Origin of the sequence: Vibrio proteolyticus NBRC 13287 (assembly GCF_000467125.1) — a bacterium.
GTDB lineage: Bacteria > Pseudomonadota > Gammaproteobacteria > Enterobacterales > Vibrionaceae > Vibrio > Vibrio proteolyticus.
Window position 1 is genome coordinate 1 of record NZ_BATJ01000005.1, and the last position, 57671, is coordinate 57671.

The 57671-nt window shown below is 49.0% G+C and carries 50 protein-coding genes (1 of these 50 running past the window's edge); 18 read left to right on the forward strand and 32 right to left on the reverse strand.

Annotated features, from left to right (window positions below; all coding sequences use genetic code 11):
* Window positions 1-462, forward strand: a 462-nt coding sequence (locus VPR01S_RS07410) for a transketolase-like TK C-terminal-containing protein (protein ID WP_021704685.1), incomplete at its 5' end; no start/stop codon positions are given.
* Between the two features lie 424 nt (window positions 463-886).
* Here VPR01S_RS07410 and VPR01S_RS07415 read toward each other — a convergent pair.
* Window positions 887-2449, reverse strand: coding sequence for a methyl-accepting chemotaxis protein (locus VPR01S_RS07415; RefSeq protein ID WP_040902403.1), 1563 nt, complete (start codon window positions 2447-2449; stop codon window positions 887-889).
* Window positions 2450-2629: 180 nt separating this feature from the next.
* A complete protein-coding gene (locus tag VPR01S_RS07420; protein ID WP_021704687.1) occupies window positions 2630-3271 on the reverse strand; it encodes an OmpA family protein in 642 nt (213 codons plus the stop codon).
* Between the two features lie 207 nt (window positions 3272-3478).
* Here VPR01S_RS07420 and VPR01S_RS07425 point away from each other — a divergent pair, with 207 nt between their 5' ends.
* Together VPR01S_RS07425 and bamJ are read left to right on the forward strand one after the other, a co-directional pair.
* Window positions 3479-4108, forward strand: a complete 630-nt coding sequence (locus tag VPR01S_RS07425; RefSeq protein WP_021704688.1) for a thiol:disulfide interchange protein DsbA/DsbL — start codon at window positions 3479-3481, stop codon at window positions 4106-4108.
* A 17-nt stretch (window positions 4109-4125) separates the two neighbouring features.
* The gene (bamJ, locus tag VPR01S_RS07430; RefSeq protein WP_021704689.1) at window positions 4126-4599 is read left to right on the forward strand and encodes a BamJ family beta-barrel-assembly machinery protein; all 474 of its coding nucleotides are present in this window, start codon (window positions 4126-4128) and stop codon (window positions 4597-4599) included.
* 84 nt (window positions 4600-4683) lie between these two features.
* Here bamJ and VPR01S_RS07435 read toward each other — a convergent pair whose 3' ends face one another.
* Window positions 4684-5949 carry a DEAD/DEAH box helicase gene (locus VPR01S_RS07435; protein WP_021704690.1) on the reverse strand — a complete coding sequence of 422 codons (1266 nt, stop codon included), beginning with the start codon at window positions 5947-5949 and terminating at the stop codon, window positions 4684-4686.
* A 37-nt stretch (window positions 5950-5986) separates the two neighbouring features.
* Entirely contained in the window at window positions 5987-6568 is a 582-nt protein-coding gene (locus VPR01S_RS07440; RefSeq protein ID WP_021704691.1) for an acyl carrier protein phosphodiesterase, read from the reverse strand.
* A gap of 541 nt (window positions 6569-7109) precedes the next feature.
* On the opposite strand from VPR01S_RS07440, the gene tyrP reads away from it, so the two are divergent.
* Together tyrP and VPR01S_RS07450 are read left to right on the forward strand one after the other, a co-directional pair.
* Entirely contained in the window at window positions 7110-8315 is a 1206-nt protein-coding gene (gene tyrP / locus VPR01S_RS07445) for a tyrosine transporter TyrP (RefSeq protein WP_040902439.1), read from the forward strand.
* 208 nt (window positions 8316-8523) lie between these two features.
* The gene (locus VPR01S_RS07450) at window positions 8524-9951 is read left to right on the forward strand and encodes a methyl-accepting chemotaxis protein (RefSeq protein WP_021704694.1); all 1428 of its coding nucleotides are present in this window, start codon (window positions 8524-8526) and stop codon (window positions 9949-9951) included.
* 128 nt (window positions 9952-10079) lie between these two features.
* On the opposite strand, the gene VPR01S_RS07455 is transcribed toward VPR01S_RS07450, so the two are convergent.
* From VPR01S_RS07455 to VPR01S_RS07515, 13 genes are all read right to left on the reverse strand, one after another.
* Window positions 10080-10646 carry an OmpA family protein gene (locus tag VPR01S_RS07455; RefSeq protein WP_021704695.1) on the reverse strand — a complete coding sequence of 189 codons (567 nt, stop codon included), beginning with the start codon at window positions 10644-10646 and terminating at the stop codon, window positions 10080-10082.
* 1 nt (window position 10647) lies between these two features.
* On the reverse strand, window positions 10648-11964 hold the full coding sequence (locus VPR01S_RS07460) for a pilus assembly protein TadG (protein WP_174377437.1): 1317 nt from the start codon (window positions 11962-11964) through the stop codon (window positions 10648-10650).
* Window positions 11965-11966: 2 nt separating this feature from the next.
* Window positions 11967-12551 carry a tight adherence pilus pseudopilin TadF gene (tadF, locus tag VPR01S_RS07465; protein ID WP_021704697.1) on the reverse strand — a complete coding sequence of 195 codons (585 nt, stop codon included), beginning with the start codon at window positions 12549-12551 and terminating at the stop codon, window positions 11967-11969.
* Window positions 12541-13068, reverse strand: coding sequence for a TadE/TadG family type IV pilus assembly protein (locus VPR01S_RS07470; protein WP_021704698.1), 528 nt, complete (start codon window positions 13066-13068; stop codon window positions 12541-12543). The genes tadF and VPR01S_RS07470 overlap by 11 nt, the downstream gene beginning before the upstream one ends.
* Window positions 13065-14204, reverse strand: coding sequence for a tetratricopeptide repeat protein (locus tag VPR01S_RS07475; RefSeq protein WP_021704699.1), 1140 nt, complete (start codon window positions 14202-14204; stop codon window positions 13065-13067). Before VPR01S_RS07475 ends, VPR01S_RS07470 begins: the two co-directional genes overlap by 4 nt.
* Window positions 14201-15070, reverse strand: coding sequence for a type II secretion system F family protein (locus tag VPR01S_RS07480; RefSeq protein ID WP_021704700.1), 870 nt, complete (start codon window positions 15068-15070; stop codon window positions 14201-14203). Before VPR01S_RS07480 ends, VPR01S_RS07475 begins: the two co-directional genes overlap by 4 nt.
* Entirely contained in the window at window positions 15070-15984 is a 915-nt protein-coding gene (locus tag VPR01S_RS07485) for a type II secretion system F family protein (protein ID WP_021704701.1), read from the reverse strand. Before VPR01S_RS07485 ends, VPR01S_RS07480 begins: the two co-directional genes overlap by 1 nt.
* A complete protein-coding gene (locus tag VPR01S_RS07490; protein ID WP_021704702.1) occupies window positions 15981-17246 on the reverse strand; it encodes a TadA family conjugal transfer-associated ATPase in 1266 nt (421 codons plus the stop codon). Before VPR01S_RS07490 ends, VPR01S_RS07485 begins: the two co-directional genes overlap by 4 nt.
* The gene (locus VPR01S_RS07495; protein ID WP_021704703.1) at window positions 17243-18436 is read right to left on the reverse strand and encodes a CpaE/TadZ family protein; all 1194 of its coding nucleotides are present in this window, start codon (window positions 18434-18436) and stop codon (window positions 17243-17245) included. The genes VPR01S_RS07490 and VPR01S_RS07495 overlap by 4 nt, the downstream gene beginning before the upstream one ends.
* A gap of 2 nt (window positions 18437-18438) precedes the next feature.
* On the reverse strand, window positions 18439-18900 hold the full coding sequence (locus VPR01S_RS07500; protein WP_021704704.1) for a hypothetical protein: 462 nt from the start codon (window positions 18898-18900) through the stop codon (window positions 18439-18441).
* Window positions 18900-20225 (reverse strand): type II and III secretion system protein family protein, encoded by a 1326-nt coding sequence (locus tag VPR01S_RS07505; RefSeq protein ID WP_040902407.1) that lies wholly within the window; start codon window positions 20223-20225, stop codon window positions 18900-18902. Before VPR01S_RS07505 ends, VPR01S_RS07500 begins: the two co-directional genes overlap by 1 nt.
* A gap of 1 nt (window position 20226) precedes the next feature.
* Window positions 20227-21003, reverse strand: coding sequence for a fimbrial protein (locus VPR01S_RS07510; protein ID WP_021704706.1), 777 nt, complete (start codon window positions 21001-21003; stop codon window positions 20227-20229).
* An 88-nt stretch (window positions 21004-21091) separates the two neighbouring features.
* Entirely contained in the window at window positions 21092-21298 is a 207-nt protein-coding gene (locus VPR01S_RS07515; RefSeq protein WP_021704707.1) for a Flp family type IVb pilin, read from the reverse strand.
* 215 nt (window positions 21299-21513) lie between these two features.
* On the opposite strand from VPR01S_RS07515, the gene VPR01S_RS07520 reads away from it, so the two are divergent.
* Complete coding sequence (locus VPR01S_RS07520) at window positions 21514-21972, forward strand: prepilin peptidase (protein ID WP_021704708.1); 459 nt, start codon at window positions 21514-21516, stop codon at window positions 21970-21972.
* Between the two features lies 1 nt (window position 21973).
* Here the strand turns inward: VPR01S_RS07520 and VPR01S_RS07525 are convergent, their stop codons facing one another.
* From VPR01S_RS07525 to VPR01S_RS07550, 6 genes are all read right to left on the reverse strand, one after another.
* A complete protein-coding gene (locus VPR01S_RS07525) occupies window positions 21974-22858 on the reverse strand; it encodes a LysR family transcriptional regulator (protein WP_021704709.1) in 885 nt (294 codons plus the stop codon).
* A 616-nt stretch (window positions 22859-23474) separates the two neighbouring features.
* Window positions 23475-26480 (reverse strand): M6 family metalloprotease domain-containing protein, encoded by a 3006-nt coding sequence (locus VPR01S_RS07530; RefSeq protein WP_021704710.1) that lies wholly within the window; start codon window positions 26478-26480, stop codon window positions 23475-23477.
* Window positions 26481-26722: 242 nt separating this feature from the next.
* The gene (locus tag VPR01S_RS07535; protein WP_040902409.1) at window positions 26723-27910 is read right to left on the reverse strand and encodes a DUF3103 domain-containing protein; all 1188 of its coding nucleotides are present in this window, start codon (window positions 27908-27910) and stop codon (window positions 26723-26725) included.
* 265 nt (window positions 27911-28175) lie between these two features.
* A complete protein-coding gene (locus VPR01S_RS07540) occupies window positions 28176-30587 on the reverse strand; it encodes a M9 family metallopeptidase (protein WP_021704712.1) in 2412 nt (803 codons plus the stop codon).
* A 159-nt stretch (window positions 30588-30746) separates the two neighbouring features.
* The gene (locus VPR01S_RS07545) at window positions 30747-31697 is read right to left on the reverse strand and encodes a hypothetical protein (protein ID WP_040902412.1); all 951 of its coding nucleotides are present in this window, start codon (window positions 31695-31697) and stop codon (window positions 30747-30749) included.
* Window positions 31694-33022 carry a sphingomyelin phosphodiesterase gene (locus VPR01S_RS07550; RefSeq protein WP_021704714.1) on the reverse strand — a complete coding sequence of 443 codons (1329 nt, stop codon included), beginning with the start codon at window positions 33020-33022 and terminating at the stop codon, window positions 31694-31696. Before VPR01S_RS07550 ends, VPR01S_RS07545 begins: the two co-directional genes overlap by 4 nt.
* Window positions 33023-33822: 800 nt before the next feature.
* Between VPR01S_RS07550 and VPR01S_RS07560 the strand changes: the two genes are divergently transcribed.
* On the forward strand, window positions 33823-36579 hold the full coding sequence (locus tag VPR01S_RS07560) for an immune inhibitor A domain-containing protein (RefSeq protein ID WP_021704716.1): 2757 nt from the start codon (window positions 33823-33825) through the stop codon (window positions 36577-36579).
* A gap of 72 nt (window positions 36580-36651) precedes the next feature.
* Here the strand turns inward: VPR01S_RS07560 and VPR01S_RS07565 are convergent, their stop codons facing one another.
* Window positions 36652-37512 carry a lipase secretion chaperone gene (locus VPR01S_RS07565; protein ID WP_021704717.1) on the reverse strand — a complete coding sequence of 287 codons (861 nt, stop codon included), beginning with the start codon at window positions 37510-37512 and terminating at the stop codon, window positions 36652-36654.
* Window positions 37513-37522: 10 nt separating this feature from the next.
* Window positions 37523-38458 (reverse strand): esterase/lipase family protein, encoded by a 936-nt coding sequence (locus tag VPR01S_RS07570; RefSeq protein WP_021704718.1) that lies wholly within the window; start codon window positions 38456-38458, stop codon window positions 37523-37525.
* Between the two features lie 592 nt (window positions 38459-39050).
* Between VPR01S_RS07570 and VPR01S_RS07575 the strand changes: the two genes are divergently transcribed.
* From VPR01S_RS07575 to emrD, 4 genes are all read left to right on the forward strand, one after another.
* Window positions 39051-40301, forward strand: a complete 1251-nt coding sequence (locus tag VPR01S_RS07575) for an SGNH/GDSL hydrolase family protein (protein WP_217997205.1) — start codon at window positions 39051-39053, stop codon at window positions 40299-40301.
* A gap of 131 nt (window positions 40302-40432) precedes the next feature.
* Entirely contained in the window at window positions 40433-41488 is a 1056-nt protein-coding gene (locus VPR01S_RS07580) for a GGDEF domain-containing protein (protein ID WP_021704720.1), read from the forward strand.
* A gap of 73 nt (window positions 41489-41561) precedes the next feature.
* Window positions 41562-41870 (forward strand): cysteine-rich CWC family protein, encoded by a 309-nt coding sequence (locus tag VPR01S_RS07585; protein WP_040902417.1) that lies wholly within the window; start codon window positions 41562-41564, stop codon window positions 41868-41870.
* Between the two features lie 214 nt (window positions 41871-42084).
* Window positions 42085-43290 (forward strand): multidrug efflux MFS transporter EmrD, encoded by a 1206-nt coding sequence (emrD, locus tag VPR01S_RS07590; protein WP_021704722.1) that lies wholly within the window; start codon window positions 42085-42087, stop codon window positions 43288-43290.
* Window positions 43291-43338: 48 nt separating this feature from the next.
* On the opposite strand, the gene VPR01S_RS07595 is transcribed toward emrD, so the two are convergent.
* Window positions 43339-43686 (reverse strand): HopJ type III effector protein, encoded by a 348-nt coding sequence (locus VPR01S_RS07595; protein WP_021704723.1) that lies wholly within the window; start codon window positions 43684-43686, stop codon window positions 43339-43341.
* Between the two features lie 129 nt (window positions 43687-43815).
* Between VPR01S_RS07595 and VPR01S_RS07600 the strand changes: the two genes are divergently transcribed.
* From VPR01S_RS07600 to VPR01S_RS07610, 3 genes are all read left to right on the forward strand, one after another.
* On the forward strand, window positions 43816-44724 hold the full coding sequence (locus tag VPR01S_RS07600; RefSeq protein WP_021704724.1) for a diguanylate cyclase domain-containing protein: 909 nt from the start codon (window positions 43816-43818) through the stop codon (window positions 44722-44724).
* Window positions 44725-44832: 108 nt separating this feature from the next.
* Window positions 44833-45261 (forward strand): acyl-CoA thioesterase, encoded by a 429-nt coding sequence (locus VPR01S_RS07605; RefSeq protein WP_021704725.1) that lies wholly within the window; start codon window positions 44833-44835, stop codon window positions 45259-45261.
* 127 nt (window positions 45262-45388) lie between these two features.
* Complete coding sequence (locus VPR01S_RS07610; RefSeq protein ID WP_021704726.1) at window positions 45389-47167, forward strand: choice-of-anchor I family protein; 1779 nt, start codon at window positions 45389-45391, stop codon at window positions 47165-47167.
* Here VPR01S_RS07610 and VPR01S_RS07615 read toward each other — a convergent pair whose 3' ends face one another.
* Entirely contained in the window at window positions 47168-48031 is an 864-nt protein-coding gene (locus tag VPR01S_RS07615) for an AraC family transcriptional regulator (protein ID WP_040902445.1), read from the reverse strand. It abuts the gene before it with no gap.
* Window positions 48032-48127: 96 nt separating this feature from the next.
* On the opposite strand from VPR01S_RS07615, the gene VPR01S_RS07620 reads away from it, so the two are divergent.
* Complete coding sequence (locus VPR01S_RS07620; RefSeq protein WP_021704728.1) at window positions 48128-49513, forward strand: MATE family efflux transporter; 1386 nt, start codon at window positions 48128-48130, stop codon at window positions 49511-49513.
* Between the two features lie 66 nt (window positions 49514-49579).
* On the opposite strand, the gene VPR01S_RS07625 is transcribed toward VPR01S_RS07620, so the two are convergent.
* Window positions 49580-49897, reverse strand: a complete 318-nt coding sequence (locus VPR01S_RS07625; RefSeq protein WP_021704729.1) for a DOPA 4,5-dioxygenase family protein — start codon at window positions 49895-49897, stop codon at window positions 49580-49582.
* 211 nt (window positions 49898-50108) lie between these two features.
* On the opposite strand from VPR01S_RS07625, the gene VPR01S_RS07630 reads away from it, so the two are divergent.
* Window positions 50109-50639: a cytochrome b gene (locus tag VPR01S_RS07630; protein ID WP_021704730.1), complete on the forward strand. Its 531-nt coding sequence runs from the start codon at window positions 50109-50111 to the stop codon at window positions 50637-50639.
* 94 nt (window positions 50640-50733) lie between these two features.
* Here VPR01S_RS07630 and VPR01S_RS07635 read toward each other — a convergent pair whose 3' ends face one another.
* The 3 genes from VPR01S_RS07635 to aptA are packed head-to-tail and all read right to left on the reverse strand — an operon-like array spanning window position 50734 to window position 54313.
* On the reverse strand, window positions 50734-51474 hold the full coding sequence (locus tag VPR01S_RS07635) for a glutamine amidotransferase-related protein (protein WP_021704731.1): 741 nt from the start codon (window positions 51472-51474) through the stop codon (window positions 50734-50736).
* A 7-nt stretch (window positions 51475-51481) separates the two neighbouring features.
* Window positions 51482-52978 (reverse strand): CoA-acylating methylmalonate-semialdehyde dehydrogenase, encoded by a 1497-nt coding sequence (locus tag VPR01S_RS07640; protein ID WP_021704732.1) that lies wholly within the window; start codon window positions 52976-52978, stop codon window positions 51482-51484.
* A 3-nt stretch (window positions 52979-52981) separates the two neighbouring features.
* Window positions 52982-54313, reverse strand: a complete 1332-nt coding sequence (gene aptA, locus VPR01S_RS07645) for an omega-aminotransferase AptA (protein ID WP_021704733.1) — start codon at window positions 54311-54313, stop codon at window positions 52982-52984.
* Between the two features lie 233 nt (window positions 54314-54546).
* On the opposite strand from aptA, the gene VPR01S_RS07650 reads away from it, so the two are divergent.
* A complete protein-coding gene (locus VPR01S_RS07650) occupies window positions 54547-55095 on the forward strand; it encodes a cupin domain-containing protein (protein WP_021704734.1) in 549 nt (182 codons plus the stop codon).
* A 62-nt stretch (window positions 55096-55157) separates the two neighbouring features.
* Entirely contained in the window at window positions 55158-56645 is a 1488-nt protein-coding gene (locus VPR01S_RS07655) for an aldehyde dehydrogenase (RefSeq protein ID WP_021704735.1), read from the forward strand.
* A gap of 161 nt (window positions 56646-56806) precedes the next feature.
* On the opposite strand, the gene VPR01S_RS07660 is transcribed toward VPR01S_RS07655, so the two are convergent.
* Window positions 56807-57671: the 3' portion of a hypothetical protein gene (locus VPR01S_RS07660; RefSeq protein WP_021704736.1), read on the reverse strand. Its footprint extends 713 nt past the window's final position; only the last 865 of its 1578 coding nucleotides appear in the window; the start codon falls outside the window, past its right edge — the gene reads right to left on this strand; it ends in the stop codon at window positions 56807-56809.

Sequence of the window (57671 nt, forward strand, 5' to 3'; positions counted from 1 at the left end):
GCACCAACTGCGCTGATCTTCTCTCGTCAGAACCTGGCGCAGCAAGCGCGTGATGCTGAGCAAGTGGCCAACATCGCCAAAGGCGGCTACATCCTGAAAGATTGCGCAGGCAAGCCTGAGCTGATTCTGATTGCGACTGGTTCGGAAGTGGAACTGGCAGTCGAAGCCGCAGCGCAACTCAGCGCCGAAGGCAAGCAAGTTCGCGTGGTCTCCATGCCATCAACGGATGCCTTCGACAAACAAGACGCAGCTTACCGTGAAGCGGTACTGCCATCAGACGTCACCGCACGCATCGCTATTGAAGCGGGTATCGCAGACTTCTGGTACAAGTATGTAGGCTTTGACGGTCGCATCATTGGCATGACCAGCTTCGGCGAATCTGCACCGGCAGGTGAGCTGTTCAAGATGTTTGGCTTCACAACAGAAAACGTTGTGAACACAGCTAAAGAACTGCTGGCATAATCGTCAATAATTAAACAAAGCCCTGCTCATTGAGCAGGGCTTTTTTGTACGATAAAAGATTACCGTCAGCCACATTCCCCCGAGAAAGACATCAGCGTATCCGCAAACCTTTAGTAGAAAAATTCTCGCGTTGATTCAAAGAAAAGCGCAAGCGGATCCTTGTCTTTCTCTGAACGCCTTCAGGCAGCGGTAAATAGACGCTGGCTTCGTTTTTTGGAGTCTCTGTCTAAAACAGAGAGGCGTTACCGGTATTGCCATTCGATGGCTTCCATTAACCTAACGACATTCTCGATAACTACTTTATTAAAAGGCGCCATTGCAGAGTTTGAAGCGCTTTACTGAACCATGCCATCCACACGCGATACTTCAGCGCACATTGGCTGGTAAAACAATCCCCGCCGGTGAGCGGAGATTGTCAGCTTTATTAGCGTTCTTCAAATCGATACGCCAGTTGTCTGAATTCATCCACATGAGACTTCAGCGACTGACTGCTGTGTTCGACCTGACTGGTTGCGGCCAGATTCTGCTCGGCGGCAGACGCAATTGAGTGAATATGCTGATTCACTTCTTCTGACAATTGGCGTTGTTTAGCCGCAGTTGCGTCGACGTCTGTCATTAGGTCACTCATGGATTGCATCATCTGCTCTACTTCCGCCAATCGCAGTGAGCTCTGGTCAGCGATGGTGCCACATTTATCCGTCTGCTCTTTATTGGCGAGAATATCACCTTGCCATTGCTGAATGGTCGCCAGCATTTCATCGATACTGCTTTTTATCTGGAGAGTGGCATTTTGCGTTCGTCCCGACAGTGCACGGACTTCATCAGCCACCACTGCGAAGCCTCTTCCCTGCTCTCCCGCCCGCGCAGCTTCAATCGCCGCGTTTAGCGCCAGCAGGTTAGTTTGTTCCGCAATGCCACCAATTTCTTCCATCAACTGGCTGACGTTCTGCGCTTTGTCACTCAGCTGATACGTAGTTTGTGTCGCTTTCTCAGCTTGTTCACTCAGCAGATCGAGGTTTTGTTGCGTCAGGTCGATGGTCTCTTTCGCCTGCGCACAACTGTTGAGTGTTTCGCCAATCAGAGTATGAGCATTATGAGAGCTATCAGAAACGGTGTTCGCAGAACTTTGCATCTCTTCTGTCGCATCACGTACCTGCCGAATGTCTTTGACCTGTTGATTCAGTGCCTGAGAGACTTCTGATGTGGTGTCACTCAGTTCATCCGCCATGGATTGTAGCGGCAAAGCAGAATCGGTCATCCGGCCCAGCACCGTGCGCATACGGGCTGACGACATCTTCAGATGGTAATCGGCCGGAGAAAATAACTCGTCACCGGAGTAAATCAAACGGCTAATGCTGTCGTAACGGCTTTGCAGTGCTCTCAGTCTTGAAGGGGTTGAAAACAATTCCTGACGGAACAACACGGCAATCACCCCCAAAGGCAACGCGTTGAGTAACCACGGCAGCCCCCCCTCAACCGCCATCATCTGGCTGACTAAAGGCGCAGTCAGCGAGCCCAATAGAATCGCGTAGCGAACCGGATCCGGTAACTTAAGCTTAAACTGGCGTTGGCCTTTTTCCGCTGCGATCAGGCTACGATACGCCTTTGCGGCAATATTGACCCACTTGCGTTCTGGCTTAACGCGAACCGACTGATAACCCGATACCTTTCCGTTTTCGTATATTGGGGTGACATAAGCATCTACCCAATAGTAGCCGTTGCCCTTGGTTCGGTTTTTCACTATTCCACGCCAAGCGTTACCTGCTTTGAGGTGCTTCCACATGTCAGCAAACGCCGCTTTGGGCATGTCGGCGTGACGGACAATATTATGGTGTTGGCCCAGCAATTCACTTTCAGTGAACCCGGCAATACGGCAGAAGGCTTCGTTACAGTAGGTAATAACACCTTGTAAGTCTGTGGTGGAAACCAGCTGATCAGCGTCACCGACCGCCACTTCCACTCCTGATGAAGAGATATTGACTGACATTTTTATGATTGTAATCTTTATGTTGAGTAACGCGAATGTTGGCACAAGTTGCAGGGTTATTTCAAAGTATTGCGAGATCGAAACGTCTCAAACGTGAAACACGTCATCCTTTAGAGTTAGTTCGCGCCACGAAGCAAAAAAGCCAGCTTTATGCTGGCTTTTATTTATATTATCAATAGGTTAGTTGTTCGACACTATAAAGCGAACTTCCACCCGTCGGTTACAGGAACGACCCGCCGACGTTTTGTTAGTGCAGGCTGGCACATATTCACCGTAACCACGAGTAAAAATCGACGTCTGTGAAACCTGGTTGCGCACTAAACGATCTTTGACCGCTGCCGCCCGACGTTTGGAAAGGCCATCGTTAAAATTGGCCGTTCCCGTACTGTCTGCGTGGCCATCGATCACCACGTCAATATCAGGTTGAGTGGCAAGATATCGCCCTACCAAATCGAGCCAACTGCCTGACTCCTGAAGCACACGTGCAGAACCGGTATTGAACTTCACTGTGTTATTGAGTTTGACCATGATGTATTCACCCGGCAGCACTTCGTAATCTACCCCATTGCTGGCGAGAAAATTCTGTAGTTCGTGATAACTGTTGCTGCCATAGTTGCGAGGCTGGGGCTGGCTTGGCTGAGTGTTATACGCGCTGTAACTTCCCGTCCCTGATGTCAACGTCGGTTTGCGCCATTCAGGATGCATTAGCTCAGAGTCATTCTGCGGGGCCGTCTCCAACATGGAGCCCCATTTTTTCACTTCCGCTGGTAACGTGCCACAACCAGCCAGCAGCAAAATAAGAGGATAAACATAATACTTCATGGGCTATACCGTTCACTGATATCAAACTCGATTAAGTTATCGGCTACTGTATGCAATCCTTTAGCCAGTTTTATGGAATACGCTGAAATTTGGATAAAAAATTGCCTCTGGTTACAAAAATTCGCGCTTTACTGACGGGTTACCGGTTTTAACCCGGCTCGCATACCGCTAAAATCGCACTACTTTTATTTTCTAACGATGTGAATTATGAAAAAGTTTTCCGCTTACGTCATCACTCTGCTTTCATCGCTTATCTTGCTCGCAGGTTGTAGTGACGACACACAACCTATCGAGGGAAAACAGTACTCTCAGTTGCCCGCTGACCTGTCTGTGTACAAGTTGCCACAGGTAACGGAGGTGTTTTCTCTTAACTGTGGTCACTGTCGCCAAATGGAATCGATGATCCCTGAACTGGAAAAGCTGACCAATCAGCAAATCGGCCGATTGCACGTTACCTTTAACCAAAGCGCGCAAATCGGCGCTATGATGTACTATGCGGCAGTGATGCAATTACACAAGGATCCCGATCACACCATGATGGAGGCGCTGTTTGCGGCAGTACAAATGGGCGATGGCTCAACACTGAGTGAACGTCAGGCTGCGATCGAGAAAGTGTTCCATGAGCGTAACCTGACAAGCCCTTACGAACTGGATGAGTCTCAGCAGAAGCTACTGTTCAGTGAAATGAAAGTGGCCGAAAATGTCTCTAAAAAGGGCGAGATTAATGCAGTGCCGACGTTCATCGTCAATGGCCAGTACTTGATCAATACCTCAGCACACCGTGACATCAACGATATCGCCAACACCATTAATTTCCTGACTCAACAACCTGAATAAACAAGGAACCTGTTTCTATGTCTAAGTTTGTTATTCCTATTATTGTCTTTATCCTGGCTGGTTTTTTTATCTATCGGATGTGGAACAACCACAAAGCGGCCGACGTCAATTTTGCTGAAGGTCAGGCATTTCTGGCAGACAACAGTAAACACGAAGGTGTGAAAACCACCGATAGCGGGCTGCAATACCTGATTCTGGAAGACGGAACCGGCACTGAGCACCCAAGCGAGAACAGCCGAGTGAAAGTGCATTATGAAGGCAAACTGCTGGATGGCACCGTATTCGACAGCTCATACAAACGTGGAGAGCCAATTACGTTTGGCCTAAACCAGGTTATCAAAGGCTGGCAAGAAGGACTGCAACTGATGGTTGTGGGTCAGAAAATGCGTCTTTTCGTTCCGAGTACTCTGGCGTATGGCACCAAGGGGACGGGCCCGATCCCACCTTCTGCAACGCTCATTTTTGATGTCGAACTACTTGACATTGAGTAAAACGAAAAATAGAGCCGAAAGGCTCTATTTTTATTTCATGTGGCAACCACGGCAACAATTAACCGCTCGGCAAGCGCGTTCATCTCAACCAGTCATTTTCTTGCCGCGGCCGGCATGCACTTTAAACTTGGCTTTCATTTTACGTTTTTCCGCGGAGCGACTTTTCTTGCGCGGTGACTTGTCCGTGTCGACTTCTTCGAACAAGCTCGGCTCAAATCCTTCTAACCACTCCTGTGGCAGGCGAGTGTCAAGCAAACGCTCAATCGCTTCCAGCAAATATTCTTCATCGCGACTCATCAGAGACGCCGCAAAACCAGGATGACCAGCCCGTCCCGTTCGGCCGATACGATGGACATAGTCTTCAGCTTTATAGGGCATATCAAAGTTCACCACTTGCTCCAACTGATGAATATCCAAGCCGCGCGCAGCCACATCGGTAGCAATGAGTGCTCTGACTTTCCCTTGCTTGAAGTCATCCAACGCTTTCTGACGCGCTCCCTGGCTTTTATCACCATTGATCGACGCCGCTTTGATGCCGTCCAGTTTCAGTTCTTTGGCCAACGCATCGCTTCCCTGCTTCGTCTTGGTAAACACCAGCACTTGTTGCCAGTTGCGTGCGCCAATCAGGTACGCCAGCAGTTCCGCTTTGCGCTTTTTGTCTACCGGATACACCATTTGCTTAACGGTATCTGCAGTGCTGTTCTGCTCACTCACCTGAACTTCTACTGGCGTGTCCATTAATTTGTACGCCAGCGTTTTAATGCGCTTATCAAATGTGGCGGAAAACAATAAGGTCTGTTTGCTGTCGCTCATCCGACGTAATACGCGCTGAATATCAGGCATGAACCCCATATCCAGCATGCGATCAGCTTCATCCAGCACCAGAACCTGAGTGTTTCGTAGCGACACATTACGGCAATGCATGTGATCAAGTAGCCGCCCTGGCGTTGCGATCAGAATATCCGCACCACCACGCAAATTTTTCAGCTGTACATTCATGCTGGTTCCGCCATACGCCGTGACGATTTTCACCTCGATCCCGTTCGCGTATGCCGTTACGTTGTCGAACACCTGCTGAGCCAGTTCACGCGTGGGCACCAATACCAGTGCAAACACGTCGTTGCTCCGTTCATCTCTGGTTGTTGGACTCTCGATCAAACGTTGCAGCAAAGGCAAGCCAAACGCCGCCGTTTTCCCCGTCCCTGTCTGCGCCCCTGCTAACACATCCTGCTCAGACAACACATGTGGTATCGCTTGAGACTGAATCTCAGTGGGTTGCTTAAAACCTAACTCGCTCAGCGTATCGCAAAGCTGAGGGCCAAGACCAAGTTGTTGAAACGGGTGAGACATGCAGATTACCTTTCAATTGAGCAAGCGCGGGATTCTATCAGAATGCTTGGGACTTTGCTGCGTTTAATACGTCCGGATAGAGCTCAGAAAAAATCGGTTGCAAGGTATGATAATGCCTGTCCAGATAGGCAAAGCAGTCAGATAGCGGGCCCATGCGGGGGCTGCGGCCAGACATGCGTCGCAACGCAAACTCAATATTGTCCATGTCCCGGTACGACTCAAGCCAACGCCCTTGCCACATGTTCTGGCTCACAATAAGAAAGCGCTGCGGCAGATTGGTCACGTGCTCTCGCCGGGTCTGTTGCTCTGCTTTATGGCAAAATTGGCGCAACGACTCAGAGTGAAACTCTTCCCAGCGAGATGCCAGGCAGTGATCCCAAAAGACATCCAGTGCAATAGGGGCAAAGCGACGTGCGCTGCCGTCGAACAAAGATTTCGCGTCACTCATCAATGGATGCTGGTCCGTGTACGAATCGACAAAACGATGCAGCATCACCCCATGAGCTATCGATGGCTGGTATTGTTTGTTTGGGTCGCCTTTCACAAAGTCCCCCAGCAAATTACCCAGTTTGCTGCTGTCACAATGGTCGGCGATGTGTAGATGCGCAAGAAAGTTCATACAGTAAAGAGATAAGAGAAGTACTTATATAAAAGCACAAAGCCAGTGCGTTCGCACTGGCTCTCTCGGGTTGATGATGTCGGCCGCCGTTATCTGACAAGATTTTCGGCGAGTTCTTCGATGGATTCTTCGTATTCTGATAGGTCAAAGCCTATTTCCATCGCGTCTAAAAGTTCCAGACATTCATCGTTAGCGTATTGGTCGCTCATCAGGACCTCCTTTTTACTTCGATGTTTTCTGCAGACGTTGTACTACTCTGCAGCTCCTTTTTATACCTCTTATATGACAGTTTTTTGAAAGCGAAAAGTAAAATTGCAATCTGATTTGACGTTTGTCTCAATTAATCGATTGCCAGAGCCTCCAAACTCAACCTGTAAACATAAACTTACACACAGAGTAAACCAGTGCGTACATTTCTCTTGACCAATTTCATAATGACCTGCAAAATCCTGCTATACATAATGGATTAAACTCAATTTTGAGTAAATATCAGACACAACATCTGCAATCTGATCACAACAACGTACAAAATTATATACATATGACTCAATCAAAAATTTTCGGCAGTACACTCATCATCGCCGGTACCACCATAGGCGCTGGCATGCTCGCTCTTCCGCTGGCATCTGCGGGTATCGGCTTTACCACTTCAATCATGATCATGGTCGTACTTTGGGCTTTAATGGCCTTTACCGCATTACTGATGCTTGAGGTTCATCAATATGCCGACCATGATGCTACGCTGCATACGCTCGCTAAACAGATTCTGGGCAAGAAAGGAAAATGGCTGGCGAGCTTTGCAATGTTATTTCTGTTTTACGCCTTGTGCGCCGCGTACATTGCCGGCGGAGGGTCGCAATTTGCGGACCGTATCAGCCAATTTACCGGCCTGACCATTTCTGGGCCTGTTGCAACGGTGGTTTTCACTATCATCGTTGCAACCGTGGTGACGATCGGCACTGGCACGGTCGACAAAGTCAACCGTGTGCTGTTTACCTGTAAACTGATTGCAATGGTAATGGTGCTGTCGTTTCTGGCGCCAAATGTCACCGAGTCATACCTGCTGAGCATGCCCATGCAACAAGGTCTGATCGTCGCCGCTATTCCGGTGATTTTCACCTCATTTGGCTTTCACGGCAGCATTCCGGCGATTGTTAATTACCTGGATGGCGACACCCGCTCGCTGCGCAAAGTGATCCTGTTCGGTTCTGCTATTCCGTTGGTTATCTACATTTTCTGGCAAATCGTCACTTTGGGTGTGATCAGTCAGTCGCAAATGATTCAGAATTCAGCCCTTAGCGCTTTGATTGGTAACCTGGCCCAAGCCGTCAACAGCACCAGTCTGGCCAATATTGTCGGCGTGTTCGCCGATCTGGCTTTGCTGACTTCTTTTCTGGGTGTCAGTCTGGGATTGTTTGAATACCTCGGTGACATTCTGCGAAAAACCAACACCAGCTCAAGTCGTGTACCAGCATCACTGATTACCTTCCTGCCACCTCTGGGATTTGCTCTCTTCTACCCACAAGGTTTTATCATGGCGCTGGGTTACGCTGCGATCGCACTGGCCATTCTGGCGATTTTCCTGCCCATCCTGATGGTGCGTAAAGTTCGCCAACATGAGCAGTCTGAGAGTAAATACCAGGTGTTTGGTGGGCAGCCGGCGCTAGTTATCACAGGTGCAACGGGTTTCGCCATTGTTAGCGCACAAATCTTGATTACGCTGGGTATTCTGCCTTCTCTGGGCTAACGCCCAATCACTGAGTCATCAAAAACGCCGGCCAAAAATGCCGGCGTTTTTTTATGCACTCTAGCTAATATCAACCCGATCTACGTCTCATATTTGCAACGATTTACAACATATCTTTCAGATAATACTGTGGGATCGCTCATATTGGTCGATACAAGAAAGTCATAATCACACCATCTATTCATTCATCATTTGTTGCGGAGTTCCTATGAGAGAAGTCGAATTCAGGACGATCGACCGACTGTTCATAAAAATGTCCATTAACGACAAAATGTGGGTCATATTTGCCCTTTTTCTTACCACAATTACCTTTATTTCCGGAGGTCGCTACTTCAATACGATTGATGCGATTGAGCATCAGTCCAAGCTTGCCGTTGAATATCAGTTAACGGGATTATTGCAAACCAACGCACCAGATCAGTTGCAAGTACCAGGTCTGGAAAAACGCACGACCATTGCAGACACCCAATATACCCAAGGCACCGTGACCGCGACCGCCAGACATGCCTCCGGCCAGGTCTACGCGCTCACCAAATCCATGAGTAATGCCGAAAGCGATGCTCGCTCCGCGGCATTATCTGCCTTTCTACTGGCGTACTTGTGGGTGATCCCCTTTGCGGTTTTCGTCTATTGGGTCGCGACCTTTATCGGCGGCGCACTGTGGGTGTTGTACAGCACCACACAGAAAATCGCTGACGGAGATCTGACCTCACGCCTTGGTTTCCACCCGGGACGCGACGAGTTTGGCACTATTGGCTGCGCGCTTGATAACGCTATGGACACGTTGACAGACCTGGTGGTGAGTGTGAAAGATAACTCAACCACGTTGGGTGAAACTTCCGCTGCATTTGAACAGGACATGCAACAAAGTGAAACTCAGATCACCAACCAGTATGCTTCGCTAGATTCGGTCGCCACGGCCATGGAAGAGATGACAGCGTCAGCGCAAGAAGTGGCGAACATTGCCAATCAGGCAACTGGCCAAACAGAGATGGACGCGAAACAAGTGAACGACAGTTCTCAGCGAGTGCATCAGGCGATTGATGAGATTGCGCGCTTGTCTGACTTTATCGAACAGGCGTCAAGTTCTGTTGCCACTCTGAACGACAATACCGCACAGATCAGCGAAGTTATCACCACCATCAACGGTATCTCAGAACAAACCAACTTGCTGGCTCTGAACGCAGCGATTGAAGCAGCACGTGCCGGTGAGCAAGGCCGCGGTTTCGCCGTGGTGGCGGACGAAGTCCGTACTCTGGCAAGTCGCACTCAATCAGCGACGGTCGAGATTCAGGCTATGATTGAAAAACTGCAATCAGAAAGCCAGACCATCGCTAAGATCACCGAGCAGACGGTCAGTCAGGCACAAACCAGTAGCGATCTCGTCACAGACATCGGCAACGACATCAGTCAAATCGCCGTCTCCGCGAGAGCCATCAACGACATGAGTATTCAGATCTCCACCTCAGCCGGTGAGCAAAGTGCGGTCGCAAACGATATTGCGTCTGAACTGTCGGACATTCGCGCGCAATCGAGTGTGATACGTCAAGTCGCCGAGCAATCCTCTCAGGGCGTCGGTAACCTGGCTAACGCGACACGCAATCTGGGCGAAATACTCGCTCGATACCGCACCTGATCCTAACATCGGGGTCGAAACCAAAAAGCCAGTCATCCGACTGGCTTTTTGTGATCTGTATCTGATTCAGACCCTGCTGCGTGCCGCGGCCCAGAACATAAACACACCAACAAGCAGCAAATAACCGATCATGACTTCACGGTAAGCACGACCCGGCGGTTGCATCCAGTCGTGCGGTTTTCACTGGCATTGCAGATTGGCGCACTCTCCCCAAACGCTTTCTCAACAATACGGTTACCCTGTTTGAGATTATGTTTTAAGTAGTTCGCCACCTGCTTGGCGCGACGCGCTGACAGAGCTTTGTTATACGTCTTAGGACCGATACTGTCGGCATGCCCTTCAATAAATATCTGCGCTTTACCGTTCACCAGTTCAAGATACTTCTCCAGCACATTTTTGTGCGCAGCGGTCAGCTGATATTTGTCGTGTGCATAGTTCAAAACCAACGACTGAGTCGCTTGATCATAAAAGCAAACCTCGTCCGGACGTGCCACTTTCACCACCTCAGACGACGAGTTCAACACTTGTTCGGGACGCGTAGAGTCGTGTTGAACCAATTTGCCTTTCACCTGCGTGGTAAGCGTGTGGGAAGACACCAGTTGAGTAGAGGTCACGTATTCATTAACCCCACCGAGACAATTGGCATACCCGAATGGTGACAATAATAAAGTGGTGATGATGAGCGGGTATTTCATGTTAATCCTTAAGTCTTCCTGTTTCTTCATTGATCAGATTGAGAATATATTTGTAAACGTCTTCGCCATCTTTGGCGTGATAGATATTGTTGCGTCCAAAACAATCACCGAAGCCATCTTTGGCCGATACGCTGTAGTTGATACCAATCACCCCCATGGTAACTTTGGTTTTCTCGTTCTCACTCGGGTTATTACTCTGGAAACGGTTTTTCTTGGCGCTGATGGTGGAGCGCAACTTCTTACACAACCCCTGATTCACCAAAGACTGCAAGTAGTTGGCATCGTTGTCAGCCCCGTCCGACAGCACGATAAACACCTGTTCCGGGTTCAGATTGGTGGCACGATTGGCTTCCTGCGCCGCTGCGATGATGCCATTCCAGGACGATGTACCCCCGTAAGCCCGCAAGTCGCTGCTATCCAACAAACGGATGAACTCATCGTAATCTTCCGTCAACGGAATATCGTAAAAGGGGTAATCTTTGGCGAACCTTTGGTTCTGGTTTACGATTTGCCCGCGCTGATAGCTTGACATATTGCTGGTTGCCGGACGGATTTCACTGTAAGGCTTGGGCGTATTGAACATCTCATTCACCGTCGCCGACGCCGACGAGCGCTTAAATTCATACGCGTACTTCTTTGGCCAAGTGTAGCGATAGCCGCGATAATCGATTCTGACCACCTCATCCGTCTGTGTCACGTGATGCCAGTTGTAGCCCAGCAGTGCGACACGGCTTTTTTGCTCCGTTTTAAAATCTTCGATATCGCGTACCACACGGCGGATGGTCTCTTTCACCACTTGTAGCTTGTTTTTACCGCCCTGCCAGGCATACGTCATCGAACCACTGAAGTCACCAATGAAATAGACATCAACTGGCTGCGGCAGATACTTTCGCGTCACCGACGAACCCGAGGCTTCGAACTCAGGTTTCAGATTCATGTCCTCGTAGCTGATCCAGGACTGAAACTTGGCTTTGGCCGTCACCACAAAATCGGTAAAAGGGGCAACTTCACCACTGGCCTGAACGCAACCGTCTTTGTACAAACACTGCCGGTTGTACACTTTCACGTCAACATCATCGATGTTATCGAGCACATAACGGTCGACCAGTTGACGCGCATAAATGACGTTCTTGTCGTCGTCTTCCTTTGGGCTGGCGATCAGTGCCAGACTGGCGACTTCCGCAGCCTCGAGCACTCGTGCATGCGCCAGCATCTGTTGAGACATTTGCATCGAAAAGGCCATAAAAATCACCATCATCGGCAACAAGCCAATAAACAGAATACCAGCGACGCCACGGTTCTTTTTCATCGATCTCACGTTTAAACCCTCGCAAATGAGTAGGAAGAGCTGACAATCCGAAACACTTCACCGTTCGCGACACCTAAAATATTGACGGGTGTCTCATAACACAGGGAGACCTGGTACAACGGCAAACGTCGGTTGCGTGATGTGACCGGAAGCATCTCAATAGCCTTCGCTTTGTCGATATCAGACATGTCCGGAAAGTTGCAGCCAATAACGTTGCCCTTTTCCAGCGCCTTATGGCGCCGGACATAGTCCACTTTTCCATTCGACAACACCCGTTCATCCAAACGTACTTCATCAATGCGCATGCCGAATTTGGTTTTGTCAAAATTGGGGATCATGCGTTTCATCGACGCGGCGGCAATGGAGTACGCGGTATTCTCCGTTTGGTTGCAGTTACCAGAACAAATATCCAGATCCGCGTTAAACAGCTGCTTTCGTTCAGCCAGAATCGTCGTCAGGGAATAAGCCGCGCGATCCAACTGGCCTTTCTTGTTGATCGCCAACATGTAGTTCACCACCACCACAAATAACCCGGACGCAAACACCAGCACCATCGCCAGTTCGACGGCAAACGCGCCTTTTTGTTTAGCTCGCACAACCCGCCCCCTGTCCGATTTTGAATGCACAACGTTCGTATTCCTGAATGGTGACCACTTCACGCCGGATCGCCATGGTCGGAAACCATATTGATACGATAGGGTCATAGTTGTATTTGAGGTCGTAGACCGCGATCGCCATATCCACCGGGTCATCTTTACGCTCCGGACACTCATCTGCCGAGGAGAACTGGTCGGTGCATTTCAGAAATGAATCGTAGTTGCGAAAGTAGTGAACTTTGATCTTCACACTGCCCGGCTCAACAACATTGCTCCACAGTGACCCGCCCGCTTTTGCAAGCTCATGCTGGATCATCTGGCTGTAGTTCACCGTATTGCTGTTGCTGGAATCGCCGGCTTTTTTAACCCGCATCACTGCGGTCGTGAGGGCGTTGTCAGTCATACTCATCGAGAACGTCATAATGCAGATCTCCACCCAGCCAAACACAATCGCCAGAAAAATGGGGATCCCCATTGCCGCTTCAATCGTCAGCGAACCTTTCTGCTTTTTTCTCATAGCCTTACGTACCTTTTCTTGGTGTAGTCAACCACAAAGGCACCTTTGATATCGAGACTTTCGAGAAAGGCTTTGGCCTGATCCAGATCGTTGAAATCCCCAACACAATAACGCTTCCATAAGCCGTGCGTGTAAGAGTATACGGAGCCGTAGTTGGATTTGAGGTAGTTGAGATAATCCGCCGGGATTGCTGTATAGGTAGCCAATACCTGAATACGGTACGTCGGTGGTGCCCCCGGTTTCAGGTTTTTGGGGTCCAACACGGAACCATCCAGGCTGGATTGACTGGGTTGAAACTGTGTTGACGTTGCCAGCGAGCTGACTTTAGACGTCGGCGCAACGTAGCTGGTTGCCGCTCCTTTGGCGGCATCACGTTGCAGACTGGTTGTCGAAACTGGGGAGTCTGCCACTCTCATCGTGCTCTTCTGCCCTTTGTTTTTTGATACGGATGACATCAATGCAGCCAGTTGCTTGCGCGCTTGCTGCTCGTTATTGGTGTGTTTCAGTACTTCCAGCGCAATGTCCGGACGTTCTGCGTTCACCGAAGCCAGAATCAGGTTTGAGCGCACTCTGGCATCTCCCGGGCTGGCCAGATACAAGTCGTAGAGAATGTCGGTCGCATCGGCGTATTGCGCCTGCATCATTTTCACGACCGCAATGTTGTTTCCTGCTTCGCGATCTGATGCGCCTTGCTTGCGGCTCTCTTCAAAATGTTTGATGGCTTCATCAAAGCGTTTTTGCTGCGCGAGAATTTTGCCGGATAGCAGTTGATACTCGTATTCCTCACCGCCTTCGTCGCGATACTTCTTCAGCTCCTCTTGCGCTTTATCAAAGCGCTTTTTCTGGTAGTTCAGACGAGCAATGGTGAGTATATATTCCGGCTCATCCAGATCGCCGGCATCGTAGGTATTGCGATACAACTCCGCCGATTTAACGTCTTTCATGTCCAGATACAAATTAACCAGTTTGACTTTGTATTCCGGTACGCTGTGCAAGTTGCTCTTATAAAACTCCACCAATTGTTGGTTATCGCCAGAACCGATGAGCAGTTTTTCTTTGGTTTGCAGTTCAGTATCAACCGTGGCGCAGCCAGAAAACAGCGAAACGGTGAGCAGTGCTATCAGCCATTTATTCATTGCATTAACATCCTCATAATGCCCGGGGCGGCAATCAGTACAACAATAGGAACCATGATGAAGGCAATCAGTGGGATGGACATTTTGGCGCCCATCTTGCCAATTTTTTCTTCCAGCTCCATCATGTTAATTTCACGGATATCGGTCGCCAGTGTTGCCAGTACCGGACCGATGGACGAGCCAAATTGCAGGCTCTGGACCAGTGTCATCACAAAGCTTTGTGACTCACTGGTTGGCACCAGCTCATAAAACTCTTCCAGGGCTTTTTCGATTCCCACCAGACGTGCACGTTCGACCGTAACCCGCACAACGTAAGCGAGGTTTCTATCAACGGTTTGCAGCTCTTTGGATAGGTAATCGAGACTGGACTCAATGGTCATGCCGGTATGAACGCACACATTCATCAAATCGAGCAGAAACGGCAGGCGTGCACTGATACGTTTGATGTTGGCTTTCCCGCGGCTGGCGACGTAGGTGTCCGGCAACACAATGAACGCGATCAAAGCGCCCATCAGATAAGTCAACGCCAATGTAATGCCCATGCTTTCCTGTAGATAGCTGAAAACGATAAACACCAACGACACGCCAAACGGGATGATTTTGAACAGGTAGTACGAATCGGCCAGAAAGTCGCTGTATATTCCGGCGGAAACCAGTTTCTTTTTGGTTTCGTCTTTGTTGAAGCTCACCCGACTGATCAAAGACTTCAACAAGTCGGTACGCTTGCGCTCTTCACGGGTTGAACCGATGATCTTGCGCGTGGCAATGTTGGCCCGGGTGTTGTCGTAAAAGCGCATCACCAGCGCAGCCAGCCCCATCGAAACGCCAAACACCACTACCCAGATCAGTATCTTTGTCGTATCCATCAATCCACTCCTCTGAGAATGAACCAGATACAGGCAAAGCCAATGAACTCACTCACCAGTACGTAATAAAAAATTGGTTTGCCACCGTCTTCAAACATCACGAAATGGTAGTTTTCCGGACTGGTAAACTTCAGGATCACCAGAAATATCACCGGCAGACAGGCGATGATTTTGGCCGACGCCCGCGCTTCGGATGTCAGTGCATTTTTCTTCTTCTCCACCGCGCGAGAGTCAAACATCAGGCGGTTAATGCGGTTAATGACCTCTTTGAGCTGACCACCCCGGCTTAAGTTGATGCGAATGGTCGACGCAAAGAAGAAATACTCCAGATACGGAAACGTTGTGCTACTGCGCTCTAAAACGTCATCAGGGTCTTCGCCAATCAAAAGACGTTCAGCCATGAACTTAAACTCACGTCCGACTTCGTTATCAAGCTGTTTGCCCACGTATTCGAACGCGTGCACGATACTCTGCCCGGAAGACATCGCTCCGCTTAAGATATTGAGAGCGTCAGGAAAGTGGTTCTTGAACCGCTCTGCCTGCATCTGTTGCAGCTTGATATAAAAAATGACAAACAAAATGGGTTCAAGCACCATCAGGCACACCAGATAATCCTGCATCAGGAAAAATGCATTAATGGCGTAAATTGCCACCATGGTCACCGCGAAAAACAGCATCATCTTGAGCCCCATATTGGGCTGAAAGACTTTGATCATGCTTTTGACGGTTTGTCGAAAACGGGCTTTGAAACTGATGTCAAACCGCTGCGCATCAATCACCGAGCGCACGCCCTTCACCCCTTCAAAATCAGCATGCATATCGATGATCTGACTCAGGCGGCGGTTCTGGCGGGCGCGATGCACCAACCAGTAAACCAGCAGTGCAGCCCAGGAAAATATCAGGATGAACATCATGCGAATATCCCCCGCACGGTGTCTTCCAGACCAAAAAATCGCGCTCGCTCGTAAATAACGGAACGCGTCGACAAACCAGGTGTACGGAATTCGCCCTGGATCTTGCCGTCCTCAAACTGAGCGCTGGTTTCAAAGCGGAAAATGTCCTCCATCACCACGCTGTCACCTTCCATCCCGATCACTTCGGAAATGTACATCACCTTGCGGCTACCGTCGTGAAGGCGCTTAACCTGGACAATTAAGTCAACCGCACTGACAATGGTGCGTCGAATCGCGGCAATAGGCAGGCTAGCGGTAGCCATCATCACCATACTTTCAGTACGTGCGATCGCATCTCGCGGCGTGTTCGCGTGCAATGTGGACATTGAGCCATCGTGACCGGTGTTCATGGCCTGCAGCATCTCAAACGCTTCACCACCCCGGCACTCACCCACGATAATCCGGTCAGGACGCATCCGCAGCGCGTTGATCACCAGTTCACGCGCGGTAATTTCGCCCGTCCCTTCCACACTGGCCTGACGGGTTTCAAGTCGAACGATATGGGGCTTTTGCAACTGAAGCTCCGCCGCATCTTCAATCGTGACAATCCGTTCACTTTCGCCGATGAACCCAGACAACGCATTCAACAACGTTGTCTTACCCGAACCGGTACCGCCAGATATCAGAATGTTGCACTTACAGTGGCTGGCAATCGACAAAAGCTTGGCCATCTCAACCGACATCGCACCAAACTCAACCAAATTTTCCAGTTTGATTTTCTGTTCTTTGAACTTACGGATTGAAATGGAGGTTCCGTCAATCGCCAGAGGTGGTATGACTATGTTGACCCGGCTTCCGTCAGCCAGACGCGCATCACAAAGTGGCTTGGACTCATCAATCCGACGACCCACATTAGACGCAATGCGTTTGGCTATGGTATTGAGCTGCTTTTCGTTAACGAACTGAATGGGCGACTTCTCGACTTTACCGCCAATTTCAATAAAGATATCCGACGGGCCGTTGATCATGATGTCCGAGATATCATCGTTGTCGACCAACTTCTGCAACGGACCAAGGCCTTTCAGCTCATCCAGCAGTGCCTTAACCAAATCCACTCGTTTGAGTGAGCTGACCTGTAATTGCTTGCGATCAATCAGGATATTGACGGAGTCTTTTAGTTGCTGCTCCAACTCTTCATTACTGATTTCCACCAGTGATGAAGCGTCCAGCGCATCAAAGATCTCATCTCTGAGTTCGATGTAAGTTTCTTTTAACTGATTCATTTTTTAAACAATGAAAAACGAGATTTTGCTTTGATTTTTTTACCGGTCAGCACAGCCACCATGCTGGCGACTGGCGCCGAATATTTGGACTTCATCAGCCCGTCAATGCCTTCCTGAATCAACACTTTCTCCAGCGTTGGCTCATAAGCAATATCAATGGTGTCTTTGGTCCGGATACGTTCTTTGGCGTTCGCTAACGTGACCATGTAATCCTTGTTGGGGCGGTTCATGCTGAACACGACCTGATGGTCTGCTTTGCCGATCTTCTTTTTCAACAGGTTGTATGAGCGCAGTGATGACACGGACGGTTCACAGACCACAAACACACGGTGATACTTATCCAACAGCTCTTGATCGTGGACCTCTTCGTAAGACGACAACGGCACCGAGTCGATGATGAAGTTGTACTGGTCCATCAGCTCTGAAGAGAGGTTGTATAAGGTCGAGGCATGGTCGCCGAGACAAGCACTGTTCTTCTCCAGCACCAGATAACCCAGCTTATCGGTTACTTTGTGGACATAGGTTGTCGCGATCGCGCCATCTATCTCAATTTGATTCAGGTCGATACTGTTTTGCTTGGCCTTAAGACCTTTGATCCCCAAATAGATATCGCTATTCAGCGCGCCTGAGTCGTGATCCACCAGTAACGTTTTCAGGTTGGCATCCGTAACCAGCGCATTTGCCAGCACTGAACTAAGGCACGACACACCTACTCCACCCTTGGTTCCCAAAATAAGGATGCGCTTGGCAACCCGTGTTTTCTTCACTGTCGGAGTGTCATGGCTTTGCGCACGAAGTGAAGCCAGCAATCCATCCAGTTCCGAGTCCCACAACACATACACGGCTCCCAGCGCATGAATTTGGTTACGTAACTTGATGGAGTCGGTATCGCTGAGCACCAGTAAAGAAATACTGACGTCCAGACGCGTCGCGATTTCAGACACCTCATCGACGATACTGCTGGTGCCCCGCATATCAAGAATCACATGCTTAAGCTTGACGTCAGAGCGGTTCCAGGAATCATCAGAGTCAAGATCCGGCACTTCAATCGGCACCGGATAGCCTTCAATGGCATAGAGTTCTTTCACCGCCTCCAGCAGTGTCGCGTCATCAGAGACCACGAGATCGGTGGCCTCTGCCGATGAGTTCAGCTTGGATGAAGAGTGCTTAAACAGATTGTTCAGATCCATACTTACAACTCACTCTTGATTGGGTTGACCAGACTCATGTTGCGGTTGTGCTCAAGCGCACAGCCAAAGCGGTATTCATCACGCGAGGCAAAGGTCATCACACCACACTCGCGGCTTTTGATTCGTACATAGGTCGCCGATATCAACACGGCTTTCTGCTGATCCGCCTCTGCAAGCACCACGCGATAACGATTTTTGGCGATACCCTCGGATTTAAACTTTGCGTTCAGCTTGTCAACAAACTCACTCGATCCCGTTTTGTAATACACAGAAAAACGCGATTTCGGTTCACGATGGTTGAGATCGCGGATGAAGTTCACTGCGCGATTGATCGACTGCTCAGAATCCGCAACATCAAATTCGATGCTCTCTTCCATTTCATCAATCACACTGGAGTTCGAAACATTGGCCTGAGAACAGCCGAACATCACCAGTGCCAGCAGCACCATTAACAGGCTTCTCATCAGTTAAATCCTCCTTCATTGATGGTTTTTTCCAGTTCCGGCTCGTTCACGCCAGACAAATCGATGCGTAACAAACGTTCAATGTCACTGGTGCGACGAAAAGCCGGCAGCTTGACGTCCTGTTGCTCAATCGGATCGACAAGATTGACGGTAGCGACAATGATCAATTCAGTTTTTGAGCGGTTGGTTTTGGTGTGACTGAACAGCGCGCCGAGAATCGGAATATCACCCAAAATAGGAATTTTGCTCAGCGACTCACGCTCTTCCGAAGTGAGCAACCCAGCCAGGACAAAGCTTTGTCCGTCTTTAAGCTGCACGGTAGTTTGAGCGCGTCGGGTACGCAGTGAAGGAACCGAGATCAAGCCGGTCGAGGTTTTGTTGGATTCGTCAATCGAGCTGACTTCCGGAAACAGAGACAAACGGATGTTTTCAGAGTCCGTCACTTTAGCCACCATAGCCAGTTTTACCCCGTACTCTTTGTACGTGATGGTAATGCCGTCTTCATCGCGAACCGCAATCGGGATCTCGCCCCCAACAAGAAAGCTGGCCTGCTCGCCGGAAATCACCGATAGGTTCGGCTCAGCTAACACTTGACCAATTTTGTCATCGCCGCTGGCAGAAATGACCGCGACGATGTCCTGCGCCGTAAAATCAAGCAGCTTGTTGACAAATTTACCCGATTCGCCGCTGTCACTGTAGCTGACGCCCAACTCAGATAAGAATGAACTGGATACTTCGGCCACTGTTAGCTTAACGTTGATCTGATCGGTGGTGAGAACCTTGAGGTTGTTGATCACCTGGGCGTAGACATAAGACGCGGTGTAATCGAGCTCATCGCCCTTTTCACCATCTTCTTTCTGAATGTAGAACACATTACGCTGGCGATCTTTTTTCAGCATTTCCCCCACCAGACGATAGATTTTCGTCTTGGTTTCTTCGCTGCTGACAACGCCGTCCAACACGACCTGATCGCCGACATTAGACACCATCACGTTTTCGTCCGGATAACGGGCAATCAGGGTTTGTTTCAGCAAACGCAAGCTCTGATTAACCACCAGTTCCGAGTTGTAGATCTCGTTCCCGCCACGGTCATAGACAATCACGGAGGTACTGCCCTGCCCAACACCATAAATCACGACTTTATTTTCATCGATGATTTTGTAGTCGGCGATCTCCTGATCCGCGACAAATACCGTTGAAATCTGACGTTTTAAATTGATGGTTTTTGCAGCACCCTGATCTAAATTCATCAGACTGGATGCATATAATTGGAATGACGCTAATCCACAAAGGAGTGAAATTAAGCCTAGACTTCTGTACTTCATATTATTCCTTGCCACGTAATTCCCTGACACCAAATTGATTCTCAAGAATGTCGCTGCTTCGGATAGACAAATAACGATTCGCAATTGCTGAAGGAATAATATTCACATCACCAATTTTTTGTGCCATTTCCAACTTAAGAACATCGCGCATTTTTAACGCAATAACTAAGCTGTACTGTTTATCTTCATCATCCTTAAGGTCTTCTTCTTCATTGCCTTTAATGACTTGAAGAACACGCGCATCACTAATAATCACTTTGCTAACAAGATCACCAATATCGCCATACCCAGTTTCAATCAGATTTGATTTCGAAGATGTGGTCGACACAAAGCTCACAAGATCACCAGGAGTCAGTGCTAACGATTGAATAACACCAATACCTGTCACTTGATAAAAATAAGGCACTTCTTCTTTCTTCAATGACAAATACAGATAATCGCGATCACTCGGATTAGAGATCATAGACTGGGTTAGATAAGTTCCAGCGTCGAGATCCAGTTTGAACAACGCGCCAGGTTCAATCACCAAATCTGTCTTCGCTGTATACTCAGCACCTGCCAACTCGGATTCCTTAACTGACTGAACTGAAAAAGTTTTGTTTTTAACTGGTTGAGACTTTGTCACATCCAAACTCAACGCATATACAATGATTTGAGGCTCCACCACTTCCTGAGTGGCTTGGGGTGCTTCATCATCGGAGAAGTAATTGCTCTGAACAAAAAAGAGTGTTGTGAAAATGGCCAACGCGACGAGAAAAAAGACAATAACTCTATTCATAGTAAGCCCAAATTATAATTAAATAGGGGCTAACGCCCCTTTTGTTTTATTGCTATATACCTTTGGCGTTTTTATCGCCTAATCGGTATTATTTGCTAGCACTATTCAGGTTACTTGTAACTTTGCCCAGGGCGCCAGTAATAGCGTTTTTAAGGGCATCAGTTTGAAAGGCCGCAAGAACAAGCGCCGACATAACAACTGCAATAATTGCGTATTCAACAGCAGTTACACCGCGAATATCGTCTTCAAACTTCATTTTCCATTCAGCTAGTTTTGCCAGAGTTTTGTAGTACATAGTTTCCTCATTAGAAATTTATTAGGCAAGGAGTGCCATCGTTAAACTGCAAAACAAAAGTAACCTAATATAAATAAACCATCCAATTATTGTTTATTATGATCATATAAGGCGATTTTATTCACTCACTTAAATAATAAATATTTATGTGGTCATAAATATTTATTTAAAAAGTGGTGTTGAGATTATTTATTTTGACCAATAGACTCAGACATATGAAATTAACACTATTACTCTATTTACCGTTTTTCCTCGCCAACCTGTGGGTCACGGTTTACGTGTGCTGGTCGGACGGGCAGCGCCGCCTCATTCCGAATCAAATCAGTAAGTGGGTGTTGTTAATCAATACCATCGCCGCCATCGCGTATGGATTCATCTGGTCATCGCTGCCGATAGCTCTACTCTGCTTTGCGGTATTATTGCTGTTGTGGTTTGCGAATGTGTTCGGGGCGGGAGATGTGAAACTTCTCAGCGCGTTCACTGTGGGGATACAACCTGATTTACTGATGCCCGCTTTGGTGACCATCGGTATTTTTGGGGGAATTCAATTGGCCACCATGTACCTCTGGGCAAAAGTAAATCAGTTCAAAGCCTTTAAGAAAGGCATTCCTTACGGAATACCCATCTCACTCAGTTGCCTTATTTTTACTGCGTTGTCAGCGCTTTCACACTAAATTAAGCCGTGCATACGCTACCATGCCCCGTCGTAGAGGGAACTTGGTCAAACATTTGATGGATCTTGTTTCTTAACCCCATCACTTCCAACTCTTGTGAAATCTCGTCACTGCACCATACATACATATTCACCTGCTGGCGCACCGGTATTTTGGTGCATTCGGTGCTTCTCACCGACCACTCAGGACAAACCAGCACCGTACCATTGGTGTTGAGTTCGTTTTTCATAAACCGGGCGGAACTGGTTGTCACCCAACTCGTGACATGAGCGTAATCGATGTGGTTCTTGCTCAGCACAGATTGCACAAATGACTTAGTCAGTGTATTGCAATACACGATTCTCTGTGGGTAGCAGTCATACGGGTCAATAAAACTCGAATGAGCAATCACATAATTTGCGGTGTTGAGTTGATACGACTTACCATGATCTTCAGGCAAACGGCTCAGACTAAAGATGAGATCAAACTTATCGGTATCAATCGACGTACTTGTGCCAAAGCTGGTGAACGACAGATCCGTATTATTTAAGCCTCGGAACTCTCTCACCACTCTTTCTACCAGTTCTGGACAAAAAGAGTCTGCGATAGCGATATTAAACTGATCACGAATTTCTACACGCTCAAGATCCTCAAACAGTTTTTCATACATGGACATTGTCTGATCTGCATATTCCAGCAAAACCTTGCCATGTTTGGTCAGGCCAAATCCCTCCTTTCTGTCGAAAATGCTGGCCCCTATTACACTTTCGATCTTTTTGATGTGCTGCGAAACAGCAGGTTGTGTCATAAAAAGAGATTCAGCAGCTGCTGTAAAACTCTTGTGTTTAACAACGTGTGAAAATGTCCTTAGATATTTTACATCGATGACTCTATTAATGGTTTTCATGGTAGCAACTTACCTCGATGTTACCTATTTTGTTTTTTTTATTATTTCCCCAAAAAATTCGGCATCAAAGTACCAATACAAAATAGCAGTTACAAAAAATTATTATTTATATGCTTATAAAAAAACATTATGCAACTAATTTATAGATATGTATAAACAAGTACTTAAATATGCTGTAGCCCAATAGTCTCAAGGACTTTAGAGCTCCAACACTATATCTAATTATGAAAACATATATACAAATAGGCTGAGATTGCATCATTAATAATGTGATGGCAATCACCAATATATGAAATAAAAATGATAATTAACCACAAAAGCCGCGATTAATGTAAGAATATTTTATCAAAAAATAGATTTTTCCAACTCAATATGTATTCACACCCATCATGAAGAATGTGTGTTTTTTATACATTCAGCTCACATTTCGTGCAATAAAGCCATATAAATGGAATAAAGATCACCATTAATATAATTAATGCCTACTATAAGTAACAAATAACTCAAATTAGAAATAATAACGATAAATATTTACTTTAGAATACGTTTAATTTCCGCAATCGATTGCCTTGATCGATAATAAAAAAGAGAGCATATGCTCTCTATTTCTTATTCATTACCGATAGCGTCTGTGAAACAACCAGAGTAATGTCATCATTACCCAAGGTGAATTTGAGCCGCCGGAACCTCCGCTGCTTTCCCCTTGATTTTCAGCGACACTTTGAGTGCGAACTTGCAGTTCATATTCCGCTGTTTGTACTGAATCATCGACAAATATCACTTTATATTTCAGCACATCGTAAAGTGTTTCTTTTCGCTCGGCTGGTGCGGTGTACACTAACGTCGTGCCGTTGATGATCACTTCTCCATGCAAAGGCGGCGTTAAAATTTCAATCGAACGAATGTCACTGTCATCGTGCTCACCTGCGGGCCGGAGTAGGATCTGCTCACCGTAGACCACCGACACACTTTCGTCGTTGATCGCAATCGCGCGATTACGCACCACCAGTTTGATGGTTTTCGCCACCCGACCACCCTGGTTGTCTGCCACGACGACAGTCAAAGGATAGACCGTTCCGTTGTTGGCATCGGATGGGATCTGTACCTGTATCCATGAACGCTGCGGATGAGTGATCGACAACGGCGTCTCCTGACTGACCGACCAACGATAGCTGTGACTATCGGAATCCACGTCCCGGATATTCTTAACCGCAAGTGTGACCAACTGCCCCGCTTTCACCGAATTTAGCGGATAATCAACCTCAAATACTGGCAAATCATTCACTGCGCTGATCGTTACACTCACATTGGCATAGTTAGACGCCACACCCTGACTATCCACCAGGCGATAAGTGAAGTGATCGACACCATTGATATTGGCCGACGGTGTGTAAATCGTACCACGAAAACGTCCTTTTGAAGGTGGCTGACCGATCTCAACACGATACACTTCATTCGCATTGAGATGCTGGTCATTGGATTTGACATCGACTGTCACCGACTGATCTTCACGCATGACCACAAAATCATCCATCGTAACAACATCGCTGGCGATCTGCTCTTCAAACAGAGCCGCAAACGGAAAATTATAGTAGGCGCCGCGGCTCAAGCCATAAGCGAGATACTCATCTTTTCCCCCAAAATATTGTTCTTTGCGTTGCCCATCGCCCAAATAGGCATCAAGAAATTGAGTGGAGTATTCCGCGGTACCATTTTCAATTTCCAGTACTAACATGGACATGCCCGGCTCCAGAGCCACAGGCGCCGGTAAACGAATTTGCCCGCCACCGACAGGGGCCACACCGCTGGCCAGTTCACGGCCATCAGCCAGATCAAAATGTGCACGACCTAAATTCACGTTGTACGGATAAACGCGTAAAACGTAACGCATAGGTAATGCGACCGTGTTTTCCTTTGCGTAAAATTGAAAACCGACTAAATGCTTCGGCGTATGACCCACGTCCACAGCAAAGCCAAGCGCATCAATGCCGTTTCGGTATGAGACATAAGTGCGCCCGAACGACGTCAACCATGCCGACTTTCCTGCCGCACTCGGAATATCGAGACTAAAGCGAGCCGCGTTCGGATCGCTGACAATGCCACGCAGGGCGATATTGGTTTCACGCCCGGCGGTGACTGTCATCAGCGAAGGGAGTGACGCATCCGATAACTCCGTGATCTGTTTACTGCCGGGAAATACGTCGCCGTCATCGCCTGTCGAATGGCCATTGTCCAGTAGCCCGTGATTGTCCGCCTGTAGGATCTGTACCTGCATCGGCCCCTCAGCATTGAACATGTGGTCAACGCTCACGGATGTGACCAGCAGACCTTCAGCGGGCAGTGCACGGTCATACCCAATGTTACGTCGGTTTTCGATGTACGCACGTGGGCCAAACTGCTTCAGATAAGGGTCGAGGTGAATCACACTTTCACCCTGCGCAGTTTGTACTGTTTGTGCACCGCTTTGAGACAGTACTTTAGGCTGGATGAAACCGGCTGCCTCCTTGCTCCATGCCAACATGTTGACCGGCGTCTGGCCCGAGTAGGAATCTCCCGGCTTACTCCCCCAACTGCCACTGCCCATTAACCCCCACTGCCCGATAGAACCATTGTGTCTGTAGGAGTAAAGGTCCGGTAAACCCAACATCAGATGCCCCAGCTCGTGCGCAATTACCCCCATTGTGGACTGGTGGTCGTGTTGAAAATCAGCGAACAAACAATACGCGCTGATGGTTTTTCCATCCAAAGTTACCTGCCTATGGCTGTATTTATGCGGCCATATCGTTGGTGTTTTGTTCGTCCCACTTGCCTTGTCATTCCCGGCAAAAACGAACATCACAGACAGTTCTCTGGGTTCAATGTTTCCGTCACCGTTATCGTCATACGTTGATAAATCAAAATCTGCGTCCAGCGCCTGATAGGCTTTCTCAAACGCAGTGTTCAGTTTTGTCTGACACGTGTTATCGGTCTTTGAATGACAGTTGGGATGATTGATGTCGAGAGTGACATGCACAATGCCATCATTCTCCGTACCCGATGTTTCTCGGGCAGGTACAACCTTGTAGCGACCATTGCTGTTTTTGAGAAAATAGTCCTGAACACTTTGCTGGTTGATACCAAAAACGCTCGCCTGAAAGTCATTTACCATGACCTCGTCTTGAAAACTGACTTGCACCACCAGCAAAGGTTGTTCTGTCACCGCGGTTTGCCCTTCGATGGCAGGGGCAAACTGTCTGCCAGTCGTCAACGTAAGACGGCGCTTTCCCGGCGTCATTTCCGTTGGTGGCACAGACAAATACACGGGATCAATCGGGTGAGAATGAATGTTGGCATCTTGTGGTGGCGGAGCCTCACTCGCCAGCACTTCAGTCGAAACGACTCGCTTTTGCTGCTGCTCGTAGTAACCGTAGTACCAGAGCCCATCCTGCTCCTGAATGTACAACGTCCCCTGACGATCCTGATACCAGAACATATCTTCCGATCCCATCAAACGCAGATCTTTGACCGAACCATCACTGAACGTCATTTGATGCCAGACCGGCGCAGGCAAGGTGGTGCCGAAAACGGGCGTCACCAATAAGCTTGCCAGTAGCCCCGCACTAAGTGCGTTGTTTTTTATCATTATTTTCTCTCGTTATCTGAGTTAAGTACTCCAATTACCAGAAAAATGGAAATTGGAGCTAAGACTCTAACAACGAGGTTCTATCCATACCAATTAAGTTTTCAACTGATACCATAACTAATTTTTATATTTATATTCAGTCATTTAGAAACGTTATAAGCAAATAAGAAGATGTTATCGCCACACTGGAGAAAAGAAAAAAGGCACCGATTAAGGTGCCTTTGCATTTTAGTATGACGTACTTACTCTGTTGGTTGAATCGTCACCGGAGTGAAGGTTGCCGTCGCATTGCCTCCCGCCCCAGGGCGGTCTTCATAGGTCGTGTTTTGCATCAGTGTGTAGTACACGTCCACAAAATCATCGTCGTTCGTCAGCAGACCATCTGGGATCACATCGATAATTTTACCGGTGATCTGAGCAATGATCGCATAACCCTGAACTTCCGGATCCGGGATCATTTTCAGGATTTCTTCTGCCGCCTGAACCAGCAGTTTTGCCAACTCTTTATAGTCCGTGCCATCGTCCTGTTCCATCAGGATCATATCCACTGCACCCCAGCGGTAACGAGGCCACAAGATAATGGTTTGACCCGGGTAATAATCTTGTTTGTCGTAATCCAGGTAAGGCATTTCAACCAAATCGATTGCAGGCTCATCGCGGCTTGGATTGACGCCCGTAATGATGGCGTAAATTTCGGCCTTACCTGATATCCATGGTTCCATATCGTCATTCAAGCGGATCTTAGTCAGTTGCGTTGTGTTCAGCGGTTCAACACTGTCAGTGCTGGCTGAACGGCTCATTTTACTGAAACCCTCGGTGCTCTCTTTGGTTGACAACAGAGTACGCTGACCCAAACGCTGCATCTCAGCTTGCATCGCCTGCAGGCCTGCACGCAGTTCCTGAGCACTGTTACTGTCGACAACGAAGACCGGAACATCCGGCATTTGATACACATCCAACTGATGAAGCTGACCGTGAATGTCGTAGGCCTCAACATATTGCCAGGAAGAGTCATCGCCGGTTGGTTCGAATGCAAATAGCGGGCTTTCACCCTGTTTCCATTCTTCAACCATCGACGCGTCCGCCAAACGCAACTCCAGAATAGAATCAGCAAAATCGCTGATCCCTTTCATTGAGCGGAAGTTGGCATCGGTTTTTTCCATCTGCTGACTGAACTGAGAATTCGGCTCAGCCGTTTTCAAGGTGCTCAGCGACACAGATAATTGATCGGTGCTGATCTGAGACTTAAGTGTCTCTTCCAGATCCGCGTAGCTTTCACTCAGTTGCAGCGCTAGCTCCTGCTTTTGTTTGGTGATCGCTTCGGCTTTCGCCTGAGCGCTCATACTATCACCTGATGAAGATTTATCATCAGACTGACAACCAACCATCGCCGTAGCAAGCAATAAAGTGACAGGTATTATTGGTCTCATAAAAAGAATCCTTATTGTATTTCTTATCATTAGTAGAGCAGTTACTCCACTCCTCAAAACCTATCAGTAATCTTAATAAGTGAAAGAAAAACGATTCATTACACCTCAGTTTTTCCACTCAAGATCACTTTTCCAACCTTTGATTTGATATTTAATTTTACCTAAATTAGACATGTCAAATTTATAATCCACTAAACTATCAATATTTAGTTTTATAGACTAAAAAGGCGTTCTAACAGAACGCCTTGCTATATTAACTTTCAGATCAGTAAGTCGCCTTAAGCTCAACACGCCCACCCGGATGCTGTGCATCCAAACTGAAATGGACGTAACCTGGCTGCTCTACTGTCATTTCAACATACTCGTTACTGCCTGCGTGTTGGGAAGCAAGATCAAAATCCTCCGTAGATGCCCAGCTTTGACGCCCGACATACAGGTCCACCTCTCCGTCTTTCTCGCCGACAGACGACAGCCACACTCGTACGACAGCCGGCCGGTCTACATACAGACCGGCATAACGTGTTTCGTTAATGTCCAGGTTCACAGCTTGTCCGTTCGTCAACAGCAGAGGGGTTAAGTCGTCTTCTGCTTTCGCCGGTGAACTGGTTTCCACTTGGCTGATCACTTCAACATCACTGAACGACTCGCGTGCCGTCAGGCTGAAATAGTAACGTCCCGGAGCGATAAAACCGTTGCTTTGTGGTGTGAACGTGATGACTTCATCACTACCAGAGCCATATTCGGAAACCTGATAATCGTAGTAATGCGCCACTTTCTGGTAACTGGCGTACAAATCAGAATCGCCGTCACCACGTGTTGTCACAGTAAACGACGTGACGCCGTCTGGAATATCAATATAGAACTGCTGCTCTTCATATTGATCGGCAGAGAAATGCGCTGAATGATTCATACCGAAACTTGGCATGACATCGTCGCTCTGATCACCATTATCGTTATTATCATCGCCATGATCCGTGCCTGGTTCTTCGCTGCTGAGTGTTGTTAACCAAGTAGCAAACTCGCTGTCGTACTGAGGCCCGAGTCGCTTCACTTCTTCCGCCCACGACTGGTACTCGCCTCTGCGGCCAAGCTGAAGCAGACGATCAACGTCAGCCGGGTAGTTTTCGATCATAAAACGCACTGCTAGGTAACCCCAGCGATAGATGCGGTTTACGTCATGGTTGTAATCCGTGGCAAACACATCGCTCAGCGAGTAGTTGGCGTCCGAGGCCAGATCAATCGCTGCCTGATAGCCTTTCTTGTAATGCATGTATTCCGCAAACCCTTCCAGCCACCACACCATGTTGCCGTGGCTGAGCGTATCACCGAAGCCGCCATATAAGTTGAAGCGACCATCGAGATAATGAACATACTCGTGTTCAAGGTTAAGGATCGCCAGATCGTCACCTGAATCGTAACGGTAGGCCAGAAAACGAGCGGTGTTGTTCGGATCCGATGGTGTGCCTTCCAGATACTGACCACCATTGTCGGTACTGTTGCCAAACAGGAAGTTGGAATAAGTGACATAAGCGTCGTTACTTGGCCATACCACCACTTCAACCTGATCGTTGTGGTCGTCGGCCACCGGGACGGCGCCCGAGTTAACCACATCGTGGAAGTCCGCCTCTTTGGCTTCCAGTACATCACACGCTTTTTGAGCTTGTTGATCGGACAAATTCTGCGAACGAATGATTGCCGGTCCATGACAAGTGTAACGATTCGGCAGCAAACGTTGCTCCAGTTGCGTTTTTCCTTCCGCCAAACGCAGCTCGGCGCCCCGCTCCGGCGCGTAAAACAGGATCATTTCTGCCGCCGCCAACCAAAGACGCTCACCCGGCGTGCCAATTTGATGCTGTTGCAGTGTCTGCTCCATCATCGCCAACACCTGTTCACGAAGCGTGTCGTTGCGCGTGGCCAGAAGACGGCCAGATTCACGTACGGCGTTGTACACCAAAAATTCTGCATCGGTACCCAGTGCCCACTGATTCTGGTCAACAAACGTTTTTAGGCGTGTCAGGTACTCCGGATGGCGAGCCATATCATCGTAAAACGCGCTGCGCGAAACATGGCCGGACATCGCGCGGAAGAGGTTGTTGAGGCCATCGACATATTGCAGGTTCTGCGCACTTTCACGGTCAAACGAATCCAACATGCCCAGCATGGAGTCCATCGCCAACGGCAGTTGTTTTACGCTGTCAACCATCAGGCTCATCCCTGACATCGCGTCCACTTGATCTCGGCCCAAGTCGCGCGCGAATGGAGAGCGTAGGAACTGATCAGACAGTTGAGCCAGAGACTGACTCATCGCTTCTGAGTAGTAGCCGTGTTTATCTTGCGTGGCATAGCGGGCAAAATACGCAGCGCGTACAAACTCACTCAAGTTGGCGATTCGCTTGGCCTGTGCGTCCTCACCACGATAGTGAGTGACTTCTGTCGCCAACGCACGCTGGATTTGTTGCAGTGACGCTTCACTGTATAACCCTTGAGCTGCCTCTTCTGGCGCATTGTACCAGGAGCGGAAACAGGATTGTTCCGCGTCCGAAATATCAGCAATGATATCCGGAGACTGGATGAGATCCTGATATTCGCATTGTGCAGCAGCAGTGGAACTGACACCGGCCAGCAACAGCGCCGTGACCAGTTTCTTGGGAACGAATAGACGTTGATTGTGTTTCATACGCAACACCCTTTTTATAGTAATGATTTGAGGCTGCGTTATATCAACGATTAATGCTTAATATAAATCCAAATGCATAGCCTTTTAGAGGCTGGTTCAAAACTTTCGCCAAATAAGACAATCGCAATCGATAAAATAAAACATATATTTAACAATCAGTTAGCCAGAAAAGAAACTGATACGAAACTCACTAATCTGGTCATCATAATATTGCTGCCACTCACTGTCCGTCAGGTTGGCAAAGCGGCTCTGACGCTGTTGTTCAAGTGTGCGTTTTAATCTTTCCAGCTGTTGTTGATAGCTCTGAGTCTGCGTTGTCTGCTCTGCCACTTGCTGCGCTCTGGCTTGTATGTCGTTCGCTTCCGCATCACTTAGGTACATTGCCGCAAGCTGCGAAGACACCTGTTCTCTTTGCGTCTGGCTATATGAGTGAGGAATCAGGCTGAGGCCTCTTTCGTATTTGGCCGCAGAGCTGACTAAACCGATCGCTGCTTCACTCTTATGCCATTGATTGAGTAAGTGGCGATAAGATTGCACAAACTGATCGGGGCTTTCGGTGGCTAACTGCTGCGTTTCCAGACTAAAGTCATAGACGGCAAACTCGTCAGCAAACACGATGTTGGCAGCCTCTCCCCATGTCTGTTGAGCCAGGCGCTTAACCTCTTCAACTCTGGCCTGCAAGGTCGCAAAATCACTGAGTGAGGTGCTGCCAAGACTCTGCTGCCACTCCTGATTCAAACGTTGATAGTGCGCGATTAACTGATAACGCTCCGGCGTCAACATGGTTTGTATTAAATCGAGCTCCAAGGCACAGCTATCGCGATCCAGACACTCACGCCAAAACGCTTCCACCTGAAAAACAAAGGCTCGCCCCTGTGCGTCTTCAAGCCGCTTTGCCAGATCCATCAAACGCTCGGATGACTCGCGGCTGGGTGAAACCGAACTCGGTGTAGGCACACTCTCAGGTACCAAGCCCGATGAACCTGAAGGCTGATCGGGCACTGAGACGGGCTCCGGCGACAAGACAGTTGAAACTGGTGCCGAGCTGTAACGCCACCACAAAGTGCCCGCCACAACGGCAAGCACAGTGACTGAGATAAGGCGATTCATTCTTTGATGACCGCACTGACCGGGAAGTGATCCGACAGATTGTAGTGTTTCCACAAACGTTCATCCGTTGAACGCGGGACATCCACGCGATTGTCGTTGTAAGCCTTAATGCCATACTCATTGCTCACCATCACGTAATCTAAATATTCCACGTTCTCACCACCTGACAGAGCTTCACCAGCGAAGTCGTTGATGCGTGGGTCAAAGGTCGATTCCGTATAACCCGTATACTGAGGCTCAATCGCACTCAGGTTAGCGATCATCTGTTGATAGTCACCTGGGAATTTACGCTTGTTGACATTAAAATCACCGCTGTAGACCACCGTTTCATTGGCAGGAATCTCGAGAGACTGTGCCATTGCGCGCATCTGTTTAAACTGACGTTGACGGTAGTCACGTGCCGTATCGGTATCGTAAGAAGCCGTGTGAGTCGCAAACACATGGTACGCCTTACCACCTTTGATGATCTCGGCATAATTCACGCCCTTATCGGCGAAACAGTCCGTACCGGTGCAGTCTGGAAATACATACTGAGCCTGATTCACAATGGGGTAACGGCTGACAATCATCACACCGCCGTCATAAATATTGACGCCATCTTTGTCCAGCATCTTGGTCTGATAAGGATACTCTTTGGCAAGCTCACGCAAAAACTCGTCGCGGCCCCCCGCAAACACTTCCTGAAGCGCTAACACATCATAGCCTTTGACATATTCCGGAATAATGTCAAAACGGTCGTCGATGTGGGAGGCAATCGCAGGTAACGCCCAAATGTTGTAAGTCATCATCTTCAACGTATCTTCGTCCGGCTCTGGCTGCTCATCAATTTTGGCGGGGGTGATAGTGTAGTAAAGATCATCGTAACGAGCGGTCTGAGCCGATTTAAATGCCAGCTCGGCCGCACGGTCACCAAAACTGTCGCTGTCGAAGCGATGTACATTGCGATCGTCTTGCAACTGCAGACCGACATCGGAAGCCGAGACACCGTATTCGATAGTAGAATTGTACCAGTGGCCTTCCATTACCTGGTTTAGGGTAACACTTTCCCCTTGCGGATTAGACACAACAGTATGGAAACGATAGGTTTCACCGGATTTCACACCTTCCCAACGATTAAAGCTGATCACCTGCTTGGTTTCCCATGGCCCCAGCACTTCAACATGCTGTTGCCATTCTTCACCGTATTGCAGTAAGTCCGATCCTTCATGGTTGACCTGTATGGTTAAAGTTTGATCAGAGTTATTGGTCAGATACACATCGGTATCTGCAACGGCAGGAAGCGCCAGAATTGAAGCTAACAATACATTCCACTGCGTAAGATTCATTTTTCCATCCTTTGTATAAATTTGAAGGCTAGAATCTAGAGCATAGAAGTTACATATTTTTTATAAATAAGTTACAAATAACACATTGAGTAATAATATGAAATTTGTGCTCAACATCTTATTTTATATATTTATTTAACAACACGGCACACGTAATAAATATTTATCCTATGTGCAGATAAATTCAATATCCCTAATAAAGTGAAAGCACTACATGCCCGACAATGGAGCTTTTGCACTAATTTATTAACACAATACTTAGTTAAGATAAGTCATCAAGTGAATTATTATTCATAAAACGCAACTAAAGTATCTATAAACTACTAATTTAATGACTGTTTTTGTAGTTAACCAATTATGTTGATTATGGAACTAATATCATTTGATTAATGATTTTGTTATTGATCATTTCTTGTCCTGAATATAATTTGTTACAAATCAGTTACAGATTTTATCGTTCAAAATGAAAGCAAGAATTGTATTTTTATTATCGTCATTGGTGTCTTTTTTCGCCCTTTCGACACCCACTCCTAATGATGAAATGTTATTAAAGTCGCTTATTGAACGTGGCGTGATTTGTAGCGGATTGTCCTACGAGCAACAGCAAGAAGCCCTTCGGATATATCTTAATCAGAAAGCCAGAAATAAATTAAATCACAACAAGGATCTCAAGGTCGATGACGCGTCCAAAAAGGCGTGTATTGCACCTGACACAGAAGTCACTAACAACGAACCTTCTTAAAGCCTGCTTTAAGAAACCGTTGGCTATTCGGAAAACAAAAAATAATAAGGAAATATCAATGAAACCTATGAGGAAAACATTGCTCGCAACTGCAATGCTCACTCTTTTTAGCGTCAGTGGTTACGCGCAAACTCCAGCTGACATGGGGGTTGTTAACGAAGAGAAACTCATCGAAATGCTCGTTCGTAAGGGCGTTGTCGATGAGAATGCTTCCGACACAGCAAAGCGTGAAGCTCTGGATAACTATCTGGAAGCTAAAATCCGTTCAGGCTTCAAAGGAGACGCACAATTTGGCAAGAAAGCGCTGGAGAAGCGTGCCAAGGTGCTGAAATCGATTGAAAAGCACAAAGGACACCAACGTGCCAGCGTGTTTGCTCTGGACGTCAGTCAAAAACGTACCGACAAGGTTCTGGCCCTGTTGATCGACTTCCCTGATCTGCCTTGGGACGACAACAAGCTGACCAAAGAGCATACTGAAATGCTTTACGACAGCTATGAGCCACACCACTATCAGAATCTGCTGTTCTCAGGCGCCGGTTATGCTGGTCCGAACGGTGAAAATCTGATCTCGATGCGTCAATACTACGAAAGTGAATCTGGCGACAGCTACAGCGTTTCCGGTCAGGCCATGGGCTGGTACCGTGCAACCAAAAACGCGGCTTTCTACGGTGGTAACTCACCAACCACAGACAATGACATGAATGCTCAGGAGCTGGTGCGTGAAGCGCTGGATCAACTGGCACGTGACCCGAACATCAACCTGGCAGACTATGACGTTGAAGACCGCTACGACTACGACGGCGACGGCAATTATCGCGAGCCCGATGGTGTTATCGATCACCTGATGGTCTTCCACTCTTCTGTGGGTGAAGAAGCTGGTGGCGGCGTGCTGGGTGCAGACGCTATCTGGTCTCACCGTTTCAACCTAGGCCAATACCATGTACTGGAAGGCACCAAGAGTAATGTTCCGGGCCGGTTTAACGGTCAGTTTGCCGCGTTCGATTACACCATTCAGCCAATTGATGCTGCGGCAGGTGTGTGTGCGCACGAATACGGCCATGACTTAGGTCTGCCAGACGAATACGATACCCAATACACAGGTAAAGGCGAGCCGGTTTCTTACTGGTCAATCATGTCTTCCGGTAGCTGGGCTGGTCAGATCGGCGGTACACAGCCAACTGCCTTCTCCTCTTGGGCAAAACAGTTCTTGCAAAACTCCATTGGCGGCCGTTGGATCAACGATGATCAAATTACCATCAATGAGCTGGACAAAGGCGACCGCGTTTTCACTCTGTTCCAAACGACCGATAATGATCGTCCGAACATGGTGAAAGTGGATCTGCCTCTGAAACGTATCGAAGGTCTGAAGCCGTATGAAGGACAATACTCCTTCTACTCAGACAAAGGCGATGATCTGAAAAATAGCATGTCACGCACCTTGTCTGTGCCTGCTGGCGGTAAAGTGACACTGAGCTTCAAAGCTTGGTATGAGATCGAGAAAGACTACGACTTCGCCCGAGTGAAGGTTAATGGTCAGGCGATCGCTGGTAACATCACCACAATGGACGACCCTTACAAAACAGGTCTGGTACCTGCAATTTCGGGTATTTCCGGTGGTTGGATCGATGCGGAATTCGATCTGAGCGAATGGGCAGGTCAGGATATCGAGCTGGCGTTTGACTACGTCACCGATGGTGGTCTGGCGATGGACGGTCTGTACATCGATAACATGGTACTGGATGTTGATGGTCAGGTTACTCCTGTTGACGACGCAGAAGCAGCTTCAACGTTTGCTTTCAACGGTTACCGCCTGACAGACGGCTACCACGAAGCGCCACACTACTACCTGCTGCAATGGCGTAGCCACAACGACGTCGACGAAGGTCTGGCAAACATCAAACGTTTCGGTCAGTTGATGTCGTTCGAACCCGGTCTGATCGTATGGTATGTCGACGAGTCGATGACAGACAACTGGGTGGGTCGTCACCCTGGTGAAGGCTGGCTGGGCGTAGTTGATGCGGATCAGAACGCGATGGTTTGGGCCAACAGTGGCGAAGCAGCGCAAACGCGTTACCAAATCCGTGATGCGGCCTTCTCGCTACAGGATCAGACGCCAATGCGTTTGGTTAACGGCAGTGGTGATGTTCTGGAAGATGTCAGCCTGATTGGTACGGCGTCATTTGCAGACAACCAGGATTACTCGAACCCACAATCACCAGATTCCGGTCGTAAACTGACTGAGTTTGGTCTGGAAATCGAAGTGATCGACCAGGCTCCGAACAACGAGTACGGCGTTATTCGCGTTTCGAAAGCAGCCGACGACAACATCGCTCCAGAAGCAGGCTTTGAAGTGCAAGTTGACGGCCTGAGCGTCAAAGCATTCAACCATAGCGTTGACAAAGACGGTCAGTTGGTTAGCTACCTGTGGGATTTCGGCAACGGCCAAACCAGCGATGAAATGGCACCAGCCTGGTCTTACGCTGAAGCAGGAAGCTATCAGGTTTCTCTGACTGTTACGGACGACAAAGGCGCAACCGACACCATCAGCAAGCAGGTGACCGTTGAAACACCGAATGCGTTGCCTGAAGCGAGTGCTAAATACATCCACCTGGGCCGTTGGGTCACCATGTGGTCAACCAGCACAGACAGCGATGGCCGTATTGTGGACACTGAGTGGACGCTGCCAGGTGGTAAAGTGAAACGTGGACGTATCTTTACTTCCATCTTCCCAAGCTATGGCGAACATGAAGTTAAGCTAACCGTGATGGATAACGACGGTGCAACAGTAACGAAAACCATCGTTGTGGATCTGTAATTCCCCGATTATTCCCAAGTTCCATGGGAAGCTCCTGGCGCAACCTTCGGGTTGCGCCTTTTTTGTATGCGTTTATTGGGATTGATCGTGAATGCGCTCCAGCGCTTCAACACGTCGCCACTGCACCGAGTCAAAACGTTGCTCCCGGAGCACGGCAATCTGTTGCTGTTTCTCTTGTTCACCCAACCATTCATCTGACAGAATGGCACTTCGTTGCTGCAGATAATCATTTAACTGAGATTCAAATGACATGCGCTGGTTGTCCAGTTCAGCCAACCGCTGCGCCCCACTCTCGCCCACCAGTTCGGCCCGGATCAAATAGCGGTTCTGCTCACTCTCAGCATCTGCTGCAATCAACCCGGCAACCATGGTCGCGTTCTGTTCACTTTTTTGCAGATAGTCTGGCAGCTCAGCATTGAGTGCCGCCATTTGGCTACGTTGATCAGCCTCGTCCAGAGCGTGCGCTGTGATATCCAGCTTGTCCATTGCCAACTGTCGCCAACGGTTTTCGTCACCAAATAACAGGGCTTGCTGCTCAGGAGTAAAGTACTCACTTTGCAACGCAAGTAACGCTTCGTTGAGCGCGACCAGTTTTTCACGCGTGCTTTGATTGGTATCCGGCAGTATCAATTGAGCCAGCGCCTTCTTATAACTGACGTATTGTGCGAACAACGTTTCATCCACCAGCAGTTGATCGTTTTGACTGGCGTATTCGTCGACTTCCTCACGTAAGCGGTTTAGATCAGTTTCACCCAATCCGGCCAACGCATAGTCCAGTAAATCCCGGCTGGACGATTCATCAATTTCGGTGTCTTGTTGAGATGGTGTTTGCAGCCTCGCCGGCTGAATGTCCGTCGGCTGCGGCCATAAAAAGACCGCACCGGCGCTCCCCAAGGCGATCATCAATGATAATACCAGTGCGGACTTTTTCATCAGTTACTCCTTACAGACCTTGTAACTTTAAACGATTAGCATGTTGACGGTATAACGTCACCGGATCGGTTTCAAACAGATGGTGCACGCCAAGCAAGCCGTTAATTTCATCCAGGTGATTCATTTGGTAGTCGTCACGAATCACTTTACCAAGGTGCGTACTGCAGACCCCAACCAGTCCATCACTCGGCCCATCAAAGGCCAGACCAAGAATCGTCATCGCCGCGTCCGTCGGATCTAAAAGGTTGGTAAAAGTGGATGATCCGGTCCAGGAGTAGTAATACACCCCGTTGTCCGCGAGAAACTCACCGTCACCGCATTCTGAGGTCGGCACGCCTTCCGGATAGTGCTGATTAAACGCCAGTGAGCCTTCGGTGGTCAGAGCAGCCAGTGATGCCAGTGGATCCTGTTCAAGATCACTGCCGCCAGACAACAGGTTGATCAGCGTCACCAGACCTTCGGCCAGTTTGACGGCAATCGCCTCGCCAGCCGAGCCATCGGCAACGGCGCCACGAACCAGATCCGCGACTTTCGAGCCTTTATTCACACCACCGACACTGGTCACTGAAGCAACCAGATCCGGCCGCACTGACGCAACGTAGCGCGCTGTCGGCCCGCCATGGCTATGACCAATTAAGTTCACCTTTTCGGCACCCGTCGCTGCCAGCAACATCTCAACCTGAGACAGTAGCTGCTCTCCACGCAGTTCGCTGCTGTTAGTCGCTGAAACTTGAGCCACATACACCGAGGCTCCGTCTTTGGTGAGTGAATGTGGGATGCTGTAGAAATAATCGACACCAGCCAAGGTGTCGAAACCAAACAGCCCATGTACCAGCACAATGGGATAACGCGTTTGGGTATAGCCAGTATTGTCCAGTGCAGATGCGCTCGTAGAAGCTAGTACGAACGGACTGAACAGGCAGAGAGCAACTAAGTAGAGTTTCATTTTCAATGTATTATTCCTTATTCTGATTAGACCTCGGAGGAGTAGATCAAAAATAGAAGAAACATTGACGAAATGAATAATCGGAGTATTAATAAACTCAATTAAGTGTGACGATTAGTCATAATTCAACAGAATCGTTAAACATGAACAAATCAATACCGAACAAGGCACGATAAAAATCAAAACAGGTTAATTAATAACTTTTAAATCAATATAATCCTGAAAAGTCTCCATCAATAAAAACCTTGATTTATTAAAGGATAACGCACAAAAGCGCAGCCACATAAGTTAGCATAAACCACTGAATAAAAAAGAAGTTACTTAATTAGAGTTAACTTAAATTTCAACAATTTAAAACAAAACTCACCTTTCGTTTTTATAATTCAACTTGCATAAAATAAGTGCGATAAAAAATAAGAACAAAAGTATTAATAGTGTCAGTTTCCATATTTGTACGTTTATTGTTCTTTATAAGCGTTTTTTACAATTATTTGATCTTCATACCAATTAGAAATAAGCAAACCAGAGACAACTTTGACTTTATATATAAGTTTCATTTATAGGTCAGTTCTGTTCTAACAATAAGTGGATAATTATGAAAAAATCTCTCTTACTCGCTATGTTGCCTTTGACTGCATTCGCTCAAACTGGTGAAGTTCAGTTTGAACCTCAACCACTGACGGCTGCTCAGGTGCAAATGGTGCAAACCGCCAACACCTACACTTATGTACGCTGTTGGTATCGTCCATCTCAATCTCACGACGATCCTGCGACCGAATGGGAATGGGCACTGGATGCCAACGGAGACTACTACAAGCTGAATGGTTACTGGTGGTCTTCGTGGTCATTTAAGAACATGTTCTACACCAGCACACCGCAGTCTGAGATCCAGCAACGTTGTGAAGATACACTCAACGTCACGCATGACACCGCAGACATCCTGTTCTTTGCTGCCGATAATCGCCTTTCGTACAACCACACTATCTGGAGTAATGACCAGGGTTCAGCTAATGCAATCAACAAAGTCGTTGCTTTTGGCGACAGCTTGTCAGACACCGGAAACCTGTTTAACGCATCACAGTGGGTATTCCCGAACCGTAACTCCTGGTTCCTCGGCCATTTCTCGAACGGTCTGGTCTGGACAGAGTACTTGTCTAACAGCCTTAACCTGCCCCTTTACAACTGGGCAGTCGGCGGCGCGGCAGGTTCAAACCAGTATGTTGCTCTGACCGGGGTAACTGAACAGGTCACGTCTTATCTTGAGTACATGCAACTGGCACAGAACTACAACCCGGCCAACACCCTGTTTACGCTGGAGTTTGGTCTGAATGATTTCATGAACTACAACCGCAGCGTGCCAGACGTAAAAGCGGACTACAGCAGTGCCATGCAGCGCCTGGTTGCCTCTGGTGCGAAAAACGTGTTGTTAATGACATTGCCAGACGCGACGCGTGCGCCTCAGTTTAAGTACTCCAGTCAGGAAGAAATCGAGAAAGTGCGGGCGAAGATCCTCGAGTTCAATGAGTTCATAAAAGAAGAAGCTCAGCGTTATCAGGATCAAGGCATCAATCTGGTCTTGTTTGATACTCACAGCCTGTTCCAGCAAATCACCACTAAACCAGAAGAACACGGCTTTGCTAATGCGAAAGATGCCTGCCTGGACATCAACCGCAGTTCAGCCCAAGACTATCTGTACAGCCACAGTTTTACGGATGAATGTGCCTACCACGGCTCAGATAAATACGTGTTCTGGGGCGTAACGCACCCGACAACCGCAACGCATAACTACATCGCCACTCAGATGTACCCACCGGTGATCGCCACCTTTAATATCCAGCCATAATCGGTTCAGTTCAGAGGCAGAGCGTTGGCTCTGCCTCTGTGTCAATATCGCCCCGAAATTTTGCATTCAAGTCAGTTTGCAGTTAGCTTTAAAGGAACAACGACGTACAAAATAATATCGGCGGGCCGCCCATGAAGAATGCGTTCAAAGATCCACGAGCAGTGTTCACCGGTATCTTTGATTCCGAAAATCAACCCCACGTACTCAAACTCATTTCTGCCCTCACCGCGGTTATCTTTGTTGTTCTGGCGATCAAAAACTATCTGATCGGCCAAAGTGTTATTGCCACCACGCTGTTACTTTTCGAATGTGCCCTTCTGGCCGAAGTCTATTTTACGCTGAATGGCAAAGCGCACCCGTGGCGCTATATGGTTCCACTCGCGCTGATCGTCTTTAACATTGTTCTTGCGGTGGTGATATTCGGCACACTCGCAACTTACTGGGCATTTCCCGTCGTCACCACCATCGCGTTTCTTATCGCCTCACCCGTGTCCATTATTGCCAACGTCACGATATTGCTCGGTTGTTCACTGGCAGCGTACGCACATCAGGAACTCTCAGAAACGCTTCGCTTTACCGTGGCGCTGCTGGTCTGCGGTTCCATCAGCCAGATTGTCGTTGAAGCCGTCCGCGCCCTGCAGAGCAAGCTGCGCTATTTGTCGACTCACGATCCGGTCACCGGTACGCTCAACCGCCGGCAACTCGACAACTTCCTCACCATGGCGCTGGAAGAGAAAAACCAGGCGGTTCCATCAACGATTGCCATCCTCGACATCGACAACTTCAAACAGATTAATGACAACTTTGGTCACGATGTCGGCGATCAGGTGATTCAGCGGATCACCCAATTGATGAAAAACGAATTCAGCAACGACAGCGTCAAGCTGTTTCGGGTCGGAGGGGATGAGTTCATGTTATTGATGTGCGGCTATCCGCTGGAAGTCGCCCATCGCCATTTGCGCTCGCTTTGCGCGCAAATCCGTCAGCACACCTACCCCTGTAATGTGGTTGTGACCGTCAGTGTCGGGGTTGCTGAGTGTCAGTCTGAGGAAAACGGGAAACTCTGGATGAAACGCGCCGACATGGCACTGTATACCTCAAAACGCTCTGGACGCGATGCCATTACGGTCGATGGCATTCATCAAGTAGTGGCGCTGAGCTACTCCGGCTCGGATAATCTCCAGTAGCCACACAGAGGCCGTGAAAGGCTCGCCGAACTGAGGTATAGTGCGCGGCAAAGTCCGAATCCACGAAACTGCTATGAAATCACCTTGTATCGCTGCTTGTAAAAATCAGGGGGGCATCTGCCTTGGCTGCAACCGAACCATGGAAGAAATCATTCAGTGGCGCCACCTCTCCGACGATCAACGCGATACCATCATCGATTCGCTGCAAGGAAAAATCACCAGCCATCAGTGCCCTTCCTGTGGGCAAAATGCTCAGTGTGATATCGCCGCTGGTAAAAATCACTGCTGGTGTTTCGAACTAGAGCAGCGTGATACTTCATCTATGGAAAACAACGATCAATGCTTGTGCCGCAAGTGTCTGACATCACTGCCGATTGAATAACTAAACTCCATCCATACAAACAAATAATGCATTAATTTATCTAATCCGAAAGATAGATTTTTATCTTGCGTCAGATCACATTTTTTGATTGCTTAACCGCCTGAGCGGCACTAATATCCTGCGCCAGAAAGACCCGTATTTTTTCTTATTATTAGCCGAGCTGTTTCAGGCCGGCTAAGGCTTCGTTTGTTCTGATTTTTAGTGGAGATAAAAGATGTCTGCTTCATTTCCTTTGGTGAAATTGACGTTTCTTATCGCGATTCTGACCGCAGTCGGTCAGATGACTCAGACCATGTACGTTCCGTCTATCGGTCACATGGCTGGCGAGTTTTTGGTGTCCCCTGCTTCTTTGCAGGCAGTCATGGCGTGCTATTTGATCCCATACGGTTTGTCACAATTCGTCTATGGGACATTGTCAGACAGATTGGGCCGCAAACCTATTATCGTCGTGGGTTTGCTGATTTATATTGTCGGTACCATCGTCGCATTGTTTGCGCACCAGTATGAATGGTTCCTGGCGGGTAGCTTTATTCAAGGCTTGGGCATTGGTTGTGGTGGTGCGATGTCTCGTACGCTGACGCGCGACTGCTTCAGTGGTGCAGAGCTTCACCGTGCCAACAGTCTGATCAGCATGTGTGTGATTTTCTCACCCTTAATCGCACCGGTTTTGGGTGGCTACCTGACCGAAGCCTTCGGCTGGCGCTCTAGCTATATGTTCCTGGCCTTGTTTGGTATCGCCGTGGTGATCACCATGATGACCAGCATGATGGAGACCTTGCCAAAAGAGCGTCGTAAACACGAGTCGGTCACTCACAGCTATAAATATGTGTTATCCGACAAACGTTTTCAGGGATACCTGATCTGCCTGGTGGCGACTTTTGCCGGAGTGGCGGTTTTTGAAGCCGCAGCGGGTGTGTTGCTGGGCGGTGTGTTGCAACTGCCAGCCACCACAGTCAGCCTGTTGTTCGTCTTACCGATTCCTGGCTACCTGGTGGGTGCAGCCCTTTCCAGTGTGATCGCTCAACGCCGCTCTGAAAAGTTGGCCTTGAATGTGGGAATTGTTGCAATTGTACTGGGTTCCGTCATCGTCATGGTGCCAGGGCTATTTGGTGAAACTACAGCTCTGACCTTAGTCGGTGGTGCGACAGTCTATTTCCTGGGCGCGGGTATACTTTTCCCTGCAGCCACCACAGGTGCACTGGCACCACTGCCGTACCACGCTGGCACCGGTGGCGCGATTCTGGGCGGCATGCAAAACCTGGGCGCGGGTATCGCCACGCTGATTGCGTCTGCCGTTCCCGCCCACAGTCAGTTGCCCCTTGGCGTACTGATGTTGGTGATGTCGGTATTCGCCATGCTTGGTCTGCATCGTGTGTTCAACAAACACGACCCATCAAACGAAATGCCATTGGCTGTATAAAAAAACAAAGGGAGGTGCTAACCTCCCTTTTTTGTTGTCGATGCTTGGTCAGGCTCGGTCGCGTAGCGCCGGTGTTTCGAACTGAACACCACTCCAGCCATGCTTCATAAAATTGCGAATATTTTGGTGATCGTCTCCGACCGGATTACTCAGCACATCCTGACGGTAATAACGACCAAAGCAGGCCAGTGTTTCATCCTGAGCCAATTCGTTCAGCAATGCGAACGCGAACACTTTGCAGGAGCCATTATTCTGGTTTTCATCGTTTCGGGTATCACCATTGATAAACGCAGTTGGCGTAAACTCGTAATGCGCATCAATAACAGCCATAGTTTGTTCAAATTCAACGTTTTCAGGGTCCTGTTTGATCAGTTGAACAAATGCATTCAAATCCATATGTCGCTCTTTTCACTTGTTGATTGGGTGGACTAAGACAATAGCTCATATTTTCCGTTGAGGATAGGCTCGCCTATTTCGATTAGGATCCTATATTTATAGAAGCAGAATAAAGGTAGGTCGCTCTTTATGATTGACACACAGCAGTGTTTAACCCATCCGCAGCTGCACGCTGACAACATCTCTGACTGGCAACACATCGTCGACCTGGTCGCACGGCTAAGCCACACTTCCAATGCCGCGATTATCCGTTCTGATCACAACGGACATAACGTTATGCTGGCCGCTTCTCATTCAGAATACTTTATTCCACAGCAAGCCGTTGTTGGCAGTGCCATGCATGATCTTGTCCATCGTACGCTGGATGTCAACGCGCCACTTTGCGCTGAAACAGCAGAGCTGCCTTTTAAGTGGTTTATCGCTCAGTCGATTACCTTTTCCGGTGGAAAATCTTTTGGCATTTTGTGCGTGGCTTTGCAAGAAGCGCCGGCGTCTGAAGCTGAAACCACCGCGTTAGTCGCGCAGTTTGCCCGCTCGCTCGGAAAAGACCTGACGATTACCGACCAGATCCAAGGCTCACTCGCTCTGAATGTGAAAGACACACAGACAGATGTGCTCAACCGGGGCGGATTTACGTTGCTGGCCGAGCAAAAAATTAAAGACGCACCACGCACTCAACTTTCCATCGGCGTTTTATCAATCGACATTAGCCGTATTGACGAAGTGATCAGCGCGTATGGCGCAGACAAAGCCCAGCAATGCGTCGAAACACTGGCCGAAGTCATGCACAAAGTGTGTCGAGAAGCCGATATCATCGGGCGTTTGCATGATCACTCGTTCGCTATTGTCTCGCTGCTCAACACCCGCCGTGAACTGAACCAACTGGCGCAGCGCGTCCATAAAGATTATCTGGACATGGTCACCGGCACCGAAGACATCAGCCTAAGCGATCTGACCATTGGCATGCACATCACCGACTGCTTTAGCAAGCCCACACTGGATGAACTGCTTGAAACTGCTCGAAACGACTCCGCCTAATCCACGTTTCTGCGGGTGATCCTGATTAAAGTTTCTACTCTACTATGTTGCATAAATGTAAAGCTCATTTAGAGTAGAGATTTACCTGTCGATAACACGGACTGAGTTATGGAATTATTACAAGATTACCCGATCATCACTGAAATCCCGGTCGCCTGGGGCGAAATGGATGCGCTCAATCACGTCAACAACGTCGTCTATTTCCGCTATTTTGAAACCGCGCGCCTTGATTACTTTGCCGGACTGGAACTGATGGAAGAGATGGCCACCACAGGGATTGGCCCGGTGTTGAGTGAAACCCAATGCCGTTACAAACTGCCAGTCACCTACCCCGACACTTTGCTGGTTGGCTCTCGGGTGACCGCTATTGAGGAAGATCGTTTCACGATGGAATACCAAATCGTCAGCAAAAAACTGGGGAAAGTCACCACCGTCGGTGAAGCGACCGTTGTGATGTTTGATTTTAAAAAGCAGCAAAAAGCCAGAGTGCCTGAACGCCTGCGTAACGCCATATCCGCAACCGAGTCCAATACCTGATTTCATGTTATTCAGCCGGCCTTGCTGCCGGCTTTCGGCTCTTTGTGAAACAAAGGCTTAATACAACCTGCACGTAACTGTCATCTTTCAAGACTATGGTTTTTAACCAATTTGTCATGGAGGATATATGCGTTCCGTTTTTAAACCATCTCTGCTAGCAGCACTGTGTGCCAGCACGCTTCTCGGCTGTACGACAGCCCCTGTTGACCCTGTCAGCCAGCTCAACATCCAGTGTCAAGCGCCCCAGCAACCCCGCCAGCAACTAAGCGGTATTACAGGACTTCGCTTACTGGGCACCTCGGTGGCCAACAGCAAATTTGCCACCTCCGCAGCAGAAATTGTCAGTTACGACACGTGTAGCGATAAATTATACGTCGTGAACGCACAGGCAAAACGGGTGGATGTACTGAACCTGGACGCCACTGGCCGCCCTGACAAAGAGGGCGACATCGACTTGCAATCAGCAGCGCGTCATTCCGGCACCCGCATCGGCGCCGCAAACAGTGTCGCGACGCATCACGGGCTCATCGCCGTCGCAATTGAAAACGGCGACAAGCAAGCCAACGGCATTATAGCTCTGTATCGCTCTGACGACCGTTCACTCATCACCACGTATCCAGCAGGTGCCCTGCCAGATATGGTCGCCTTTTCCAAAGATGGTCGTTACATTGCGGCCGCCAATGAGGGTGAGCCCAACAGTGACTACACGAGAGATCCAGAAGGCAGCGTTACGCTGATCGATTTATACGATGGTCCGCTGGATGCCAAAGTCACCCAAATTGACTTTCGTGACTTCAATACAGGCGAACAACGCGCGGCAGAGCTGAGCGACTCGGTTCGTATTTCCGCCCCCGGAGCCAGTGTGGCCCAAGATCTCGAGCCGGAATACCTGAGCTTTGATCAGGCCGGAAAATTGTTTGTTGCGCTTCAGGAAAACAACGCAATGGCTAAAATCGACGTCGGCTCAGCACGCGTTGACGCGATTTACGGGCTCGGTGGTAAGTCTTGGGAGACAGCCACTCTCGATGCCTCAAATAAAGACAAAAAGACTGGCAACCTGCACAGCTATCCTCAACTTGTGGGGCTTTATATGCCTGACTCTATCGCCACTTACCGTGTCAATGGAATAAGTTACATTGTCACGGCAAACGAAGGTGACGGCCGTGAGTATGGTGTAAATAACACTCAACAGCAGTGTGAAGCACAAGGTTTTGAATGGGACGGTGATGACTTAACCGGCACTTCAGCATACCGTACAGAAAAAGACTTTTGTATTGCCTACAGTGACGAAGTCCGCGGTAAGAAGCTGAAAGTCGATGACGCTCATCCATTGAAGGCGGCGCTACAAGACAATCAACAACTGGCTCGCCTCAAGGTCATCAAACCCGCAACCCAACTTGGAGCGGAAGATGTCGTGCAAGCTTTTGGTGCCCGCTCTTTTTCAATCTGGCGTGAAGACGGAACGCGCATGTTCGACAGCGGCGACCAATTTGCCCGCATCGTATTAGAGCAAGATCGTGCCCACTTCAACAGCACTAATGACAACAACATCAGCGCAGATGATCGCAGTGATGATAAAGGATCTGAACCAGAAGCGATTGAAGTCGCCACGATTGATAGCCGACACTATGCGTTTATTGGCCTAGAGCGTCAGGGGGGCATTATGGTGTATGAGATAACCAACCCAACGCGCGCGCGGTTCATCAGCTATACCAACCCTCGTCATTTTGCCGAAAAGGTCTGTATGACGGTCAAAGACGGAGATTGCGCAGATGATATCTACAACCCGGCGGCTGGCGATTTAGGCCCGGAGTCGATCAAACACTTCGTTCGTCATGGGTTGCACTTCCTTGCGGTTGGTAATGAGGTCAGCGGGACAACCTCTGTCTATCAAATCAGATTCTGATCACCACGAGCGGCCGGGCAACCGGCCGTTGTTGGTCTGGCGAAAACTCCTCGGCGTCAAACCATGCCAACGTTTGAACCCCGTACTGAAATTCGCCGCATTCGGATAACCGACCATTTCACCAATATGCTGAATGGGCCACTCGGTGGTAGTCAGCAAACGTGCCGCGTACTCCATTCGCATTTTGGTCAAATGGCTTTTAGGGCCATGACCAAAGTGCGTCAGACACAGCCGATGAAAGTGAGGTGCTGAGCAGGGGTAACGTTGAGCGAGCTGTTCAATACTCCAGTCTTTGTGCAACTGACGCTGTGCAACATCAAATACCCGACGTAATCGTTGCACCACACGCGGCACGTCACTTTCCCCGGCCGCATGCATCAGCAGTTTGAGCTGCCCCACCGCATGGTGGGCCACAGCTTCCCTGAGCGATGAGGGCAGATTCGCCGCGCGAACTAAACTCAATACCGCAGCATAGGTCGGCTCCGCAGTGGGGGTTAATCGATACACCACTTCATTCCCCAATGTCGGCCCGGTTGTAACGCCAGGCTCTAAGAACAACCACGCCAACTGCCACTCTTCCTGCTCGATACCAAAGCCATTTTCTGTCTTGGCTGGGACATAAATCAAAGAGCCAGGTTCCAGTACGTAGCGTGATGCGCCAGACTGCAGCCAGCCCTTACCTTTTACAGTGTAAAGTAGCATGTGTTTTTGCTGGTGTTTTCGATACACCGAGAACATATCTCGCGCCGTCGCCAGACCGCATTGTGCGATGCCAAGCTCAGCCAGCGCCAGTATCTGAGCATGGTCAATAAACTCATGATGAGTCTGCTCTGAGATCTGAAACCGCTCTTGTTTCTCTGCAATCATGATAGTTTGACAAAAGTTTTTGATGGAAAGAGAGAATACTTTATCCCCCACATGAGATTAAACTCATTGCATAATTTTATTGGGAAGTTTGCGATGCTCTCGTCAGTTCATCATCTCGACAAACCGTTTTGGCAAAAACTGTTGAAAATTGGTCTGCCTGTTTCTCTGCAATCGATGCTGTTTTCACTTTTGGGTGTGGTTGACATCTTTATGGTCAGCCAACTTGGCGAACATGCGACCGCAGCAGTGGGCGTCGGAAACCGGATCTTTTTCTTCAACATCATTGTGATTTTCGGTGTCAGCGGCGCAGTCAGCGTACTGGCTTCGCAATATTTTGGCGCTGGTAACTTTGCAGGCATTCGTCGCACGCTGGCACAATCTTGGGTACTTGCGATTGTCATTACTATACCGTTCGCGCTTTGGTATACGTTTAAACCGGATTATGTTGTTTCGCTGATTTCTAACGATGCCCAGTATCTGCCTCTGGCCAGCGATTACCTGCTGCTCACAGGAATGAGTTTGTTGTGCTCTGCATTAGTCATTCCTTTGGAGTGCGCGCTGCGTTCGGTTGGCCAGGCCGCCTTACCGACGCGTATCAGTATCTTCGCGGTGCTTCTTAACGCCTTGCTAAACGCTCTGCTTATCTTTGGCCTGTTTGGTTTTCCGGAGCTTGGCGTCGCTGGCGCCGCACTGGGGTCAACCCTTTCAAGGATTGCACAAACCATCGCACTGTTTTATGTGGCGTATAAACGCTATCCGCACCTGTTCCCGGATAAAACAAGCTGGGCAGAATGCCATCTCAAACCACACCGCAAGCGTTACATCAAACTGGCAACACCGCTGATCATCCATGACACCGGCTGGGCAGCTGGCATTATGGTTTACAACGTGATTGTCGGTCAGCTCGGTGTCAGCGAACTGGCCATCATTTCATTACTGGCACCGATTGAAGGCGTATTGATTTCAGCTTTTCTCGGCTTTGCCGTAGCGGCATCGATTATTCTCGGCAATGAAATCGGCGCGCAAAACTATCGCCGTGTCGAGGACACAGCCTGGTGGTATGTACTGATCAGTTGTACGCTGGCGTTATTGCTCGCCCTCGCCTGCCTGGCAGCCGAGCCCCTCATCGCTTATCTGCTCAGCAAAAGCCCAATCAGCCATGATGATCTGGCCGTCAAAGTCTGTTTGGTGATGGCTTTTGGTATGGTGCTGAAGGTGTTCAACATGGTCGGCATCGGCGGTGTGCTGAAAAGTGGCGGAGACCTCAATTACAGTATCTTTATCGATTTGTTCGGTCAGTGGGCTATCGGGATCCCGCTGGCGTATTATACCGGGCTGGTACTGGGTTGGCCGTTGCATTGGGTCATGATGGTGATTCTGCTGGAGGAAGTGGTCAAGATCGGCCTGACAACCCAACGCGTCCGATCGAAAAAATGGATCAACAATCTGGTTGAAGAGCCGGAAACAACGCCAGCTTAATAGGCGGCAGTACCAGCGAAAATTGAATCAAGGCGCCGCTCGCGGACGCCTTCTTAATGCTTACACTCAGAGCTTCTCTTCAAACACACCCAGCTCACGCCCAAGCCACGCGGCGCCTTCGGTATGATCTTTCAGGTCATTGCCCGTTACCGGGTGTATCAGCACGGACAGATCGCCACGCTGGGCATCCAGCCAGTCAGCAAATCCGTTATTGATATCCGCCACATGAATCTCAAACATTGGCATTTTGTGCGGGCCAACCAAACGTTCAACCAACGGGTAGATACGTTCGATTTTGTCCGCCTGTGTCTGACGAATTTTTTGATGCAACTCCTCAGCGGTAGCCACATTATTTAACGCAAAATAGACATGGAAGTGATACATGTTCGTTCCTCTTTCTTCTATGAGGCTTAGTTTACCTGCCTTCTCGCAATTAAACAGTCACACAGCCCGGACAACTCGTTCAAATTTTTAGAACTCACGTCGTTTGCACACTATTCATGCAAATTTTTTGTGTGCCCTCATAGTTATACCTTTAAACCAGATGCATAATAGGCGTACTTTTGAACAGGGTTGTCATCATAAGGAGATGATCATGAGTGATTCGCGCTCGCTGTCCTGGCAAACCGTTAGCCTTCACTGGCTGACAGCCATCGCTTTTCTGACCGTTTTTTCCATCGGCTTGTATATGTCTGAACTGCCCCGCGGGCCGGAAAAAGGAGAATGGGTCGCTCTGCACAAATCGCTGGGTGCCACCGTCTTGTTACTCGCGCTATTCAGACTGGGCTGGCGTATAAAAGAAGGCCGGATTAAACCGCTTTCAACTCTCCCGGCATGGCAAGAGAAACTGGCCCATTTGATCCACGTTGTTCTCATCTTAGTCACGCTGATGATGCCACTGTCCGGGATCATCATGAGTCGCGCCGGCGGACGCGCCATCGAAGTGTTCGGCTGGGAAGTTATCGCCGCCGGAGAAAAGCAGCCCTGGTTGCAAGAAGCGGGCAGCGCGGTGCATCACACCACAGTCAACATCATTGTCATTGCGCTGGTTTTGCACGTTGCCGGCGCACTCAAACATCATTACATCGATAAAGACGCCACCATGCGACGAATCGTCGGCAAGTGACCGTATTCATCTCGTTTTCTCATAAAAATAAAGCCCATCAGTGATGGGCTTTATTACGTTTAACTGAGCACGGTTCATCGACAACCAACGTTGCCTACCCCACTTGAGAATAGCGATTTTCGTCCTGATGCTGCTGGTTGTAGACAAAAAACTCGTCAATCCAGTGACAGATTAACGCCGAATCCTGTGTTTTATCGAGTTCCTCATAAGCACTGCGATAATGGCTGTCAGAAATGATCGACTTACGTTTTTCAACCAGTCTGGCCGTAAAATCGACACTGAATTCAGGATGGCCTTGCACTGTAAAGATATGATTGTCTTTGGCTAACATGAAATTCGGACAAAACTCATTGTGGGCAATCACCCGCATGCCAGACGGCAGGATGACCACCTGATCCTGATGACTGACTAAGAGCCGAACTGAGTCGATGGCAAGTTTCATCCAGCGCTTTTGTTCAATCACATTGACGGCGTAACTGCCAAGCCCCCAGCCTTTCTCCGATTTAACCACTTTTCCACCCAGCGCTCGGGCAATCAGTTGATGACCAAAACAGATGCCGACCAACGGTTTTCTGCGTGTTTCACAGCGGCGAATCCACTCAGCGAGATCGACGATCCAGGGATCGTCATCGTACGCGTTGTGCACACTGCCCGTCAGAATGAAGCCATCGCAATTGTCCAGCGCTGGCAAATCCCCTTTGATGGCATCGTAATTTTCGAATGAGAGCGACTGGTTCACCACCGACATCGAACGCTCAATCATATCCGCATACTGACCGTATCCGTCCGATAACGGCGGGTCCACATACCCGCACGTCAGAATTCCTATCTTCATTGGTCACCTACTTCATGGTTGGCATCACGAACTCGCTTTCTTTCTGCCCTTTTGGCCAACGTGCCGTGACGGTTTTCATACGAGTATAGAAGCGGACGCCATCATTGCCATGCACATTAAGTGGGCCAAACACGGAGCGCTTCCAGCCACCAAAGCTGTGGAATGCCATTGGAACCGGGATGGGCACATTGACGCCGACCATGCCGATCTCGACTTTCTCCGTAAAGTCGCGAGCAGTATCACCGTCACGCGTAAAGATCGCCGTACCGTTACCAAACTCATGTTCGTTAATAAGTTCAAGCGCATGCTGATAATCGCGTGCTCGCACCACAGAGAGTACCGGTCCAAAAATCTCTTCCTGATAAATCGTCATGTCCGGCGTGACGTGATCAAACAGCGTTCCGCCAACAAAATACCCCGGCGTCCCGGCGTTGATCTCACGCCCATCCACAACCAGAGAGGCCCCCTGTTCAAGCCCGGAGTCAATGTAGTCACGTACTTTGTTCATGTGTGGCTCACTGACCAGCGGCCCCATTTCGTTCTCCGGTGTCACGCCAAGCCCAGGTCCGACACGCAGCGCCTGCACTTTTTCCTTCAGTGCCGCAACGAGTCTGTCGGCAGTGTCTTCACCGACCGCCACTGCGACCGAAATCGCCATGCAGCGCTCTCCGGCTGCGCCGTATGCCGCGCCCATAATCGCGTTGGTGGCGCCTTCTAAATCCGCGTCCGGCATCACCACCAGATGGTTTTTCGCTCCACCCAGCGCCTGAACACGCTTACCATTCGCGCAGCCTTTGGTGTAAATTGCTTCCGCAATTGGTGTCGAACCGACAAAGCTCACCGCTGCCACATCCGGAGATTCAAGTAGCGCATCCACCACTTCTTTATCGCCTTGCAAGACATTAAATACCCCGTCTGGCAACCCGGCTTGCTTGAGCAGGTCCGCCAGCATCAGCGATGCACTCGGATCTTTTTCTGACGGTTTAAGAATAAAGCTGTTACCGCAAGCCAGCGAGATAGGAATCATCCACAGTGGCACCATCACCGGGAAGTTAAATGGTGTAATACCAACACACACGCCCACTGGCTGCATCATGGAGTAGCTGTCGATCTCACGTCCGACATTGAGCGAGTGCTCGCCTTTCAGCAGATGTGGAATACCACACGCAAACTCCACCACTTCCAGACCACGAGTCAGCTCACCCAAAGCATCACTGTGCACTTTGCCGTGCTCGGTCGAAATCAGAGTCGCCAGCTCATCCGCATGTTCTTCCAACAAGGCTTTGAAGCGGAACATCACGCGGGCGCGCTGCAAAGGCGACGTGGCCTGCCAGCCGATTTGTGCCTGTTTGGCGACCGCCACCGCTTCCAGCGCTTCTTCGGTGGTAGAAAGCTGTACCCGGCCTCGCAGTTCGCCGTTAGCCGGGTTAAACAGATCCGCGGCCCGCGCACTGCGGCTTTGAGTCAGTTGTCCGTTAATAAAATTAGATACCAGAATCGACATGACTTATTCCTTGTATTCGATATGTTGTAAAACGTCGGCGATAAGATTAAACAGCTCATCAATGTGCTGCTTTTCAATAATCAGTGGCGGCGAAAGAGCAATAATGTCGCCAGTCACGCGGATCAGCGCCCCTTTTTCGAAGCAGCGTGTAAACACCTGAAACGCGCGAGAGCCCGGTTTATCCGGAATGCTGTCCAGCTCAATGCCGGCAATCAGACCGTAGTTGCGCAGATCTTTCACATGAGGCAACCCTTTCAGGCTGTGCACGGCCTGCTCCCAGTAGTCACTCAGATCGGAGGCTCGGGTGTAAAGGTTTTCATTGCGATAGATGTCGAGTGTCGCCAGACCTGCGGCAGCGGCCACCGGATGACCCGAGTAGGTGTAACCGTGGAAGAGTTCAATCGCCTGGCTTTGCGGAGCAACCATCGCATCGTAGATCTCCTCACTGACGAACACCGCCCCCATCGGAATCGCGCCGTTGGTCAACCCTTTCGCCGTGGTGATGATGTCTGGTTTCACGTCAAATTCCTGCGCAGCAAACGGGCTGCCAACGCGACCAAACCCGGTGATCACTTCATCAAAGATCAGCAAAATGCCGTGCTGAGTACAAATGTCACGCAGCTTCTTCAGGTAGCCTTTCGGCGGCATGATGACCCCGGTTGAACCAGCGATCGGTTCGACAATCACCGCAGCAATGTTACTGGCATCATGCAGGTTCACGATATTCTGCAGGCTTTCAGCCCAGCCCGGATCATACTCTGGCAAACCTTTAGTAAAGGCGCTGTGTTCAATACTCAGCGTATGCGGCAGGTGATCGACACCAGTAAGCAACGAACCGAACGTTTTGCGGTTGTTGACGATACCACCAACGGAAATCCCCCCAAACCCAACACCGTGATAACCGCGCTCTCGGCCAATCAATCGAGTACGAGTTCCTTGCCCAATCGCACGCTGATACGCCAGTGCGATTTTCAGCGCGGTATCCACCGACTCTGACCCCGAGTTGGTAAAAAAGACTTTATTCAGCCCGGCCGGCGCGATCTCCGCCAGTTGTTCAGCAAACTGGAACGGCAACGGGTGCCCCATCTGGAAAGTCGGCGCAAAGTCGAGCTGATGAATTTGGGCAGACACCGCTTCGCTGATCTCGCGACGACCATGACCTGCGTTACAACACCACAAGCCTGCCGTACCATCGAGGATCTGACGATTGTCGTCTGAGGTGTAATACATTCCCTGTGCGGAGACCAGCATACGAGGGGTCGATTTGAACTGAGCATTGGCCGTAAACGGCATCCAAAATGACTCAAGACTCGATGAAGTATGAGAACCAGGCATCTTGCCACTCCTTAATCAGCTTACTGTAATGTTTTATTTACTAAACACCCATCTACGACTAAACGGCAAATTGTAAACGTGATGTTGCAATATATTTAACAAAAATGACTATATACGGAAAAAAATAGCTGTGCAATGATTAAATTATGAACAAAAACTGGTTTTTTGAGCAAATTTGAACCACATTTGTGTTTAGTTTAATAATCACCATTCACTTCATGAGGATGACGTTAATGAATGCGGATATCGGAAGCCGGTTCAGAGCACTCAGAGAACAAGCTGGTTTATCACAACGTGAACTGGCCAAGCGTGCCGGGGTCACCAACGGCTTTATTTCTCAGATAGAGAACAATGCGGTGAGCCCATCGGTTGCGTCACTCAGTAAACTGCTCAGCAAGATACCGTCGTCCATGGCGGAGTTTTTCTCGGTTGACGACCACCAGCCGGAGCAGTTTTACGCGCGTAAAAAAGAGCAACCAGAGATTGGGCGCGGTGCAATCAGCTACCGTCAGGTGGGCCATTACCATCAGGATCGCCATATCGGTATGTTGCGAGAAACGCTCAGCCCGGGCGCCGATACAGGTGAAGAAATGCTGTCGCACGAAGGCCAGGAGTGCGGCGTGATCGTAGAGGGCCAGCTGGAGCTGACCGTCGGTGATGAAGTCACCTTGCTCAATGTCGGTGACAGCTATTATTTTGACAGTAGCCGCCCTCACCGCTTTCGTAATATCGGTGAGGTGGATTGCGTTCTGATTAGCGCTAATTCACCGGCCAGCTTCTGATTTAAGGTGAAACACCGCTTCCACCCCAATTAACCCACAAAGGAAAGGAACAGGGACATAAAATGGACACTATGACATGGCATGACAAAGCGCAGACGCTGACCTTCTCTACACAGGCGTTTATCAATGGCACATTGAGCGACGCGACTTCCGGGGACACCTTTACCATCATTAACCCCGCGACCGGGCGAGCGCTGGCTGAGGTCGCTCGCTGTCAGCAGACCGATGTTGATCGTGCAGTTCAAGCCGCGCGTGACGCATTCGAATCACGTGTTTGGGCCGGTCTTCCGCCCGCTGAGCGCAAAACCATCATGCTCAAATACGCGCAGTTGATTGACGCGCATCACGACAAGTTTGTGCTGCTTGAGTCCTTGGACATGGGAAAACCCGTCTCGGACGCTTCTGGTTACGATGCCCCCGCAACGGCCCGTTGTATTCAATGGAACGCAGAAGCGATCGACAAAATGTACGATGAAGTCGCGCCTGTTACCGATGACGCTTTGGCGCTGGTCACCCGCGAGCCGCTCGGTGTAGTGGCAGCCATTGTACCGTGGAATTTCCCGACCGTGATGGCTGCATGGAAAATTGGCCCAGCGCTGGCTACCGGTAACTCGGTGATCATTAAGCCATCTGAAAAGTCACCGCTGACGGCCATTTTGCTTGCGGAGCTGGCCAGCCAGGCGGGTATTCCTGATGGAGTTTTGCAGGTGCTGCCTGGTTTTGGCCATGAAGCTGGTCAGGCGTTGGCGCTACATATGGACGTGGATTGCATTACCTTTACCGGCTCGACCGCGGTGGGTAAAAAGCTACTCAGCTTCGCCGGAGAATCAAACCTGAAACGAGCCTTTATGGAGTGTGGCGGGAAAAGCCCGCACATTATCCACCATGATGTAAAAGATATGGACAAAGCCGCAGCCACCGCCGCCGCCGCTATCTGTTACAACCAGGGGGAAGTGTGCACCGCCGGTTCACGCCTGTTGGTGCATTCTTCTATTAAAGAGACGTTTATTGCCAAAGTGATCGATGCCATGCAGCAGTGGCAACCGGGCGATCCACTCAATGACAGCACCCGGGTCGGCGCGATTGTCGATCAGGCGCAATATGAACGCGTATTGAGTTACATTGACGCTGGCAAACAGGACGGTGCAACCCTCGCCTACGGCGGCGACACTGTATTAACAGAAAGCGGCGGTTATTTTATCCGCCCGGCGCTGTTCACCAACGTGACACCACAAATGCGAATCTTCCGCGAAGAGATCTTCGGTCCGGTTCTCAGTGTCACCACGTTTGATTCGATTGATGAAGCCATCCAGCTCGCCAACGATACGGAATATGGCCTCGCAGCCGGGATCTGGACATCCGACATTTCAACCGCAGTAAAATGTTCACGTGCCCTACGCGCAGGCACTGTATTTGTGAACAACTGGGACGGCGGCGACATGACCATGCCATTTGGCGGCTACAAACAAAGCGGTAATGGTCGCGATAAATCTCTTCACGCACTGGAAAAGTACACCGAGATAAAATCCACCTGGATAGAACTCGACTAAACCAACGCGTGTAAAGAAGCCCCTGTGTGGTTGTATGATAACCAGACAGGGGCGTTGTCATATATCGATTAAACGGTTAAGGCTCACCAAGGAAACGTTATCAACAGATAGACGCTTACCATTGCAAGGTAAAAGTTCATAATCCAGCCGCTATAATCCTTTTACTTCCTGATGGTGCTCGCAGAAAAAATAAACGAATAATACGCACCATATGACTGCTCACTTTTATCTTTCGAAGCGCCGATAGATAACATTGTTCTAGGTGCTTTATTCCCCGCCAGTTTGAGCTTATTAAATGCCGCTATCACGTCAGTTTGAGCCGGCTTAGCTATCGAAGCGTATTTATGGCAATCCATGCAACTATCTTTACTCTGCACATAAGTTTCTAAGGTGGTATTGGCAACAATCCGTGTGCTGTCGCTTGGGGTAATATCTCCCGTTGTCAGTGGTGTTGTCGAACCTGCTTTTACACTAGTAGAATTGTTTGGCCATTGGACATCAATAAGACGATAGTAATTGAACACGGAATCGGCAGACAGTAAGCTCCATACATACGCATTCACGTCATTAGAGGTTGAAACAACAGGTGTGACCCTATTGACCTGAGCAGGGGCTGAGTAAGGAATACAGTTTGCTGGATTTCTTGGGGATTCAGTTTCGCATGGCGTTTGCGCCTTCATGTCTGGCGTCCAATTTGGCTTGCATTGATAGTATATATCTTGCTCAGGATCACAATCTGGATTGAAGAATGTATAAGATGATTGCGGTTTTCTATTTGGATTCGGCGGCAAATTAACCATGCCTGTACCTGCATCTGGCGCGTTATCAACTTGTTCAAACGTTGACCAAAGCATTTGAGAAGCCCCGGGTAAGTGCCGAATAATATGCAGCCCAACCAGACCTACGGTTACCGTGTTACTTTGTTGTACCGCAATATCATCCGCACCGGGTTCAACTAATACCGCTTGTGATGTTAAATAACGATAATTCAACGAACCATCTTCGGGTAATTTGATCCACGCAGCT

What these genes read in the sequence shown, in the direction of transcription:
- VPR01S_RS07510 (WP_021704706.1), bottom strand. Translation starts at nt 21,003, where the DNA reads ATGAATAGAGTTATTGTCTTTTTTCTCGTCGCGTTGGCCATTTTCACA.
- VPR01S_RS07635 (WP_021704731.1), bottom strand. Translation starts at nt 51,474, where the DNA reads ATGAAGATAGGAATTCTGACGTGCGGGTATGTGGACCCGCCGTTATCG.
- VPR01S_RS07585 (WP_040902417.1), top strand. Translation starts at nt 41,562, where the DNA reads ATGAAATCACCTTGTATCGCTGCTTGTAAAAATCAGGGGGGCATCTGC.
- VPR01S_RS07595 (WP_021704723.1), bottom strand. Translation starts at nt 43,686, where the DNA reads ATGGATTTGAATGCATTTGTTCAACTGATCAAACAGGACCCTGAAAAC.
- VPR01S_RS07565 (WP_021704717.1), bottom strand. Translation starts at nt 37,512, where the DNA reads ATGAAAAAGTCCGCACTGGTATTATCATTGATGATCGCCTTGGGGAGC.
- VPR01S_RS07495 (WP_021704703.1), bottom strand. Translation starts at nt 18,436, where the DNA reads ATGGATCTGAACAATCTGTTTAAGCACTCTTCATCCAAGCTGAACTCA.
- tyrP (WP_040902439.1), top strand. Translation starts at nt 7,110, where the DNA reads ATGACTCAATCAAAAATTTTCGGCAGTACACTCATCATCGCCGGTACC.
- VPR01S_RS07500 (WP_021704704.1), bottom strand. Translation starts at nt 18,900, where the DNA reads ATGAGAAGCCTGTTAATGGTGCTGCTGGCACTGGTGATGTTCGGCTGT.
- VPR01S_RS07560 (WP_021704716.1), top strand. Translation starts at nt 33,823, where the DNA reads ATGAAACCTATGAGGAAAACATTGCTCGCAACTGCAATGCTCACTCTT.
- VPR01S_RS07535 (WP_040902409.1), bottom strand. Translation starts at nt 27,910, where the DNA reads ATGAGACCAATAATACCTGTCACTTTATTGCTTGCTACGGCGATGGTT.
- VPR01S_RS07550 (WP_021704714.1), bottom strand. Translation starts at nt 33,022, where the DNA reads ATGAATCTTACGCAGTGGAATGTATTGTTAGCTTCAATTCTGGCGCTT.
- VPR01S_RS07530 (WP_021704710.1), bottom strand. Translation starts at nt 26,480, where the DNA reads ATGATAAAAAACAACGCACTTAGTGCGGGGCTACTGGCAAGCTTATTG.
- VPR01S_RS07525 (WP_021704709.1), bottom strand. Translation starts at nt 22,858, where the DNA reads ATGAAAACCATTAATAGAGTCATCGATGTAAAATATCTAAGGACATTT.
- emrD (WP_021704722.1), top strand. Translation starts at nt 42,085, where the DNA reads ATGTCTGCTTCATTTCCTTTGGTGAAATTGACGTTTCTTATCGCGATT.
- VPR01S_RS07415 (WP_040902403.1), bottom strand. Translation starts at nt 2,449, where the DNA reads ATGTCAGTCAATATCTCTTCATCAGGAGTGGAAGTGGCGGTCGGTGAC.
- VPR01S_RS07470 (WP_021704698.1), bottom strand. Translation starts at nt 13,068, where the DNA reads ATGAGAAAAAAGCAGAAAGGTTCGCTGACGATTGAAGCGGCAATGGGG.
- VPR01S_RS07490 (WP_021704702.1), bottom strand. Translation starts at nt 17,246, where the DNA reads ATGAATCAGTTAAAAGAAACTTACATCGAACTCAGAGATGAGATCTTT.
- VPR01S_RS07610 (WP_021704726.1), top strand. Translation starts at nt 45,389, where the DNA reads ATGCGTTCCGTTTTTAAACCATCTCTGCTAGCAGCACTGTGTGCCAGC.
- VPR01S_RS07450 (WP_021704694.1), top strand. Translation starts at nt 8,524, where the DNA reads ATGAGAGAAGTCGAATTCAGGACGATCGACCGACTGTTCATAAAAATG.
- VPR01S_RS07480 (WP_021704700.1), bottom strand. Translation starts at nt 15,070, where the DNA reads ATGGATACGACAAAGATACTGATCTGGGTAGTGGTGTTTGGCGTTTCG.
- aptA (WP_021704733.1), bottom strand. Translation starts at nt 54,313, where the DNA reads ATGCCTGGTTCTCATACTTCATCGAGTCTTGAGTCATTTTGGATGCCG.
- VPR01S_RS07580 (WP_021704720.1), top strand. Translation starts at nt 40,433, where the DNA reads ATGAAGAATGCGTTCAAAGATCCACGAGCAGTGTTCACCGGTATCTTT.
- VPR01S_RS07520 (WP_021704708.1), top strand. Translation starts at nt 21,514, where the DNA reads ATGAAATTAACACTATTACTCTATTTACCGTTTTTCCTCGCCAACCTG.
- VPR01S_RS07425 (WP_021704688.1), top strand. Translation starts at nt 3,479, where the DNA reads ATGAAAAAGTTTTCCGCTTACGTCATCACTCTGCTTTCATCGCTTATC.
- VPR01S_RS07435 (WP_021704690.1), bottom strand. Translation starts at nt 5,949, where the DNA reads ATGTCTCACCCGTTTCAACAACTTGGTCTTGGCCCTCAGCTTTGCGAT.
- VPR01S_RS07515 (WP_021704707.1), bottom strand. Translation starts at nt 21,298, where the DNA reads ATGTACTACAAAACTCTGGCAAAACTAGCTGAATGGAAAATGAAGTTT.
- VPR01S_RS07545 (WP_040902412.1), bottom strand. Translation starts at nt 31,697, where the DNA reads ATGAATCGCCTTATCTCAGTCACTGTGCTTGCCGTTGTGGCGGGCACT.
- VPR01S_RS07540 (WP_021704712.1), bottom strand. Translation starts at nt 30,587, where the DNA reads ATGAAACACAATCAACGTCTATTCGTTCCCAAGAAACTGGTCACGGCG.
- VPR01S_RS07420 (WP_021704687.1), bottom strand. Translation starts at nt 3,271, where the DNA reads ATGAAGTATTATGTTTATCCTCTTATTTTGCTGCTGGCTGGTTGTGGC.
- VPR01S_RS07620 (WP_021704728.1), top strand. Translation starts at nt 48,128, where the DNA reads ATGCTCTCGTCAGTTCATCATCTCGACAAACCGTTTTGGCAAAAACTG.
- VPR01S_RS07505 (WP_040902407.1), bottom strand. Translation starts at nt 20,225, where the DNA reads ATGAAGTACAGAAGTCTAGGCTTAATTTCACTCCTTTGTGGATTAGCG.
- VPR01S_RS07600 (WP_021704724.1), top strand. Translation starts at nt 43,816, where the DNA reads ATGATTGACACACAGCAGTGTTTAACCCATCCGCAGCTGCACGCTGAC.
- VPR01S_RS07485 (WP_021704701.1), bottom strand. Translation starts at nt 15,984, where the DNA reads ATGATGTTCATCCTGATATTTTCCTGGGCTGCACTGCTGGTTTACTGG.
- VPR01S_RS07640 (WP_021704732.1), bottom strand. Translation starts at nt 52,978, where the DNA reads ATGTCGATTCTGGTATCTAATTTTATTAACGGACAACTGACTCAAAGC.
- bamJ (WP_021704689.1), top strand. Translation starts at nt 4,126, where the DNA reads ATGTCTAAGTTTGTTATTCCTATTATTGTCTTTATCCTGGCTGGTTTT.
- VPR01S_RS07440 (WP_021704691.1), bottom strand. Translation starts at nt 6,568, where the DNA reads ATGAACTTTCTTGCGCATCTACACATCGCCGACCATTGTGACAGCAGC.
- VPR01S_RS07625 (WP_021704729.1), bottom strand. Translation starts at nt 49,897, where the DNA reads ATGTATCACTTCCATGTCTATTTTGCGTTAAATAATGTGGCTACCGCT.
- VPR01S_RS07605 (WP_021704725.1), top strand. Translation starts at nt 44,833, where the DNA reads ATGGAATTATTACAAGATTACCCGATCATCACTGAAATCCCGGTCGCC.
- VPR01S_RS07475 (WP_021704699.1), bottom strand. Translation starts at nt 14,204, where the DNA reads ATGAATAAATGGCTGATAGCACTGCTCACCGTTTCGCTGTTTTCTGGC.
- VPR01S_RS07655 (WP_021704735.1), top strand. Translation starts at nt 55,158, where the DNA reads ATGGACACTATGACATGGCATGACAAAGCGCAGACGCTGACCTTCTCT.
- VPR01S_RS07455 (WP_021704695.1), bottom strand. Translation starts at nt 10,646, where the DNA reads ATGAAATACCCGCTCATCATCACCACTTTATTATTGTCACCATTCGGG.
- VPR01S_RS07570 (WP_021704718.1), bottom strand. Translation starts at nt 38,458, where the DNA reads ATGAAACTCTACTTAGTTGCTCTCTGCCTGTTCAGTCCGTTCGTACTA.
- VPR01S_RS07630 (WP_021704730.1), top strand. Translation starts at nt 50,109, where the DNA reads ATGAGTGATTCGCGCTCGCTGTCCTGGCAAACCGTTAGCCTTCACTGG.
- VPR01S_RS07650 (WP_021704734.1), top strand. Translation starts at nt 54,547, where the DNA reads ATGAATGCGGATATCGGAAGCCGGTTCAGAGCACTCAGAGAACAAGCT.